This is a genomic window from Streptomyces sp. NBC_01460 (assembly GCF_036227405.1).
Taxonomy (GTDB): domain Bacteria; phylum Actinomycetota; class Actinomycetes; order Streptomycetales; family Streptomycetaceae; genus Streptomyces.
This window is the reverse complement of sequence record NZ_CP109473.1, coordinates 4689928-4746102: the sequence shown is the minus strand read 5'-3', so window position 1 is coordinate 4746102 and position 56175 is coordinate 4689928. Positions and strand designations below refer to the sequence as shown.

General features: G+C 72.4%; 53 protein-coding genes and 1 pseudogene (2 of these 54 cut by a window edge). 28 read left to right on the top strand and 26 right to left on the bottom strand.

The window, feature by feature from the left end:
* From OG488_RS21305 to OG488_RS21285, 5 genes and pseudogenes are all read right to left on the bottom strand, one after another.
* Positions 1-134, bottom strand: a pseudogene (locus OG488_RS21305) (NAD(P)-dependent oxidoreductase); its annotated part reaches 34 nt to the left of the window's first position; the annotation flags it as partial.
* Between the two features lie 15 nt (positions 135-149).
* Positions 150-1064: an SDR family oxidoreductase gene (locus OG488_RS21300; RefSeq protein ID WP_329231457.1), complete on the bottom strand. Its 915-nt coding sequence runs from the start codon at positions 1062-1064 to the stop codon at positions 150-152.
* Between the two features lie 215 nt (positions 1065-1279).
* Complete coding sequence (locus tag OG488_RS21295) at positions 1280-1825, bottom strand: TetR/AcrR family transcriptional regulator (RefSeq protein WP_329231455.1); 546 nt, start codon at positions 1823-1825, stop codon at positions 1280-1282.
* Positions 1826-1837: 12 nt separating this feature from the next.
* Positions 1838-2419: a sugar O-acetyltransferase gene (locus OG488_RS21290; protein ID WP_329238889.1), complete on the bottom strand. Its 582-nt coding sequence runs from the start codon at positions 2417-2419 to the stop codon at positions 1838-1840.
* A gap of 124 nt (positions 2420-2543) precedes the next feature.
* Positions 2544-3680 carry a hypothetical protein gene (locus tag OG488_RS21285; protein ID WP_329231454.1) on the bottom strand — a complete coding sequence of 379 codons (1137 nt, stop codon included), beginning with the start codon at positions 3678-3680 and terminating at the stop codon, positions 2544-2546.
* Positions 3681-3744: 64 nt separating this feature from the next.
* Here OG488_RS21285 and OG488_RS21280 point away from each other — a divergent pair, with 64 nt between their 5' ends.
* Positions 3745-6216 carry a helicase C-terminal domain-containing protein gene (locus OG488_RS21280; protein ID WP_329231452.1) on the top strand — a complete coding sequence of 824 codons (2472 nt, stop codon included), beginning with the start codon at positions 3745-3747 and terminating at the stop codon, positions 6214-6216.
* A 22-nt stretch (positions 6217-6238) separates the two neighbouring features.
* Here OG488_RS21280 and OG488_RS21275 read toward each other — a convergent pair whose 3' ends face one another.
* On the bottom strand, positions 6239-7018 hold the full coding sequence (locus tag OG488_RS21275; RefSeq protein ID WP_329231451.1) for a uracil-DNA glycosylase: 780 nt from the start codon (positions 7016-7018) through the stop codon (positions 6239-6241).
* Between the two features lie 141 nt (positions 7019-7159).
* Here OG488_RS21275 and OG488_RS21270 point away from each other — a divergent pair, with 141 nt between their 5' ends.
* Positions 7160-8803 (top strand): DNA repair helicase XPB, encoded by a 1644-nt coding sequence (locus tag OG488_RS21270; RefSeq protein ID WP_329231449.1) that lies wholly within the window; start codon positions 7160-7162, stop codon positions 8801-8803.
* 49 nt (positions 8804-8852) lie between these two features.
* Here the strand turns inward: OG488_RS21270 and OG488_RS21265 are convergent, their stop codons facing one another.
* Positions 8853-9044, bottom strand: coding sequence for a hypothetical protein (locus OG488_RS21265; protein WP_329231447.1), 192 nt, complete (start codon positions 9042-9044; stop codon positions 8853-8855).
* A gap of 384 nt (positions 9045-9428) precedes the next feature.
* Here OG488_RS21265 and OG488_RS21260 point away from each other — a divergent pair, with 384 nt between their 5' ends.
* Entirely contained in the window at positions 9429-11486 is a 2058-nt protein-coding gene (locus tag OG488_RS21260; protein ID WP_329231446.1) for a HelD family protein, read from the top strand.
* A 66-nt stretch (positions 11487-11552) separates the two neighbouring features.
* Here the strand turns inward: OG488_RS21260 and OG488_RS21255 are convergent, their stop codons facing one another.
* The 9 genes from OG488_RS21255 to OG488_RS21215 form a co-directional block, all read right to left on the bottom strand.
* Positions 11553-12218 carry a GOLPH3/VPS74 family protein gene (locus OG488_RS21255; RefSeq protein WP_329231444.1) on the bottom strand — a complete coding sequence of 222 codons (666 nt, stop codon included), beginning with the start codon at positions 12216-12218 and terminating at the stop codon, positions 11553-11555.
* Between the two features lie 21 nt (positions 12219-12239).
* Entirely contained in the window at positions 12240-14612 is a 2373-nt protein-coding gene (locus tag OG488_RS21250; RefSeq protein WP_329231442.1) for an MMPL family transporter, read from the bottom strand.
* Between the two features lie 111 nt (positions 14613-14723).
* Positions 14724-15413, bottom strand: coding sequence for a copper homeostasis protein CutC (locus OG488_RS21245; RefSeq protein WP_329231440.1), 690 nt, complete (start codon positions 15411-15413; stop codon positions 14724-14726).
* Between the two features lie 177 nt (positions 15414-15590).
* Positions 15591-17000, bottom strand: coding sequence for a lipase family protein (locus OG488_RS21240; RefSeq protein ID WP_406463803.1), 1410 nt, complete (start codon positions 16998-17000; stop codon positions 15591-15593).
* 185 nt (positions 17001-17185) lie between these two features.
* Positions 17186-18106: a CU044_5270 family protein gene (locus OG488_RS21235; RefSeq protein ID WP_329231437.1), complete on the bottom strand. Its 921-nt coding sequence runs from the start codon at positions 18104-18106 to the stop codon at positions 17186-17188.
* Positions 18099-18749, bottom strand: a complete 651-nt coding sequence (locus OG488_RS21230; protein WP_329231435.1) for an RNA polymerase sigma factor — start codon at positions 18747-18749, stop codon at positions 18099-18101. Before OG488_RS21230 ends, OG488_RS21235 begins: the two co-directional genes overlap by 8 nt.
* 85 nt (positions 18750-18834) lie before the next feature.
* The gene (locus OG488_RS21225; protein WP_329231433.1) at positions 18835-19695 is read right to left on the bottom strand and encodes a biotin-dependent carboxyltransferase family protein; all 861 of its coding nucleotides are present in this window, start codon (positions 19693-19695) and stop codon (positions 18835-18837) included.
* Complete coding sequence (locus OG488_RS21220; RefSeq protein ID WP_329231431.1) at positions 19692-20327, bottom strand: 5-oxoprolinase subunit B family protein; 636 nt, start codon at positions 20325-20327, stop codon at positions 19692-19694. Before OG488_RS21220 ends, OG488_RS21225 begins: the two co-directional genes overlap by 4 nt.
* Positions 20324-21073 (bottom strand): LamB/YcsF family protein, encoded by a 750-nt coding sequence (locus OG488_RS21215; RefSeq protein ID WP_329238883.1) that lies wholly within the window; start codon positions 21071-21073, stop codon positions 20324-20326. Before OG488_RS21215 ends, OG488_RS21220 begins: the two co-directional genes overlap by 4 nt.
* Positions 21074-21243: 170 nt before the next feature.
* On the opposite strand from OG488_RS21215, the gene OG488_RS21210 reads away from it, so the two are divergent.
* The 6 genes from OG488_RS21210 to OG488_RS21185 all read left to right on the top strand — a co-directional run bounded on the left by OG488_RS21210 (position 21244) and on the right by OG488_RS21185 (position 27090).
* Complete coding sequence (locus OG488_RS21210) at positions 21244-21975, top strand: GntR family transcriptional regulator (protein ID WP_329231430.1); 732 nt, start codon at positions 21244-21246, stop codon at positions 21973-21975.
* A 240-nt stretch (positions 21976-22215) separates the two neighbouring features.
* Positions 22216-22947, top strand: a complete 732-nt coding sequence (locus tag OG488_RS21205) for a DUF969 domain-containing protein (protein WP_329231428.1) — start codon at positions 22216-22218, stop codon at positions 22945-22947.
* On the top strand, positions 22944-23912 hold the full coding sequence (locus OG488_RS21200; RefSeq protein ID WP_329231427.1) for a DUF979 domain-containing protein: 969 nt from the start codon (positions 22944-22946) through the stop codon (positions 23910-23912). Before OG488_RS21205 ends, OG488_RS21200 begins: the two co-directional genes overlap by 4 nt.
* A gap of 90 nt (positions 23913-24002) precedes the next feature.
* A complete protein-coding gene (locus OG488_RS21195; protein ID WP_329231426.1) occupies positions 24003-25043 on the top strand; it encodes a DUF2891 domain-containing protein in 1041 nt (346 codons plus the stop codon).
* 82 nt (positions 25044-25125) lie between these two features.
* Entirely contained in the window at positions 25126-25788 is a 663-nt protein-coding gene (locus OG488_RS21190) for an HD domain-containing protein (protein ID WP_329231425.1), read from the top strand.
* A gap of 72 nt (positions 25789-25860) precedes the next feature.
* A complete protein-coding gene (locus OG488_RS21185) occupies positions 25861-27090 on the top strand; it encodes a Cmx/CmrA family chloramphenicol efflux MFS transporter (protein WP_329238880.1) in 1230 nt (409 codons plus the stop codon).
* On the opposite strand, the gene OG488_RS21180 is transcribed toward OG488_RS21185, so the two are convergent.
* Together OG488_RS21180 and OG488_RS21175 are read right to left on the bottom strand one after the other, a co-directional pair.
* A complete protein-coding gene (locus OG488_RS21180; RefSeq protein WP_329231423.1) occupies positions 27041-27313 on the bottom strand; it encodes a DUF4031 domain-containing protein in 273 nt (90 codons plus the stop codon). The two genes, OG488_RS21185 and OG488_RS21180, sit on opposite strands and share 50 nt — an antisense overlap.
* Positions 27310-27678 (bottom strand): hypothetical protein, encoded by a 369-nt coding sequence (locus OG488_RS21175; RefSeq protein ID WP_329231422.1) that lies wholly within the window; start codon positions 27676-27678, stop codon positions 27310-27312. The genes OG488_RS21180 and OG488_RS21175 overlap by 4 nt, the downstream gene beginning before the upstream one ends.
* A 112-nt stretch (positions 27679-27790) precedes the next feature.
* Here OG488_RS21175 and OG488_RS21170 point away from each other — a divergent pair, with 112 nt between their 5' ends.
* From OG488_RS21170 to OG488_RS21135, 8 genes are all read left to right on the top strand, one after another.
* Positions 27791-28708: a MurR/RpiR family transcriptional regulator gene (locus OG488_RS21170; RefSeq protein WP_329231421.1), complete on the top strand. Its 918-nt coding sequence runs from the start codon at positions 27791-27793 to the stop codon at positions 28706-28708.
* A gap of 59 nt (positions 28709-28767) precedes the next feature.
* Entirely contained in the window at positions 28768-29730 is a 963-nt protein-coding gene (gene murQ / locus OG488_RS21165; protein ID WP_329231419.1) for an N-acetylmuramic acid 6-phosphate etherase, read from the top strand.
* A gap of 35 nt (positions 29731-29765) precedes the next feature.
* The gene (locus OG488_RS21160) at positions 29766-31283 is read left to right on the top strand and encodes a PTS transporter subunit EIIC (RefSeq protein ID WP_329231417.1); all 1518 of its coding nucleotides are present in this window, start codon (positions 29766-29768) and stop codon (positions 31281-31283) included.
* A gap of 104 nt (positions 31284-31387) precedes the next feature.
* The gene (locus OG488_RS21155; protein ID WP_103516400.1) at positions 31388-31555 is read left to right on the top strand and encodes a DUF5670 family protein; all 168 of its coding nucleotides are present in this window, start codon (positions 31388-31390) and stop codon (positions 31553-31555) included.
* A 191-nt stretch (positions 31556-31746) separates the two neighbouring features.
* The gene (locus OG488_RS21150) at positions 31747-32100 is read left to right on the top strand and encodes a PRC-barrel domain-containing protein (protein ID WP_329231414.1); all 354 of its coding nucleotides are present in this window, start codon (positions 31747-31749) and stop codon (positions 32098-32100) included.
* Between the two features lie 191 nt (positions 32101-32291).
* A complete protein-coding gene (locus OG488_RS21145) occupies positions 32292-33098 on the top strand; it encodes a hypothetical protein (RefSeq protein WP_329231412.1) in 807 nt (268 codons plus the stop codon).
* Between the two features lie 58 nt (positions 33099-33156).
* Complete coding sequence (locus tag OG488_RS21140) at positions 33157-35004, top strand: hypothetical protein (RefSeq protein ID WP_329231411.1); 1848 nt, start codon at positions 33157-33159, stop codon at positions 35002-35004.
* Positions 35005-35017: 13 nt separating this feature from the next.
* Positions 35018-35422 carry a DUF5955 family protein gene (locus tag OG488_RS21135; RefSeq protein ID WP_329231409.1) on the top strand — a complete coding sequence of 135 codons (405 nt, stop codon included), beginning with the start codon at positions 35018-35020 and terminating at the stop codon, positions 35420-35422.
* Between the two features lie 48 nt (positions 35423-35470).
* Here OG488_RS21135 and OG488_RS21130 read toward each other — a convergent pair whose 3' ends face one another.
* Positions 35471-36076: a Uma2 family endonuclease gene (locus OG488_RS21130; protein WP_329231407.1), complete on the bottom strand. Its 606-nt coding sequence runs from the start codon at positions 36074-36076 to the stop codon at positions 35471-35473.
* A 234-nt stretch (positions 36077-36310) separates the two neighbouring features.
* On the opposite strand from OG488_RS21130, the gene OG488_RS21125 reads away from it, so the two are divergent.
* Entirely contained in the window at positions 36311-37327 is a 1017-nt protein-coding gene (locus tag OG488_RS21125; RefSeq protein ID WP_329231406.1) for a hypothetical protein, read from the top strand.
* Positions 37328-37342: 15 nt separating this feature from the next.
* Here the strand turns inward: OG488_RS21125 and OG488_RS21120 are convergent, their stop codons facing one another.
* Complete coding sequence (locus OG488_RS21120) at positions 37343-37549, bottom strand: hypothetical protein (protein ID WP_329231405.1); 207 nt, start codon at positions 37547-37549, stop codon at positions 37343-37345.
* 16 nt (positions 37550-37565) lie between these two features.
* Entirely contained in the window at positions 37566-37766 is a 201-nt protein-coding gene (locus OG488_RS21115) for a hypothetical protein (RefSeq protein WP_403913350.1), read from the bottom strand.
* A gap of 156 nt (positions 37767-37922) precedes the next feature.
* On the opposite strand from OG488_RS21115, the gene OG488_RS21110 reads away from it, so the two are divergent.
* The 3 genes from OG488_RS21110 to OG488_RS21100 are packed head-to-tail and all read left to right on the top strand — an operon-like array spanning position 37923 to position 39747.
* Positions 37923-38765 carry a helix-turn-helix domain-containing protein gene (locus tag OG488_RS21110; RefSeq protein WP_329231404.1) on the top strand — a complete coding sequence of 281 codons (843 nt, stop codon included), beginning with the start codon at positions 37923-37925 and terminating at the stop codon, positions 38763-38765.
* Positions 38746-39012 carry a DUF397 domain-containing protein gene (locus tag OG488_RS21105; protein WP_329231402.1) on the top strand — a complete coding sequence of 89 codons (267 nt, stop codon included), beginning with the start codon at positions 38746-38748 and terminating at the stop codon, positions 39010-39012. Before OG488_RS21110 ends, OG488_RS21105 begins: the two co-directional genes overlap by 20 nt.
* A 30-nt stretch (positions 39013-39042) precedes the next feature.
* On the top strand, positions 39043-39747 hold the full coding sequence (locus tag OG488_RS21100; protein WP_329231400.1) for a haloacid dehalogenase type II: 705 nt from the start codon (positions 39043-39045) through the stop codon (positions 39745-39747).
* Positions 39748-39950: 203 nt separating this feature from the next.
* Here the strand turns inward: OG488_RS21100 and OG488_RS21095 are convergent, their stop codons facing one another.
* Positions 39951-40904 carry an NAD(P)-dependent alcohol dehydrogenase gene (locus OG488_RS21095; RefSeq protein WP_329231398.1) on the bottom strand — a complete coding sequence of 318 codons (954 nt, stop codon included), beginning with the start codon at positions 40902-40904 and terminating at the stop codon, positions 39951-39953.
* Between the two features lie 59 nt (positions 40905-40963).
* Here OG488_RS21095 and OG488_RS21090 point away from each other — a divergent pair, with 59 nt between their 5' ends.
* The 7 genes from OG488_RS21090 to OG488_RS21060 all read left to right on the top strand — a co-directional run bounded on the left by OG488_RS21090 (position 40964) and on the right by OG488_RS21060 (position 47079).
* Positions 40964-41617 carry a TetR/AcrR family transcriptional regulator gene (locus OG488_RS21090; protein WP_329231396.1) on the top strand — a complete coding sequence of 218 codons (654 nt, stop codon included), beginning with the start codon at positions 40964-40966 and terminating at the stop codon, positions 41615-41617.
* Between the two features lie 85 nt (positions 41618-41702).
* Complete coding sequence (locus OG488_RS21085; RefSeq protein WP_329231394.1) at positions 41703-42905, top strand: NAD(P)/FAD-dependent oxidoreductase; 1203 nt, start codon at positions 41703-41705, stop codon at positions 42903-42905.
* The gene (locus tag OG488_RS21080) at positions 42902-43816 is read left to right on the top strand and encodes an RNA polymerase sigma-70 factor (protein ID WP_329231392.1); all 915 of its coding nucleotides are present in this window, start codon (positions 42902-42904) and stop codon (positions 43814-43816) included. Before OG488_RS21085 ends, OG488_RS21080 begins: the two co-directional genes overlap by 4 nt.
* Positions 43817-44089: 273 nt before the next feature.
* On the top strand, positions 44090-44989 hold the full coding sequence (locus OG488_RS21075) for a hypothetical protein (protein ID WP_329231390.1): 900 nt from the start codon (positions 44090-44092) through the stop codon (positions 44987-44989).
* Between the two features lie 79 nt (positions 44990-45068).
* The gene (gene sigK, locus OG488_RS21070; RefSeq protein WP_329231388.1) at positions 45069-45623 is read left to right on the top strand and encodes an ECF RNA polymerase sigma factor SigK; all 555 of its coding nucleotides are present in this window, start codon (positions 45069-45071) and stop codon (positions 45621-45623) included.
* Positions 45620-46450 (top strand): anti-sigma factor, encoded by an 831-nt coding sequence (locus OG488_RS21065; RefSeq protein ID WP_329231386.1) that lies wholly within the window; start codon positions 45620-45622, stop codon positions 46448-46450. Before sigK ends, OG488_RS21065 begins: the two co-directional genes overlap by 4 nt.
* Positions 46451-46644: 194 nt before the next feature.
* Positions 46645-47079 (top strand): ATP-binding protein, encoded by a 435-nt coding sequence (locus OG488_RS21060; protein WP_329231384.1) that lies wholly within the window; start codon positions 46645-46647, stop codon positions 47077-47079.
* A gap of 70 nt (positions 47080-47149) precedes the next feature.
* Here OG488_RS21060 and OG488_RS21055 read toward each other — a convergent pair whose 3' ends face one another.
* The 4 genes from OG488_RS21055 to OG488_RS21040 all read right to left on the bottom strand — a co-directional run.
* The gene (locus OG488_RS21055) at positions 47150-49741 is read right to left on the bottom strand and encodes a glycoside hydrolase family 9 protein (RefSeq protein ID WP_329231382.1); all 2592 of its coding nucleotides are present in this window, start codon (positions 49739-49741) and stop codon (positions 47150-47152) included.
* 274 nt (positions 49742-50015) lie between these two features.
* A complete protein-coding gene (locus OG488_RS21050) occupies positions 50016-52802 on the bottom strand; it encodes a glycosyl hydrolase (RefSeq protein ID WP_329231381.1) in 2787 nt (928 codons plus the stop codon).
* 271 nt (positions 52803-53073) lie between these two features.
* Positions 53074-55092: a glycosyl hydrolase family 28-related protein gene (locus OG488_RS21045; protein ID WP_329231379.1), complete on the bottom strand. Its 2019-nt coding sequence runs from the start codon at positions 55090-55092 to the stop codon at positions 53074-53076.
* A gap of 296 nt (positions 55093-55388) precedes the next feature.
* Positions 55389-56175: the 3' portion of an MFS transporter gene (locus tag OG488_RS21040; protein WP_329231378.1), read on the bottom strand. The gene runs 647 nt beyond the window's last position; 787 of the gene's 1434 nt are visible here — the last part of the coding sequence; its start codon lies beyond the right edge, outside the window — the gene reads right to left on this strand; its stop codon occupies positions 55389-55391.

The window sequence follows — 56175 nt, the reverse complement described above, 5'->3', positions numbered from 1 at the left end:
CGCGGCAGCTCGACCTCGTCGATCAGGGCGACGGCGGCGTCCTCGGCGGAAATGCGACTGCGTCCGTCGGCATCCAGGACGTGCTGGTCACCCCCGGTCCGGAAGCGTCCGGTGCGCTCGCCGGGCGCGATGTCCCCGGACCGGACCGCTCAGCGGTAGCCGGTCGCGTCGGCGGGGCCGCCGACGTCCTGGACCTCGGTGAGGTAGCGCCAGGCGTCCGGCCGGCTGCCGTCGAGGTCGGTGAACCCGTACTCCCGCGCCAGCCCGCCGCTGGACAGCGACTGCCCGTTCCACCGGCTCACCCCGGGATCGGTGGCCAGCGCGACGACGGCCCGCCCCGTGTAGGACGGCGTCTCGGAGATGCAGAAGTGCGGCACCCGGTCGAGGGCGTCATGCCAGGTCTCCTCGGTCACCTCGAAGGCGTCGAGCATGATCTCCGAGCGCATCCATCCCGGGGTCAGCGCCACCGCCGTCGCGCCGCGCGGGCCCAGTTCGTGGCCCAGGGAGAAGCCCATGCGGAGCACGGCCGTCTTGGCGAGGTCGTAGAAGAAGGAGTTCCGGTAGGTGTCCCGGTTGTACGCGGCGGTCCCGTCGGTCATCTCGACGACCAGCCCGCCCGTGCCACGCAGCAGGAGGGGGAGCGCGTGGTGGCTGGTGATCGCGTGCGTCTCCACGGCCAGCCGCAGAAGTCGCAGCCCCTTCTCCAGGTCGTGTTCCCACACGGGGGTGTCCCACGCGAAGAGGTGCTCACCGCCCCAGATGTCGTTGACCAGCACGTCCAGCCGGCCCTGTTCGGCCGCGACGCGGTCCACCAGGGCGCGGACCTGCGAGGGGACCAGGTGGTCGGTGGGGGCGGCGATGCCGTGGCCGCCCGCCCCGGTCACCAGGTCGGCCGTGTCCTCGATGGTCTCGGGGCGGTCGTACTCCGACCGCTGGGTCCGGGTGCTGCGTCCGGTGACGTAGACGGTGGCCCCGGCGGCGCCGAGCTCGACGGCGATCCCCCGGCCGGCTCCTCGCGTCGCCCCCGCGACGAGGGCGACCTTTCCGTCCAGTGCGCCTGCCATGTGTGTCCTCCTGGATCGATCCGCGCGCCGGGACGCGCCGCTGTCCGTGCGGGCGGCGGGGACACCATGGTTGCCTGGAAACCGGACATCTTCTGTCGCCTTTGCCGGGCGTCTCGCCGGTTCCCACCAGAGGGACCAGGGAGAAACCTGTGGGGTGCGGGGTCAGGTCCGCACCCCACAGGTGGTTCAGGGACGTCCGCGTGGCGGCATCCGCCTCAGCCCGCGGAAGTCATCCGCAGCACCGCCAGCCGCGTCAGCTCGCGCTCCTGCGGCTCGGTGTCGAGCGCCCGGTGCAGGGCGAGCCCCTCGATCAGCGCGTCGAGCTGACGGGCGGTGTCCGGGTCGAAGTGCTGCTCCAGCAGCCGGCGGCTGCGGTTCATCCACGCGTGGGTGAGCTCGCGGTACTCGTCGCGCCGGGCGGCCAGGGTGTAGAGCTCCTGGGTGAGGACGAGCTCGCGGCGCGGCCCCTCGGAGAGCAGGTGGATGAGGTCGGTGACCGCCTCACGGGCCTCCTCCGGCGTGCCGGCCCGGCCCAGGTGCAGCTCGAACACCGCCACGATCTGGTCGGCGAAGCGGGTGAAGGCCTCGCGCAGCAGTTCGTCGATGCCGCTGAAGTGGTACGTCATCGAGCCCAGCGGCACATCGGCGCGCGCGGCGATCTTGCGGTGCGAGACGCCGGCGACGCCCTCGTCGGCGATGTGGTCGAGCGTGGCGGCGAGGATCCGCTCGCGCCGCTGGGGGTCCGTACGTCCGGTGGCCATGGGGCGGGCGGGTCAGACGCCGCGGACGACGCGGGCGGGGTTGCCCACGGCGACGACGTCGGCGGGGATGTCCTTCGTGACCACGGCACCGGCGCCGATCACGGAGTTGTCGCCGATGGTCACCCCGGGGCACACGATGACCCCGCCGCCGAGCCAGACGTTGTCGCCGATGGTGATGGGGAGCGCGGCTTCCAGCTTGTCCCGGCGGGGCCCGGGCTCGACGGGGTGGGTGGGGGTGAGGAGCTGGACGTTGGGGCCGATCTGGCAGTCCTCACCGATGGTGATGCGTGCGACGTCCAGCGCGGTGAGGTGGTAGTTGACGAAGGTGCGGGCGCCGATGGAGATGTTGCTGCCGTAGTCGACGTAGAGCGGCGGGCGCAGGTCGACACCCTCGCCCACGGACTCCAGCAGCTCGGCGAGGACCGTCCTGGCCTCGTCGGCGTCCTCGGTGTAGGCGGCCTGGAAGCGGGCCGCCAGGTGCATCGCCCGCTGCTGCCGCCGGGCGATCTCCGGATCGTCGGCGATGTAGAGGTCACCCGCGAGCATGCGCTCCAGGTTGGTGCGCGGATCGTCGGCGAAGTAGTCCATCGGCATCGGCATGCGTACGACCGTACACCTTGAGGCGTACGGTCGTACACTCCGGGGCGTCGCCCCACCGACGGGCACTCCCGTCGGCCGCCGCGCCCGCCCCGGCCGGCCTCTCGGTCCTCGGCTCCTGTCAGCCCGTCAGTCTGCGGGCGCGCCACACCAGATAGAGCGCCGACGCCACCGCCGCGACGCGCACCACCACCGGCCAGACGTCCGTCATCGCGTCACCCATCGCCCCCTCGGCGAGCGGCTCACCCCAGCGGCCCTCCATGCGGCCCCACAGCCAGACGAAGGCTCCGGCGACGACCACGCCCGGCAGGCCCAGCGCGACCCACTTCGCCTCCGCCCGCGAGAACTTGCGCGAGCTGTACGCCAGCAGCCACCCACCCGCGAGGGCCAGCCACGACCCGAGGACGGCGCCGGCCACCAGCAGCGCGGCGGCCAGCAGCAGCAGAGGGTTGGAGAGGCGGGGCCGCGCGGCGGCTCCGGCGTCCACTTCGGCGGCCTTCCTGGGCCGTCGCAGCCGCAGCCTCATCCGGGGCCCCGGCACCGACGGCGGGGCCGGGGCCGGGGCCTCCTCGTCGTCCGTCTTCGGTGCGGCCTCGTCCGTCCCCGAGGGCGCGCGCGGGGCCGGGGTCCTCGGCGCGCCCGGCATGCCGAACAGCTCCGGACTCTCCAGCCCGCCCACGAACCCGGGCACGGCCGTGCCCGGACCCAACGCCCCGGGGCCGCTCTGCGCGGTCTCGCCGAACGGCCCGGGCTCGATCCGCCACCACTCCGGCTCACCCCCGGGCGGCGCCTGGCCCAGCCCGGTCATGTGCGGCGCGGACGCCGCCGGCCAGTCCGGGGCAGGCCCCCCGGGAGCCGGCCCCCCGGCGCCCGGATCCGCGTGCCCGGCCGTCGCGGCCTCCGGCGACGCGCCCTTGCGCGACACGTCTTTCCTGAGCAGGCCCCGCCGGGCCCGGGGGATCCCGGGCGAGACGTCCGCGCCCTCGGCCGCTTCCGCCCGGGGCGGGGCCGGCAGCACCTCCCCGTCACCCGACTCGGCCGCCGCGGCGACGAGTTCACCCGGCGCCCCGAGACGGCCGATGATGCGCCGGACCACCGCCGGGGAGTCGGATCCGTCCGTGCCGCGCTGCCGGTCGATCTCGCCCCGTAGGGTCGCGACGAGTCTCATCCGGGCGCCCGAGGACAGCTGTTGCCGCTGTGCCAGGTCACCGACCCGGCTGAGGTAGTCGTAGACAAGCTGGTCGCTCTCGATCCCCACGCGCTGGTTCTCCCTCCACCCGCCCTGCCCCGACGGTAGCGTTCCAGGGGCTACCGTGGGACGGATGGGGACGACCACACCACCGCGCACGCTCGCCGAAGCCCTGCGCGCCCGGGGCGACGAATCGCTGGCAGGGCTGCTGCGTGCCCGCCCCGACCTGCTCAGCCCCGTGCCGAACGACATCACGCAACTGGCCACGCGGGCCGGCACCCGGGCCTCCGTCGTCCGTGCGCTGGAGCACCTCGACCGGTTCGCCCTGCAGACCGCGGAGGCGCTGGCCGTGGCGCCGGACCCCGCCCCGTACGACACGCTGCTCGCGCTCCTCACCGGCGACGGGCAGGACGACGGCGAGGGGCGCGACGACGCGGGCGCGGCGATCACCGCCGCCCTGCCGGACGCCCTCGCGACCCTGCGCGAACAGGCCCTGGTCTGGGGCGAGGACGCCCGGCTGCACCTCGTGCGCACCGCACGCGAGCTGCTCGCCCCGTCGCCGCAGCACCCCTCCCCCACGGGCCTCGGCCCGACCGTCTCCGAGGCCACGGCCGGGATGTCGCCCGGCAGGCTGCAGGAGATCCTGACCGCCGCCGGACTGCCGGCCACCTACGACCCGGTGTCCGCCGTCACCGCGCTGGCCGGGCTCTTCACGGACCGGACCAGGATGGCCGAGCTGCTGGACACCGCCCCGGTCGAGGCGCTGTCCGTGCTCGACCGGCTGGTCTGGGGCCCGCCCTACGGGGAGGTCACCCCGAATCCCACCCCGCCCGTGCAGTGGCTGCGCGACCGCGGCCTGCTGCTGCCCGTGTCGACGCGCACCGTCGTCCTGCCGCGGGAGGCGGCGCTGCACCTGCGGGCCGGCCGCGCCCACCGTGTGCCCGAGCCCGTCGCGCCGGTGCTCGTGGCGGCGGCCGAGCGCGATCCCCAGGCTGTGGACAGAGCCGCGGCGGGCCAGGGCTTCATGGCGCTGTCCACCGTCGAGGATCTGCTGAAGCTCTGGAACAACGGCGGCCCCGCCATCCTGCGCGCCGGCGGCCTGAGCGTCCGCGAGCTGAAGCGCGCCGCCGGCGCGCTCGACGTGTCCGAGCCCGTCGCCGCCTTCTGGATCGAACTCGCCTACGCCGCGGGCCTGCTGGCCTCCGACGGCGAGACCGACGAGCGGTACGCGCCGACCCCGGCCTCCGACGAGTGGCTGGACCTCCCCGCCCAGGACCGCTGGACCCACCTCGCCACCGCCTGGCTCGCCGCCACCCGCACCGCGGGCCTCATCGGCGGCCAGGACGCCAAGGGCCGGGCGCTGTCCGCCCTCGGCCCCGATCTGGACCGCTCGGCCGCCCCCGAGGTACGCCACCGGGTCCTGGCCCTGTTCGCCTCGCTCCCGCCGGGCACCGCGCCCGACCCGCAGACCCTGCTCGCCCGGCTCCGCTGGGAACGTCCGCTGCGCTCGACGGCACCGGGCGGGCCCACGGCGCCGGGCGACGCCTCCGACCTCCGCTCCCGGATCGCCCTGTGGACGGTCAACGACGCGGAGCTGCTCGGCATCACCGGCCGCGGCGCCCTCTCCTCCCAGGCCCGCGCGCTGCTCGACGAGGGCCCCGCTGCCGCCGCCGCCCGCCTCGCCCCGCTGATCCCCGAACCCCTGGACCACGTCCTGCTCCAGGCCGACCTGACCGCGGTCGCGCCCGGACCGCTGGAACGCCCGCTCGCCGAGATGCTGTCGGTGCTCGCCGACGTCGAGTCCAAGGGCGGCGCCACGGTCTACCGCTTCACCCCGGGCTCCGTACGCCGCGCGCTCGACGCCGGACGGGCCGCGACCGACCTGCACGCCTTCCTGGCCACCCACAGCCGTACGCCGGTGCCGCAGCCGCTGAGCTACCTCATCGACGACGTGGCCCGCCGCCACGGCCACCTGCGGATCGGCGCCGCCTCCGCCTACGTACGCTGCGACGACGAGGCCGTGCTCAACGAGATCCTGGCCGACAAGCGCTCGGCCACCCTGCGGCTCCGCCGCCTCGCCCCGACCGTCCTGGCCGCGCAGGCCGACCCGGGGTCGCTCCTCGACGGGCTGCGCGAGATGGGGTACGCCCCGGCCGCCGAATCCGCCGAGGGCGACGTCCTGATCACCCGGGCCGGCGCCCGCCGCACTCCGCCCCGTACGCCGCCCGTCCCCGTCCCCGAGGGCCCCCCGGTCCCGGACGCCACCCTGCTCGCCGCGGCCGTACGGGCCGTCCGGGCAGGGGACTCCGCCGCCAGGGCCGTCCACAAGGACACCCCGGACACGGCGGGAGCGGGCGGCGGCTCCCTCCCGCGCACGACCCCCGCCGAGACCCTCGCCACGGTGCAGGCGGCCGCGATGACCGGCTCGGCGGTCTGGATCGGCTACGTCAACGCGGAGGGCGCGGCCAGCCAGCGCGTCATCGCCCCGGTCAAGGTCGAGGGCGGCTTCGTGACGGCGTACGACCACACGGCCGACGAGGTCCGGACGTATCCGCTGCACCGGATCACGGGCGTCGCGGAGCTCGCCGACGAACAGACGACCTGACGCGCCCGCCCCTGGTGGGCCGTCAGGGAGCCGGCAGCCCGCCCGCCTCGGCGGCCTCACGGAGCACGTCGACGAGCATGGGCATGGTGAGCCGTCCCGTGAACGTGTTGCGCTGACTGGGGTGATAGCTGCCGAACAGGCGCAGCTCCTGCCTCCGCTCCGTCGCGGGGAGGACGACGTGCGCGCCGTGGCCGAAGGCGGGACGCGGGCGCGGCACCCGCCATCCCGCCTCCGTGAGCACGGGGAGCAGCGCCTGCCAGCCGAAACCGCCGAGGACCACCACCGCGCGCAACCCCGGGCCCAGCAGGTCCAGCTCCGCGGCCAGCCAGGCGCGGCAGGTGTCGCGTTCCCCCGGGGTGGGCTTGTTCGCCGGGGGTGCGCAGTGCACGGGTGACGTGAGCCGTACCCCGCGCAGGGTGAGGCCGTCCCCGGCGTGGACGGAGGACGGCTGTGAGGCGAGCCCCACCGTGTGCAGCGCCTCGAAGAGGAAGTCGCCGGCGGCGTCGCCGGTGAACATCCGGCCGGTCCTGTTGCCCCCGTGCGCGGCGGGTGCGAGCCCGACGACCGCCACGGCGGCGTCCGGCGGCCCGAAGCCGGGGACGGGCCGCGCCCAGTAGTCCTCGTCCTGGAAGGCCGCGCGCTTGACCTCGGCGACCTCCTCGCGCCAGGCCACCAGCCGGGGGCAGGCCCGGCACCCCGCGACGCGCGCGTCCAGCTCGCCGAGGCCGGCGCACCGCGGCGCGTGGTACGCCGGGAACCCCGGGTCCCCGGGCCCGGGCCCCGCCGCTCCGGCTCCGTCCATCCCTCCACGCTACGGGCCCGGACGGGTCCGGACCGCACTCCGTCACGCACGCGCGCCACCCGTTCGCGGCGGATGCGGCACACTGGACGTTTGGCCGTTCGCACCCGGACGGCCACCCCCCGCAGGAAAGGGCCGACGCGCGTGACCGGACCCCTCATCGTCCAGAGTGACAAGACGCTGCTCCTCGAGGTCGACCACGACCAGGCGGAAGCCTGCCGCCGTGTCATCGCGCCCTTCGCCGAGCTGGAGCGTGCCCCCGAGCACATCCACACCTACCGCGTGACCCCGCTCGGCCTGTGGAACGCCCGCGCCGCGGGGCACGACGCCGAGCAGGTCGTCGACGCGCTCGTGGAGTACTCGCGCTACCCCGTGCCGCACGCGCTCCTCGTCGACATCGCCGAGACGATGGCGCGGTACGGCCGCCTCACCCTGTCCAAGCACCCCGTCCACGGTCTGGTGCTGACGTCCAACGACCGGCCGGTGCTGGAGGAGATCCTCCGCTCGAAGAAGGTCCAGCCGCTGGTCGGTGCGCGCCTCGACCCGGACACCGTGGCCGTGCACCCGTCCGAGCGCGGGCAGATCAAGCAGACGCTGCTCAAGCTGGGCTGGCCGGCCGAGGACCTCGCCGGTTACGTCGACGGCGAGGCGCACCCGATCGAGCTCGACCAGGACGGCTGGGCGCTCCGCCCGTACCAGAAGCAGGCCGTCGACGGGTTCTGGCACGGCGGCTCGGGCGTCGTCGTGCTCCCCTGCGGCGCGGGCAAGACGCTGGTCGGGGCCGGTGCCATGGCCGAGGCCAAGGCGACCACGCTGATCCTGGTCACCAACACCGTCTCCGCCCGCCAGTGGAAGCACGAGCTGGTGAAGCGGACCTCGCTGACCGAGGACGAGATCGGCGAGTACAGCGGTACGCGCAAGGAGATCCGGCCGGTCACCATCGCCACGTACCAGGTGCTGACCACCCGCCGTAAGGGGATCTACCCGCACCTGGAGCTGTTCGACTCCCGCGACTGGGGGCTCGTGATCTACGACGAGGTGCATCTGCTGCCCGCGCCCGTCTTCAAGTTCACCGCCGACCTCCAGGCCCGTCGCCGCCTCGGTCTCACCGCGACGCTGGTGCGCGAGGACGGCCGTGAGTCGGACGTCTTCTCGCTCATCGGGCCGAAGAGGTTCGACGCCCCGTGGAAGGAGATCGAGGCACAGGGCTACATCGCGCCCGCCGACTGCGTCGAGGTCCGCGTGAATCTCACGGACTCGGAGCGTCTCGCCTACGCGACGGCCGAGGCCGAGGAGAAGTACCGGTTCTGCGCGACGACCGCGACGAAGCGGAAGGTCACCGAGGCGCTGGTCCGCAAGCACCGGGGCGAGCAGACCCTGGTCATCGGCCAGTACATCGACCAGCTGGACGAGCTCGGTGAGCACCTGGACGCCCCGGTGATCAAGGGCGAGACGAGCAACGCGCAGCGCGAGAAGCTGTTCGAGGCGTTCCGGCAGGGCGAGATCAACGTGCTGGTCGTGTCGAAGGTCGCGAACTTCTCGATCGACCTGCCGGAGGCGACGGTCGCGATCCAGGTGTCGGGGACGTTCGGCTCGCGCCAGGAGGAGGCACAGCGGCTCGGCCGGGTGCTGCGGCCGAAGGCGGACGGGCACGAGGCCCGGTTCTACTCGGTGGTCGCCCGCGACACGATCGACCAGGACTTCGCGGCACACCGCCAGCGGTTCCTCGCCGAGCAGGGGTACGCCTACCGGATCGTCGACGCGGACGAGCTGCTGACGGAGAGCTGACAGGAATCTCCGGGAGGGATCAGCGGCGGCAGGGACGAGCGGCGGCGGATCAGCGGTGGCGGCGGACGACGCCCGCCTCCTCCGCGTACTCACCGAGCACGGCCACACCGAACGCGGTGCGCGCGAACACGGAAACGGCGCGCACCGCGTTTCCCATGCGGTGGCTTCGTGGGTGACCGGTCGCCGCGGTCGCGCCGTGCGCGGGGCCGGTCCTGTCCGGGTTCAGATAAAGGCTGCTCATGTATCCATGGTGCTCCGCCCGGGTGCCCTCCGGCATCGGTCTGCGGGCCGAAGCGCGGGCGGGCGCGGGTAGGCCCCAGGTCGCATGCCGTCCCCTACGGGACGGAGACGGCACCGCGTACGGGACGGAGACGGCACCGCGCCAATTCGTTCGCCCCCGGGGTCCGCGATCGCTACAATCGCCGGTCTGCCCGCCTCCCGCACCGTGGTACCGGCCAGCCCTTCGAGCGGCCGGCAGCCGGGGGAGCGCCGCCGACCGGACGGAAACCGGCCGACAACCGCCGCACGCGCCCACGCGCGTGCGCATCCGCGTGTGAACGTCCCCGAGCGGACAGGGCGGTGTGCCCTGTCCGCCGTCCTGCGTCGAAAAGCCGGAGGCAACACCGTGCCCGCGCACGAAGAGTCAAGCAATCCACTGGTCAGGGAGCGGGCGCACCTCGCCGCGTCCCGTGCCGCGCTGCGCGCCATGCGCGAGGACGTACAGGCGCTCGACATCCGCGATGTCACCGCGAACTGGGTCAACGCCGCCGTTCTGCAGGCTCAGATCGACGACCGCATCAAGGCGCTCGCCGACCTCTCCCACACCCCGCTGTTCTTCGGCCGCCTCGACTACCTCCACGTGGTCGGCGCCGAGAAGGCGGAGGGCGCGGAGGGCGAGCGGTTCTACATCGGGCGGCGCCACGTCCACGACGCCCACGGCGACCCGATGGTCATCGACTGGCGCGCCCCGGTCTCGCAGCCCTTCTACCAGGCCTCCAGGAACAACCCGCTGGACGTCGACCGGCGCCGCCGCTTCGGCTACACCGGGGGCGAGCTGACCGCGTACGAGGACGAGCACCTCACCGACCCCGCGGAGACCGAGCAGACCAGCAAGCTCCTCCAGGCGGAGATCGAACGGCCCCGTGTGGGGCCGATGCGTGACATCGTCGCGACGATCCAGCCCGAGCAGGACGAGATCGTCCGCAGCGGCCTGGGCGGGTCGGTCTGCGTCCAGGGAGGCCCCGGCACCGGGAAGACGGCCGTCGGCCTGCACCGTGTCGCCTACCTCCTGTACGCGCACCGCGACCGCCTCGCCCGCACCGGCACCCTCGTCATCGGCCCGAACCGGTCGTTCCTCCACTACATCGAGCAGGTCCTGCCCGCGCTCGGCGAGCTGGAGGTGCAGCAGGCGACCGTCGAGGACCTGGTGACGGCGCGCGTCGAGGTGCGCGGCACCGACGAGGCGGCCGCGGCGGTGATCAAGGGCGACGCCCGGATGGCGGAGGTCCTGCGGCGGGCGATCCGCTCGCACGTGACGCCCCCGGCCGAGCCGGTCGTGGTGGTGCGCGGCTCCCGCCGCTGGAGGGTCCCGGCCCATGAAGTCGCCCATATGGTCGACGAGTTGCTGGCCCGGGACATGCGGTACGGGGCGGCCCACGAGGCTCTCCCGCAGCGCATCGCGCACGCGGTCCTGGTGCGGATGGAGGAGGCGGGCGAGGCACCGGACGACCGGGTGCAGAACGCGGTGGCGCGCAATCCGGCCGTGAAGGCCGCCGTGAAGGCGGTCTGGCCCGCGGTGGAGCCGGCGAAGCTGGTGCTGCGGCTCCTCACGGACGCGGACTTCCTGGCGGCGCACGCGGAGGGGATCCTCACGGGCGACGAGCAGAAGCAGATCCTGATGGCCAGGCCCGCGCGCAGTGTGAAGTCGGCGAAGTGGTCGGCGGCGGACGCGGTCCTGATCGACGAGGCGGCCGACCTCGTGGCCCGCACCCACTCGCTGGGCCATGTCGTCATCGACGAGGCCCAGGACCTGTCCCCGATGCAGTACCGCGCGGTGGGCCGGCGCTGCTCGACCGGTTCGGCGACGGTGCTCGGCGACCTGGCCCAGGGGACGACCCCGTGGTCGACGCAGAGCTGGGAACAGGCGCTGTTCCACCTCGGCAAGGCGGACGCGGTCGTGGAGGAGCTGACGGCCGGCTTCCGTGTGCCGCGTGAAGTGATCGCGTACGCCTCCCGTCTCCTCCCCGCGATCTCCCCGGGCCTCGCCCCCGTGGAGTCGGTGCGTGAGACGCCGGGCTCGCTGGCGGTGCGCGAGGTCGCGGCGGACGACCTGGACGCCGCGGTGGTCGCGGCGTGCGAGGAGTCGCTGCGCCACGAGGGCTCGATCGGCCTGATCGCCGCCGACGCCCGCATCCCGGCGCTGTCGGCGGCGCTCGCGGAGGCGGGCCACAGCGTCCTCTCCCCCGGTGAGGAGACGACGGCGGAATCCCGGCTGACGCTCGTCCCGGCCTCGCTCGCGAAGGGACTCGAGTACGACTACGTCGTCCTGGACGAGCCCGCGGCCGTGGTCGACGGCGAGCCCGACGAGCGCACCGGCCTGCGCCGTCTGTACGTGGCCCTGACCCGTGCGGTCTCGGGGCTCGTGGTCCTGCACGCGGCCCCGCTGCCGGAGCAGCTGGGGTAGCGGGGTCGGTCGGCCGTCCGGGCGCCCGGACGGCCGACCGACCGGACCGGCCGGCCCGTCGTCAGGTCAGCCGATCACCGTCACCGTGGTCAGCACGGTGACCGCCACCATCGCCGCCTGCATGGTGCGGATCGCCGTGCGGACCTCGTCGCCCGCCCACCGGCCGTCCGCGATCTTCTCCATGCGCGGCGTCACCTCCCGCGCCGGGACCTCCGGGAACGCGAGGCGGTGCAGCTTGGCGGCGTGTATCAGGGCGATGAGACCGGCCGTGCGGTCGTCCGGATCCGCGCCACGCAGCACCACCGAGGCCAGGCGCTCCCGCAGCTCGCGCTCGGGGGCGCCGTCGGCCTCCGGGTAGCGGCGCACCGGGAAGAGGCCCAGCACCTTGCGCTGCTCCTCGCTCACGAGCCCTCGGGCGCGGAGGCTCTCGATCGTGGCTCCGACCGCTCTGCCGTGGTCCTTCGTCAGCCAGTCCGTCACCTTGGGAGCTCTGCTCTTCTTCGCCGCCCAGGCGTCGATCAGGCCGAGCCGCTCGTCGAGGAGGCCGGTGCCCGTGGGCGTCCGGTCGGCCACCTCCAGCCGCCCCTCGGCGACGGCGAGCCGTCCCGCCAGGGCGAGTTCGAGCACGATCCCGCCCGCGACCGCCCAGCCGGCGGCCTCCCGGTCCTTGGCCGCCCCGGACTCGTCGTCCAGGGACAGCAGCATGATCTCTTCGCCCAGCGTGACCGACATCGTCCACTCCCGTTCGTATGCCTACTCTGAGTGACGAACGGCGGGCGTGTGTGGTTCCCGGTTCTCCGGTCCTTCCGCGTCGAGGTGCGGCAGGATCCCGTCCAGCCATCGCGGCGTCCACCAGGCGGCCCGGCCGAGCAGGGTCATGACGGCGGGCACCAGCAGCAGCCGTACGACGGTGGCGTCGATGAGGACGCTGGCGGCGAGGCCGAGGCCCAGCATCTTCACGACGATGTTGTCGCTGATGATGAAGGCGGCGAAGACGCTGACCATGATCAGGGCGGCGCAGGTGATGACCCGCGCGGTGATCTCCAGGGCGTGCGCCACGCTCGCCCTGGGGTCCCTGGTGGCCACCCACGCCTCGTGGATCCGGGACAGGAGGAAGATCTCGTAGTCCATGCTGAGACCGAAGACGATGGCGAACATCATCATCGGTACGTAGCTCTCGATCGGCACGTCTCCCGAGACCCCGAGCGCGGGTCCGCCCCAGCCCCACTGGAAGACGGCGACCACGACCCCGTACGAGGCGGCGATCGACAGCACGTTGAGCACGGCCGCCTTGACCGCGACGAGCAGCCCGCGGAACACGGCCAGGATGACGAGGAAGGCGAGGGCGACCACCACGGCGATGATCAGGGGCAGCCTGCTGGAGACGATGTCCAGGAAGTCGACCTGGGCGGCCGTCGTGCCGGTCACGTAGCCGCTCGCGGCCGTCCCGGACACCGCGTCGGGCAGCACGTCGTGCTTCATGCGGTTGACCAGGCCGGTGGTCCGCGCGTCCTGCGGTGCGGCGACGGAGTAGGCGGTGGCGGTGAGGACGTCGCCGTCCGAGGTGGGGGTGAGCGGGGTGATGAGGGCCGCGTCCGGCACCTTGGCCAGCGCCTGTTTCGCCTGGCTCTCCAGCGCGGACCGGTCGTCCTGGGAGACCTTGGTCTGGTCGATCACGAGTGTCAGCGGGCCGTTCGAGCCCGGCCCGAAAGCCGAGGACATGAGGTCGTAGGCGCGCCGGTCGGTGAAGGATCGGGGGTCGGCACCGTCCCCGATGTGCCCGAGCTGGATGAAGAAGAGCGGGAAGGCGAGGACGGCCAGCACGACCACCCCGGTGGCCAGGAACCACCACGGCCGGCGCTCGACCCGCTGCGCGTACCGGTGCCACGTGCCGTGCGCCGCCCGCTCCTGGTCGTCCGCCGCCCCACGAGGATCCACGGACTCCGAGGGCCCCACGGGCTCCGAGGGCTCCACGGGCTCCGAGGGCTCCACGGCCTTCGGGGTACGGGGCTCCCCGCCGGTCTCCACCTCGGCGATCGGCTTCCGGACGTGGATCCGGTCGATCTGCCGCCCCATCAGCCCGAGCACGGCCGGCACCAGGGTCAGCGCCCCGAGCACGGCCGTGACGACGGTGACGGCGGCCGCCAGCCCGAGCTTGCCGATGAAGTCGATCCCGGAGACCCACAGCCCGCAGAGGGCGATGATCACCGTGCACCCGGACAGCAGCACGGCCCGGCCGCTGGTGGCGGTGGCCGCCCCGGCAGCGGCCACCGGGTCCGTGCCGTCCATGACGTTCTGACGGTGCCGGGTGACCAGGAAGAGGGCGTAGTCGATGCCGACGCCGAGCCCGATCATCGTGGCCAGGGTCGGCGACACCGTCGCGAAGGTCGTCGCCGCGGCCAGCAGGCCCAGCAGGGCGAGCCCGCAGACCACGCAGACGAGGGCGGTGACGAGCGGCAGCAGGGCGGCCACGAGGCTGCCGAAGCCGATCAGCAGCACCACCACGGCGACCCCGAAACCGATGGCCTCGCTGATGCGGTCGTTCGCGGCGGGCCGGGCCAGCTCGCCCAGCGAGCCTCCGTACTCCACCTCGGCGCCCGCCGCCCGCAGCGGCTGCACCGCCGAGTCCACCCCGTCGAGGTACCCCGACCCCAGGGTGGAGGGCTGCTCACTGAACCGGACGGTGATGTACGCCGTCCTCCCGTCGCCGGAGAGCGGTCCCACATCCGGGCCGCTCGTACTGCTCTGGGCGGTCAGGGGGTTCTGGACGGAGAGCACGTCGGGCAGCTTCTGGAGGCTGTCCACGACCGTGGACATCTGGCTGCTCAGTCCGGTGAGCGACGCGTCGGCGTCGTGCACGACCACCTGGCTGCTGTAGCCGCCGGCCGAGGGGGCGTGCGCCTCCAGTACGTCGAGGCCCTCCTGCGACTGGGTCCCGGAGATCGAGAAGTCGTCGGAGTAGTCGCCGCCCCAGGTGTGGTGCAGGACCTGGAGCACGGCGAGCGCGGCCAGCCACAGCACGAAGACGATCACGAAGTGGCGCGCGCACCAGGCACCGGTCGCGTGCAGCGTCCCCGTCCGCCGCGCGGCGGTGCCGGGATCGCGTGCGGGCTGCGGATGCGACATGCGGACTCCGGGGCTGGGCCGGGCACCTGGGACACCAGCATTCAAAGCCGGTCCCGGCGCCGCGGCACCCCGGAGTGGGGGAACGGGTGACGCGTCGGCCGCGCCCACCCGTCAGCTGTCGAGCGCCGTACGCCACTCCCGTACCGCCCCGGCGTCCACCGGACCGTCCCAGCCGCCCGGGCGGGCCGCCCCTCCGATGTGGAAGGCCTCGATGCCCGCGTCGCGCAGACGCGGCAGGTGGTCCAGGCGCAGGCCGCCGCCCACCATGATCTGCGGTTCGTAGCCGGGCAGGTCCGCGTGCGCCGCTTCGGCGAGCAGCGTCTCCATGCCGTCGTCGACGCCGCGCGGCGAGCCCGCCGTGAGGTAGGTGTCCAGCCCCGGCAGGTCGGCGAGGTGCTTGCGCAGCACGTCACGGTCGGCGGCGCGGTCGATGGCGCGGTGGAAGGTCCAGGGGCGGCCGTCGAGCTCGGCGACGAGGCGCTCGACGGCCACCAGGTCGGCGTGGCCGCCCTCGTCGAGGAAGCCGAGGACGAATTCCTCGGCGCCCGCGGCGCGCAGCGCGCGGGCCTTGTCCACGAGGACACCGATGTCACCCGCGGCGAATCCGTCCGCGACCCTGAGCATGACCCTCAGCGGGATGTCGACGGCGGCCCGGATCTCCTCGAAGACCGCGAGCGGGGGCGTCAGGCCGTCGGCCGCCATGTCGGTGACCAGTTCGAGGCGGTCAGCACCGCCCTCCTGCGCCGCGACCGCGTCCTCGGCGTCGAGAGCGATCACCTCCAGGACTGCACGGTTGCTCATGGTGTTCCATTCCCTCGGAGCGGCTACGGACTACAGGTCTAGTCCAATAACCAGACTACGGGTCAGCCACCCCGGGCGCAGCTCCCCGCGTGAACGCATGCGTGAAGATACGCGAGACCGCGGCGGCATCCGCGGAACGGACGCGCCGCGGCCTCGGGGGTCACGGGGTGGGAGACGTCAGGGCTGGAGCGGCATGGACCAGCAGTTGGAGACGGTCCTCTTCCCGGAGAGCCGGTCGGTCAGCCAGGAGATGGCGCTGCCCTGGTCGGTGAGGAGCGGGGCGAGGTGGTTGGTGAGGAGCTTGTCGCCGAGGTTGGGCAGCTGGACGGCCTCGTACGTCACGTCGCCCCCCTTGCGGCACCAGTCCACCGCGAGCTGCCTGGCCTGCTTGTGTCCGACGATGTCGTCCTGCACGCCGGTGGCCAGGCGGACCGGGGCCGTCGGCTTCAGGGTGCCGATGCGCTGCTGGGCGAGGATCGCCTGCAGCTTCGGTTCGGCCGCGATGATGTCGGCGATGGGCTTGCCGTTGGCGGTCCACTTCTTGCTGTTCGTGAAGCCGTAGCCGAGGATCGAGTCGCCCACGCACATGGTGGAGGTGTCCTTCAGGGCGGCCTTGCCGACGTCGTTCGTCTGCGCGTCCACGATCGCCTTGAGCGACGGGTCCGACTGGACGAAGCCGTTGATGGACCACCCCAGCGCGCCGGCCAGGGCGCTGCCGTCGATGCCCTTCATGACCTCGGTGAGGTCGGCGGGCGGGGCACCCGCGTAGGTGCCCGCCAGATTGACGTCGGGGGCGTACGAGGACTGCAGTTCGGCCGCCGACGCGCTGGCGCCGCCGCCCTGGCTGTAACCGTAGAGGCCCACCTTCGAGGCGGAGGTGACCGAGGCGCCCGCGACGGAGCGTGCCGCGCGGGCCGCGTCCAGGAGGGCGTGACCCTCGTCGACGCGGTTGACGTAGGTGTGGAGCCGGTCGGTCGTGCCGAGTCCGGCGTAGTCGGTGACGACGACGGCCGCACCGGCGGCGAGGAAGCGGTAGACGGCGATGTTGTCGTACCCGATCGACACCGTGCCCTCGCCGATGGTCAGCGGGTGCTGGAGCGACAGCGAGGGGGCGCACTGGTCGCCCTGGCCCATGGTCCCCGAGGCCAGCGCCACCAGGGGGCGGGCGCCGCCGCCCTTCCATGCGGCGGACGGCTCGATGTACGCGCCGGTGACGGCGACGGGCCCGCCGCCCGCGTCGGTGGACTTGTACATCAACCGCGTCGCGGTGCCGGGCATCGGGCGGCCGTCGAGGCCGGGAAGGCTGACCCCGAGGGGCAGCGGCTCCGTCCGGACGAGGGACCCGTCGGCGGCGGGCAGCTGCGTCGGCGGGTTGTAGAAGGCGGGGATGGTCACACCCCGGGAGACCACCGGATCCGACCCGGCGGCGGGGGAGGCGGAGGCGGGGACGGCCGCCGCTCCGAGACAGGCGGCGACGGCCACGGACGCGGCCAGCAGGCGCCCCGTACGGCGTCCCTGCCGCCGGGGTTCCGGGAGGTGGGGGGTGTTCAGGGCCGGGCTCGAACGGGTGGTCTTGCGCGGACTCACGGCTCACTCCTCGTTCTGCTCCGATGAAGGTGAGCGCAAGCTAGCACCGAGGCGTTACCCGAAGTAACTCATCGGTAAGTTACGCTTCGGTAACGTGCGGGCGGGCCCGGCCCCCCGACCGGGCCCGCCCGCACGTGCCTACCGCGCCCGCCCCGCACGCACCTACCGGGGCCGCCCGCACATGCCTACCGGGGCCGCCGCCCGATCTCGTCCACCACGCCGGACGCCACGCGCCCTCTCACCTCGATGTACTTCTCGCCACCCACCAGTGCCTTCCCCTTCGTGCGCGCCCCTCTCACGCCCTCCAGGCGGAGCCCGAGGTAGGCGTACGTGCCCTGCTCGAAGACGAGGCCGATCGTCATCCCCGGATACGTGACACCGATCCCGTGCCGCCCGAGCGCGTCCACCTCGTCGTCGTCCAGCACGATTCCGGGCAGCTTCGCGAGCGCTTCGAACGCGGCGGCCTGCAGCCCCGGAGGCATGACCCGCGGGTCACGCATCAGCATGAGGAAGTCCATGTACGCCGGGATCCCCCCGGAGCTGCTCCTGGTGAAGAGCTCGAGCAGCTCGTCCGGATCGGTCGGCAGCTCCGCCAGCTTCGCGTACTCGGTGGGCGGCCACCTCGTCTCATGGGACGACAGCGGGGGCTCGTCCTTGATCCGCCCGTCGTAGACGTACCGGGAGGGCCGGGAACCGTCCACGGAGATCCAGAACTCGTCCATGTGCGTCGTCCGCTTCCCGTTCTTCGAAATGGTCCGCGTGTAGATCTCCTTGGCATAGAGGTACTGGTCGTCACGCGGCACCGGCGCCCCGGCGCCGTCGGCGCGGTACCTGTCCGCCGCCCGGTCCAGCACCTGGGCGGCGGACAGCGCGCTCATCCGCGGTCCGCCCCCGTCCGTGGCCACGACGACCGTCCCGGTCACCGCGGCGGCCGCCGTAGCGGCGAACCCGGCCCGCAGCACCAGCCGCCTGGACAGCACCCCGGCTCTCCTCCGCCCCTCCTTCGCGATGGCCTCCGACAGCCGGGTACGGGCGGCGGCGCGTGCGTCGCCGGTGAGCGCGGGCACGTCGTCCTCCAGCTCCCGCAGCGCGGTGACCTCATCCATGGCCGGGCTCCTCAAGATCGTCGTCACGTCGGGTGGGATCCGAACCGCCCAGCGCCTCGCGGAGCTTCTTCCGGGCCCGGTGGAGCCGCGAGCGCACGGTCCCCACCGGGACACCGAGGGCGTCCGCCGCCTCCGCGTAGTCCAGGTCCCCCCAGGCGACGACCAGCAGCACGTCCCGGTAGCGGGCGGGCAACGCGGCGAGGGCTCCGGCGAGTTCGGCCCGGACGCCCTCGGCGCTGACCCGTGCCGCCACCCGGTCCGCCAGGGGCTCACCCCCACCGGGTGCGGCGGAGGCAGCACGGGAGAGGGCGCGCAGCCTCCTGGCCTCGGCCCGCCGGTGCCCTCCGACCAGGTTGGTGGCGATGCCGTAGAGCCAGGGCCTCGCCTGCGCCCTCGACAGGTCGTACCGGCGGCGCTGCTGGAACGCGATCACGAAGGTCTCGGCCATCAGGTCGTCGGCAGCTTCGGTGCCGAGCCTCCTGGCGACGTAGCGGTGGATGTCGTCGGCGTACCGGTCGAACAGCACGGCGAACGCGTCGGGTTCACCCCAGGAACGCTCGACGACCGAGGCGTCCGAGGGCTCGTCGCCACCGACGCCGGATTCGACGGTGCGGCGGGCTTCGACCCCCGGTGGGGCGGTCACTGGTCGGCTCTCGGGCGCATCAGATTCCCTCGGGGAGGCGGACTCGGTCACCTCCTGTTGGCCGATGCCCGCGTCCGGGTTCCCGTCACGCCCGCACGAACCGCACCGGAGTCCCCGGGACCGCCTGCGCGGCGCCCGCCAGGGCGGCTTCGGCGACCACACCGACGACCGGGTAACCGCCCGTCGTCGGATGGTCGTTGAGGAAGACCAGGGGCCGGCCGTCCGGCGGCACCTGGACGGCTCCCAGCACCATGCCCTCACTGGGCAGTTCGCCCTCCCGGACGCGCTCCAGGGCGGGGCCCTCCGTACGCAGCCCGATGCGGTTGCTCCGCTCCGAGACCCGGTACACGGCGGTGGTCAGCGTGCGCAGGGCCGCCTCCGTGAACCAGCTGTCGCGCGGGCCCGGGTGCAGGGGCAGGATCAGCTCGGCGGGGGCACCGGGCCAGGGCACGGTGTCCACGGCCGGGGCTCCGCACGCCGGGCCCAGCGGCAGGAGGTCGCCCTCGCGCAGGACCGGCGGGCCGAGCCCCGAGAGCAGGTCGGCGGATCTGCTGCCGAGCACCGGCTCGGGCACCAGGCCGCCCGCGAACGCCAGGTAGCCGCGCAGCCCGTGCACGGCGGGCCCGGCCTCCAGCACCGCGCCCGGCGGAACGCGCACGGGCGCGCCCCAGGCGGCCGGGCGGCCGTCCACCGTGACCCGGCACCCCGCACCGCCGACGACGGCGAGCACCGGCCGGGCGCCGGTCACCCGGACCGCGCACCCGGTGACCGTGGTCTCCAGCACCGCGGCGTCCGGGGCGTTGCCGACGAGCCGGTTGGCCAGCCGCCGGGCCGGGCCGTCCAGCGCCCCGGCCCGGGGTACGCCGAGGTGGGCCCAGCCGGCGCGGCCCTCGTCCTGCACCGTGGTCAGGGCGCCCGCCCGGACCACTTCGAGCCCCGGGCTCATCCGCGCGCCTCCGCCGGGACGAAGCGGACCCGGACGCCCGGACCGAGCAGCGCCGCCGGTTCGCGGTCCGGATCCCAGAGGGCCTCCGGCCCCGGCATCCGGCCGATGAGCTGCCAGCCGCCGGGCGAGGAACGGGGATAGACCCCGGTGTACGGGCCGGCGAGGGCCAGCGCCCCCGCCGGCACCCGGGTCCGGGGCGTGGCCCGGCGCGGCACGCTCAGGTGCCCGGGCAGGCCCGTGAGGTAGCCGAAACCGGGGGCGAACCCGCAGAAGGCCACCCGGAACTCCGTACGGGCGTGGATGCGCGGCACCTCGGCGACGGCGACGCCCCAGGCCTCGGCCACGTCGGCGAGGTCCGGGCCGTCGTACACGACCGGTATCTCGACGGCCTCCCCGGCGCCCGCGCGCAACGGCGGTACGGTCCACGACCGCAGACGCCCCGCGAGGGCCCGGTCCTCGACCCCGTCCAGCAGCACCGTCCGCGCGCCGGGGACGATCTCGCGTACGGCGGGGAGCTCACCCGCTGCCCGGCGGCGGAGCAGCTCCGCGTGGAAGGCCTCCGCCTCCTCCCCGGAGGGGAGTTCCACGAGCAGCGCGCGGGGCCCGGCCTCCAGCACCCGGATGCCGCTCACGCGAACGCCTGCACGCGGACGCCCGCTTCTTCCAGGGCCGTACGCACCCGCCGGGCGAGCGCCGCCGCCCCGGGGGTGTCGCCGTGGACGCACAGCGACCGGGCGGCGACGGCGATCCGGGTGCCGTCGACGCCGCTCACGGCCCCGTCGACGGCCATGCCCACGCTGCGGCGTACGACCTCGTCCTCGTCGTGCACCACCGCACCCGCCTCGCTCCGGGGCACGAGGGTGCCCTGCGGGGTGTACGCGCGATCGGCGAAGGCTTCCCGGACCGCCGGGAGACCCGCCGCCTCCGCCCTGGCGAGCAGCCGCGAACCGGGCAGCCCGAGGACGGCCGGGCGCCCGCCCGCGAGCAGGACGCCCGCGACGACGGCGGCGGCCTGTTCCTCGTCCCGCACCACGCGGTTGTAGAGGGCGCCGTGCGGTTTCACGTACGAGACCGTGGAGCCGGCCGCCTCCGCGAAGACCCGCAGGGCGCCGATCTGGTAGGCGATCTCGGCGGTCAGCTCGTCCGCCGGTACGTCCATGGCGCGCCGCCCGAATCCGGCGAGGTCACGGTAGGAGACCTGCGCCCCGATGCGCACGCCCCGCTCCGCCGCCGTGTCGCAGACCCGCCGCATCACGGAGGCGTCGCCCGCGTGGAAGCCGCAGGCCACGTTCGCGCTGGTGACGCAGGCCAGCAGCGCGTCGTCCTCGGTGAGGGTCCAGCGGCCGAACCCTTCGCCCAGGTCCGCGTTGAGGTCGATCAGCCGCGGTGGGCGCGTCACACTCGTCAGATCCGTCACGAGCGCACGCTAGCGATTGTTCAACAATCTGACAAGGGCCTGTCCGCCGCCCGGGACGGCCGTACGGTTCACTGGGCACTGAACACGGCTGACGGAACACGGCTGACGGAACACCAGGCAAGGGACGGGGCATGGCGGGGACGACGAACGGCGGGCGGACCGGCGGCAGCGGCACCCCGGACCTCTCGGAACTGGCGGCGCACGGCGCTTCCCTGGAGCGGTCCGGCACGGCCGAGCGGGTCGCGGCGGTCCTGCGGGACCGGATCACCGAGGGCTACTTCCCGCCCGGCAGCCGCCTGTCCGAGGAGAGCATCAGCGGCGCCCTGGCCGTCTCGCGCAACACCCTGCGCGAGGCGTTCCGCCTCCTGTCGCACGAGCGCCTCCTGGAGCACCGCCTCAACCGCGGCGTCTTCGTCCGCATCCTGGCCGTGGACGACCTGGTGGACATCTACCGGGTGCGGCTCCTCGTCGAGTGCGCGGCCCTGCGGGCCCTGGGCGAGCCCCCGTTCGACCTGACGGCGGTCGAGGCGGCGGTGTCGACGGGCGAGCAGGCCGCACTCCGTGACGACTGGCCGGCCTGCTCCACCGCCAACATCCGCTTCCACCAGGCACTGGCGGGCCTGGCGGGCAGCGCCCGCACCGACGAGCTGATGCGCAACGTCCTGGCCGAACTGCGCCTCGCCTTCCACGTGATGGCGGACCCCCGCCGCTTCCACGAGCCCTACCTCAGCCGCAACCGCGAGATCACGGACCGACTGGCCAAGGGCGACGCGGCCGGCGCCGAGCGGATGCTCGCCTTCTACCTGGAGGACTCCCGGCGCCAGCTGGCGGAGGCGTACGCGCAACGGCTCACCGAGCGCTGACTCCGGATCGTCCGATGATCCACACCCCGCTCAGGCGCTCCCGGCAGGCCCACATTCTCCCCTGAATGCGGGTGTATCGGGGCAGAAACTGCCGCCCCCTGCCCTCCCGCGCCGCCGATTCAGATCGATGCATCCCACACCCTTGTGGGATTGTTGAACAAGACCCTAAGGTCTCGCGTAACACCCCCGTCTGACCAGGACCGTGCACCGCCACGTCCCTGCGCGGAAGAAGGCCGACGCGTGATCGTTCTCCTCGGCGTGCTCGTGGTGATCCTCGGATTCGCCACCCGCCGCAACCCCCTGCTCGTGGTGGGTGCCGCCGGCATCATCACGGGGCTGCTCGGCAAGCTCTCGCCGCAGGAGGTGCTGGCCTCGTTCGGCAACAGCTTCGCCTCCGCCCGTTCGGTGACCGTCTTCGTGATCACGCTGCCCGTGATCGGTCTCCTGGAGCGCTACGGCCTCCAGGAGCAGGCCCGCAATCTCATCGGCAGGCTCGGCAAGCTGACCACCGGGCGGTTCCTGACCCTCTATCTGCTGATCCGGCAGCTCACCGCCTCCGTCGGCCTCACCAGCATCGGCGGCCCCGCGCAGAGTGTGCGGCCGCTGATCGCCCCGATGGCCGAGGCGGCCGCCGAAGCGAAGGCAGGTCGTCCGCTGCCGGAGAAACTGCGCGAGAAGGTCCGCTCGCACGCGTCCGGCGCCGACACCATCGGGGTGTTCTTCGGTGAGGACTGCTTCATCGCCATCGGATCGATCCTGCTGATCACCGGCTTCGTGAACTCGACGTACGACCAGCACCTCGAACCGCTGCACCTGGCCCTGTGGGCGATCCCCTCCGCGATCTGCGCCTTCCTGATCCACGGGGCCCGTCTGCTCAACCTGGACCGGCAGCTGGAGCGCGAACTCGCCGTCGCCGCCACCGAGAACGACCTGACGGAGCACGCCGGGGCCCGCACGGAGGACGCCAAGTGATCAAGTCCGAGTACTTCTTCTGGCTCGTCGGCGCGGTGTTCCTCGTCATGGCCGCGCAGATGGTCAGGGACCGCACCAATCCGAAGCGCTTCGGATCCGCCGGCTTCTGGGGCCTGCTGGGCGCCGCGTTCTTCTACTCCACCGGAGTCGTCGACGAGTCCCTGCCCGCCGAACCCCTGGGCGTCGCCGTCCTGGTGCTGATCGTCCTGGGCGGCTTCGGCCTCACCGGGAAGGGCGAGTCGCACACGCCGTCCCGCGAGAGGCGCGCGGCCTCGGCCGCCCGGCTCGGCAACAAGCTGTTCCTCCCGGCCCTCACCATCCCCGTGGTCGCGATGATCTGCGCGACGCTCGTGAAGAACTGGAGGATCGGCGGCGAACCGGTCCTGGAGCCGGGGTACGAGACCATTCTCGGCCTGGGGGTCGGCGCGATCGCCGCGCTGGCCGTGGGCATGGTGCTCCTGCGCGAACGGAAGGTCTCCGTGCCGCTGCACTCCGGGCGCAACATGCTCGAATCGATGGGCTGGGCGCTGCTCCTCCCGCAGCTGCTCTCCGTCCTCGGCTCGATCTTCCAGACCGCCGGGGTCGGGGAACAGGTCGGCCGGATCACCGAGGCGGTACTGCCGGACGGCCAGAGGCTCGTGGCCGTGGCCGTGTACTGCTGCGGCATGGCCCTGTTCACCATCGTCATGGGCAACGCCTTCGCCGCGTTCCCGGTGATGACCGCCGCGATCGGCTGGCCCGTCCTGATCGAGCAGATGAACGGCAACGCGCCCGCCGTCCTCGCGATCGGCATGCTGTGCGGCTTCTGCGGCACGCTCGTCACGCCGATGGCCGCCAACTTCAACCTGGTTCCGGCGGCGCTCCTCGAACTCAAGGACCAGTACGGCCCGATCAAGGCCCAGCTGCCCACGGCGGCGGCCCTGCTGGTCTGCAACGTCGTGATCATGGCGCTCTTCGCCTTCTGACCCGAGACACCCCCGCCCCACGTCCCACGTCCCACACCCCACCCCGGCCCTCGACCCGAGCCGCTCGCCCTCCCCCCTGGAGTGACCCCGATGCCCCCCGCGCTCCCCGCCGCGTACGCCGTCCCCTTCGCGGAACTGGCCCTCGCCAACGTCGTACGCGAATACCCCAACGCGCCGGCCCACCTCTACGCCGGGCCCGAGGAGCTCGTCGCACCCCGCACGCTGCACCCCGCGTTCTACGGGGGCTACGACTGGCACTCCACGGTGCACATGCACTGGCTGCTCGTCCGCCTGATGCGTCGTTTCTCCACCACCGGCGATCTTCCGGCCACCCTCACCACCCGTATCCGTGAGGTGCTCGACACGCACCTGACCCCCGGGAACATCGCCGTCGAGGCGTCCTACCTGCGGGGCCGGCCGCACTTCGAGCGTCCGTACGGCTGGGCCTGGCTGGTCGCGCTCGCCGGGGAGTGCCGGGCCCTCGCCACGCCCGACGGCGACCGCTGGGCCGAGGCGCTGGCCCCCGGTGTGGAGGCGGTCGGCGACCTGCTCGGCGCCTGGCTGCCCAAGGCGACGTACCCGGTCCGGCACGGCGTCCACAACAACAGCGCGTTCGGCCTGGGCCTGGTCCTGGACGCGGGCGGAGCGGCAGGGCTGCCGGCACCGGTCCTCGACGCGGCGGAGGACCGGCTGCGGACCTGGTTCACCGACGACCACGACGCCCCCGCCCACTGGGAGCCCTCCGGCCAGGACTTCCTGTCCCCCGCCCTGGCCGAGGCGGACGCGATGCGCCGGGTGCTGCCGGTGGCGGAATTCCGTACCTGGATCGCCCGGTTCCTGCCGGACCTGGTCTCCGCCGCTCCCGACTCCACGCTGCTCGACCCGCCGGTGGTCTCCGATCACGCCGATCCGCAGATCGGCCACCTCCTCGGTCTCACCCTGAGCCGGGCCGCCGCCCTCCGGTCGATCGCGGGCGCGCTCCCGGACGGCCCGGGCCGCACCGCGCTCCTGGAGTCGGCCGAGGCCCATCTCACACGCGGCCTGCCGACCGTGTCCTCCGGCGACTTCTCCTCCGACCACTGGCTGGCGACGTACGCGGCCCTGGCCCTGGACACGGCACCCGGTCACTGAGCGGCGGACCCGCGCCCCGGACCCGCCGACCGGGACCGGGGCGCGGGCCTCGCGTGCGGGGCGTACGTCCTACCCTCGGCGTATGAGCGACAGCGCCCCCGACACGTCCGCCACCTCCGCGCTCCGTGACCGCTGGAGCGAGGCCCTGCTCGCGGCACGCGGCGGGCCGGGTCCCGACCCCCTGCCCTACGCCGACGCCCTTCTCGCACGCTGGGCCGAACCCCAGCGGCGCTACCACACCACCGCCCACCTCGCGCAGGTCCTGGACCGCGTCGACACCCTCGCCGGCCACGCGGCCGACCCGGACCTCGTGCGCCTCGCCGTCTGGTTCCACGACGCCGTCTACCGGCCCGACCGCTCCGAGAACGAGGAGCGCAGCGCCGCGCTGGCCGAGCGTGCCCTGCCGGAGGCGGGCGTCCCCGACGCCGGGACGGCCGAGGTCGCGCGCCTGGTCCGGCTCACCGTCACGCACGACCCGGCGGACGGCGACACCAACGGCGAGGTGCTGTGCGACGCGGATCTCGCGATCCTCGCGTCGGCCCCCAAGGAGTACGCGGCGTACGCGGCGCAGGTGCGCGAGGAGTACGGCTTCGTCCCCGACGACGCCTTCACGGAGGGCCGGGCCGCCGTGCTGCGGCAGCTGCTGGAGCTGCCCCGGCTGTTCCGTACGCCCCAGGGTGCGGCGGAATGGGAAGCAAGGGCCCGGCAGAACCTGACCACGGAACTGGAGCTGCTCACCCACTGAGACAGGGGAATGACAGGGACGAAAGCACTGTTGGCCACTGTCATGCCCGACTCTGCTTCCAGCCGCGCCCGTATGCCGATGGCCGTCTACATCCTCGGCCTCTCGGTCTTCGCCCTCGGTACCAGTGAGTTCATGCTGTCCGGGCTGCTGCCGCCCATCGCCGACGACATGGACGTGTCCATACCGAAGGCCGGACTCCTCATATCCGCCTTCGCGATCGGCATGGTGGTGGGCGCCCCGCTGCTGGCCGTCGCCACGCTGCGGCTGCCACGGCGTACGACCCTCATCGCGCTCATCTCGGTCTTCGGGCTGGGCCAGGTCGCCGGCGCGCTGGCGCCGACGTACGACGTGCTGTTCGTCTCCCGGGTGGTGAGCGCGCTGGCGTGCGCCGGTTTCTGGGCGGTCGGCGCCGCGGTCGCCATCGCGATGGTGCCGGTGAACGCGCGGGCCAAGGCCATGGCCGTGATGATCGGCGGGCTGTCGATCGCCAATGTGCTGGGCGTGCCGCTCGGCGCGTTCCTCGGGGAGAGCTTCGGCTGGCGCTCGGCGTTCTGGTCGGTGGGCGCCGCGTCCGCCGTCGCTCTGGTCGGCGTCGTCACCCGCATCCCGCGCATCCCGCTGCCGGACGAGAAGCCGCAGCTGGGGCGCGAGGTCGCGATCTACAAGGACCGCCAGGTGTGGCTGTCGATCATCATCACGGCCCTCGCCGCCGGCGGTGTGTTCTGCGCGTTCAGCTACCTCGCGCCGCTGCTGACGGACGTGGCCGGCCTGAGCTCGGGCTGGGTGCCGTGGGTGCTCGGGCTCTTCGGCGTCGGCGCGCTGATCGGTACGACGATCGGCGGGCGGGTCGCGGACGCGCATCTCTTCGGGGTGCTGCTGAGCGGCATCAGCGCCTCCACGGTCTTCCTCGTGGCGCTGGCCCTGTTCGCCTCCAACCAGGTCGCCGTCGTCGTCCTGGCGTTCCTGCTCGGGCTGTCCGCGTTCTACACGGCTCCGGCGCTCAACGCCCGGATGTTCAACGTCGCGGGGGTGGCCCCGACGCTGGCGGGAGCGACGACCACGGCCGCGTTCAACCTGGGCAACACCAGCGGCCCGTGGCTGGGCGGCGCCGTGATCGACGCGGACTTCGGTTTCCGGGCCACCGCGTGGGCGGGCGCCGGGATGCTGGTCCTGGGCCTGGCCGCCGTGGTGGTCTCGCTGCGGCTGCACGGTGGTGCGCCGTCCCGGCGGATCGCGGGGGCCCCGGCGCGGATCAGCCAGGAACAGGCCGCCCCTTCGGCCGCCTCAGTCCCGCCTCGGTGATCCGGCGCACGATCTCCTTCGACCCGACCTCACGCGCACCGGCGCGCACCGCGTCCGCGTAGCGCGCCTCGGGCACGTCGTAGTGGTCGCGCTCGAAGGCGCGGGGCGGGCAGCCGATCGCGGCGGCGAAGGCGTGCAGTTCCTCGAAGGACACGTCGCTGACGAGGTGCGACCACATGCGCCCGTGCCCCGGCCAGGTCGGCGGGTCGATGTAGACCGTCACCGGCCGAACACCTCGGCGAGCGCCCCGACGCGCGCGACGGACACGGTCGCCTTGGTGCAGACCCAGTGCGGATCGGGGCCGAGCTCCGGCTCGACGTCCAGGGCGTGCGGCCCTTCCTCCGTGCACACCGGGCACAGCGGCCACCGCCCGTGCTGCTCCAGGAGGGCGTCCTGGACGTCCTGCGCCACGAGGCCCGTGACGAACGACACGCCCTCGGGCCACTGCTCGACCCACCAACGCCGGTGGGCCACCGCGTCCTCGACCATCGAGACGATCCCGGCCTCGGCGACATCACCCGCGACGAGGTCGGCCATCACCAGCGCACGCGCGGTGTGCAGCTCCTGTTCCAGGCTGTTCAACTCCATGCGTCCATTGTCCCCCGCCCCGCGAGGCGGCCGGTCTCGACGTTCTTGATCCTTCAGAGGTCGGGACCAAAGGGGGGTTGACGGGACACAACCCTGAAAATATCTTTCAATCGTGACCAATGTTGTGAAGGAAAGTTTCAACGCGGACTCCCCGCCCGCCCCCGCGGCGCTTGCGGCCAAGGTGCGGACACTCGCTCCGTCCATGACCCGCTCCATGCAGCGGGTCGCCGAAGCGGTGGCGGGGGATCCCGCGGGGTGCGCCGCCCTCACCGTCACCGGTCTCGCCGAGCTCACCGGCACGAGCGAGGCGACCGTCGTCCGCACCGCCCGTCTCCTGGGCTACCCCGGCTACCGGGACCTGCGCCTCGCGCTCGCCGGCCTCGCCGCGCACCAGCAGTCCGGGCGCGCTCCCGCCGTCACCGCCGACATCGCGGTCGACGACCCCATCGCGGACGTCGTCACGAAGCTCGCCTACGACGAGCAGCAGACCCTCGCCGACACCGCCGCCGGTCTCGACACCGTGCAGCTCGGGGCCGCCGTGACCGCCGCCGCGACCGCGCGCCGCATCGACATCTACGGCGTCGGCGCGTCCTCCCTCGTCGGCCAGGACCTGGCGCAGAAGCTGCTCCGCATCGGCCTGATAGCCCACGCCAACATGGACCCGCACCTCGCCGTGACCAACGCGGTGCAGCTCCGCCCGGGCGACGTGGCCATCGCCATCACCCACTCGGGCTCCACGGTCGACGTCATCGAGCCGCTCCGGGTCGCCTTCGACCGCGGCGCCACGACGATCGCGATCACCGGCCGTCCCGACGGTCCGGTCTCGCAGTACGCCGACCACGTGCTGACCACGTCCACCGCCCGGGAGAGCGAGCTGCGCCCGGCCGCCATGTCGAGCCGGACGAGCCAGCTCCTCGTGATCGACTGCCTCTTCATAGGCGTCGCCCAGCGGACGTACGAGACGGCCGCGCCCGCGCTGTCCGCGTCCTACGAGGCACTCGCCCACCGCCACACCCCGCGCAGCCGCTGACCCGGCCCGGCCCCCTCACCCGCAGAACCGTACGAGTACGAGAAAGCAGAGCGTTGTCCATGACCTCCACCACCGACGCCGACGCCGCCACCCCCGGCGGCTACGGCGAACTGCGCGCCCAGCTGGCCACCCTCACCACCGAGGCGTTCCGGCCGGAGCTCGCCGAGATCGACCAGCTGCCGACGCAGGAGATCGCCCGCATCATGAACGGCGAGGACGCCACCGTCCCCGCCGCCGTGGCCGAGAAGCTGCCGCAGATCGCCGCCGCGATCGACGCCACCGCCGCGCGCATGGCGCGGGGCGGCCGGCTGATCTACGCGGGCGCCGGCACCGCGGGCCGCCTCGGTGTGCTCGACGCCAGCGAGTGCCCGCCCACCTTCAACACCGACCCGTCCGAGGTCATCGGCCTCATCGCGGGCGGCCCCTCCGCCATGGTCAAGGCGGTCGAGGGCGCCGAGGACAGCAAGGAGCTGGCCGCCGCCGATCTGGACGAGCTGGGCCTCACCGCCGACGACACGGTGGTCGGGATCTCCGCCTCCGGCCGCACCCCGTACGCGATCGGCGCCGTCGAGCACGCCCGCGCGAAGGGCGCGCTCACCCTCGGCCTCTCCTGCAACGCGGACTCCGCGCTGGCGGCGGCGGCCGAGCACGGCCTGGAGATCGTCGTCGGCCCCGAGCTGCTCACCGGCTCCACCCGCCTCAAGGCGGGCACGGCGCAGAAGCTCGTCCTCAACATGCTCTCGACGATCACGATGATCCGGCTCGGCAAGACGTACGGGAACCTCATGGTCGACGTGCGCGCTTCCAACGAGAAGCTGCGCGCCCGCTCCCGCCGGATCGTCTCCCTCGCCACCGGCGCCTCCGACCAGGAGATCGAGGCGGCGCTCGCCGCCACCGACGGCGAGGTGAAGAACGCCATCCTCGCCATCCTCGGCGAGGTCGACGGCCCCACCGCCGCCACGCTCCTGGCCGACTCCCGAGGCCACCTCCGCGCCGCCCTCGCGGCCGTCCGAACCACCTGACGCTCCACTCCCCGCACAGCAAGGCACCACGCACCATGGCTACTGAAGACAAGAACCGCGCCACTGCCGCCGCGATCCTGCCGCTCGTCGGTGGCGCTGCGAACGTCAGCTCGATCGCCCACTGCATGACCCGGCTCCGGCTGGGCCTGCACGACCGCTCCCTCGTCGACGACGAGGCCCTCAAGGCGATTCCCGCCGTGATGGGCGTGGTCGAGGACGACACCTACCAGATCGTCCTCGGGCCGGGCACCGTCGCCCGGGTCACCCCGGAGTTCGAACAGCTCGTCGAGGAGGGCAAGGCGTCCGGGACGCCCGCGCCCGTCCACACCGCCGAGGAGCTGGCCGACAAGGGCGCCGCACTCAAGGCTCAGCAGAAGGCGAAGAACGCCACGCCCTTCAAGCTGTTCCTGCGCAAGATCGCGAACATCTTCGTCCCGCTGATCCCCGCCCTGATCGGCTGCGGCATCATCGCCGGCCTCAACGGCCTGCTGGTGAACCTCGGCTGGCTGCCCTCGGTCACCCCCGCGCTGGCGGCGATGGCGTCCGGCTTCATGGCCCTGATCGCGGTCTTCGTCGGCTACAACACGGCGAAGGAGTTCGGCGGTACGCCGATCCTCGGCGGTGCGGTCGCGGCGATCATCGTCTTCCCCGGCGTCGCGAACATCGACGCCTTCGGCCAGACCCTCTCCCCCGGCCAGGGCGGCGTTCTCGGCGCCCTCGGCGCTGCGGTCCTCGCGGTGTACGTCGAGAAGTGGTGCCGCCGCTGGGTCCCCGAGGCGCTGGACGTCCTGGTCACCCCGACGCTCACGGTGCTGATCTCCGGGCTCGTCACGATCTTCGGCCTGATGTACGTGGCCGGTGAGCTCTCCTCCGCCATCGGTACGTTCGCCGACTGGCTGCTCTCCACGGGCGGCGCGGGCGCGGGCTTCCTGCTGGGCGGCCTGTTCCTGCCGCTGGTGATGCTGGGCCTGCACCAGGCCCTGATCCCGATCCACACGACGCTGATCGAGCAGCAGGGCTTCACGGTCCTGCTCCCGATCCTCGCGATGGCCGGAGCGGGCCAGGTCGGCGCCGCGGCCGCGGTCTACCTCCGCCTCCCCCGCAACGAGTCGATCCGCAGGACCATCCGGTCCGCCATGCCCGCGGGCCTGCTGGGTGTCGGCGAACCCCTGATCTACGGCGTCTCGCTCCCCCTGGGCCGCCCGTTCATCACGGCCTGTGTGGGCGGCGCGTTCGGCGGCGGCTTCGTGGGCCTGTTCAACCAGCTCGGCGACTCGGTCGGCTCGACGGCCATCGGCCCGTCCGGCTGGGCCCTGTTCCCGCTTCTCGACGGCAACCACGGCCTCGGCTCCACGATCGCGATCTACGCGGGCGGCCTGGTCGTCGGCTACGTCGCGGGATTCGTCGCCACGTACTTCTTCGGCTTCAGCAAGGCGCTGCTGACGGAGTTCAACGTCTCCCAGGAGCAGTCCCCCTCCACGGTCGCCGCCACCGGCCCGGCCGCGGCGTCGGGCTCGGGCGACGCCCCGGCGAAGGAACCGGCGGGCGTCTGAACCGAGCCGCGAGCTGCACGGGAACCCCACTTATTTTTTCTTCACGAACACATGTGTGTAGGCAATTGATTGCCGGGCACCAGCTGTCTCGGAGGTTGATAACAATGGTTCCCCTGCTTCTCGTTCTTCTGCTCGCCCTGATCCTTTTCGGTGCCGGTTTCGCACTCAAGGCACTCTGGTGGATCGCCGTCATCGTGCTGGTGATCTGGCTGGTCGGATTCTTCGCCCGGTCGACCACCGGCGGCAAGCGTGGCCGGTGGTACCGCTGGTAGACGGCTTCGAACAGCACTGACGCGGGTGGCGCGGGACCTTCGGGTCCCGCGCCACCCGCGTTTTCCGCGCATTCCCGGAATGCTCCGGGCATGGACCGGAAATACGCGGGCAGTCGAATATCTGAGCGGCACTCACCCTCATCACGAGGGGATCGGCCGCGACGAACGAACCGTCGAGGAAGGAGCCAGTAATGAGCGACAACCTGTGGGGCTATCAGCCCACGAGCGGTCACACCGCGGGCGCCGACCTGACCGGATTCTCGGTCGAGGCGACGGACGGCAGCATCGGCAAGGTCGACAAGCACTCCGACGAGGTGGGCTCCGCCTACCTGGTCGTCGACACCGGCGTCTGGATCTTCGGCAAGGACGTGCTCCTGCCGGCCGGCACGGTCAAGGGCATCGACACCGAGCACAAGAAGGTGTTCGTCGACCTGACCAAGGACCAGATCAAGGACTCCCCGGAGTTCGACAAGCACAAGCATGCGGGTGACCCGGGGTATCACGCCCAGGTCGGCACGTACTACGACAGCTACCGCATCACGTGACCCTGACGCACAGCGCACCATGATCAGAGGCGGGGCCGGCTCCCATCACGGAGCCGGCCCCGCTGTCATGTGCGCCGAAGGCCACGGTCCGATCGCAGGCAGGGCCGTCTTCGGCCATTTCCCAGCGACCCCATTGGCACCCTCGGTGGCGCATGGGATGGTTGCCCCTCTTGCGGCGGCGGGGGGCGCTCATGAGCGAGAACCGGAGCACGGGACCGATGCGCTGGGACGAGCACGCGCGCGGGGGCGCGGGCGGCTGGGTACGCGCGTCCGACGCCGGTACGGGGCCACCCGGCGGGCCGGGCCCCGATCAGAGCCCCGACCCGGGCAGCAGCCGCCCCACCTGGCCGAAGAAGTACCTCCTGCTGGGGGTGGGCGGTGGGCTGGTGGCCGCCGCCGTGATCCTGGCCGTCGCCCACGTCGTACGTCCCTCCGCCTCCGAGGCCGGCCACACCGCCGCCCCCTCGTCCTCCGGCTCACCGTCACGGGTCGTGCCGGGTTCCACGGCCCCGGAACCTGAGCCGTCGGACCCGCCCACCGCCTCGGCCGACACACAGGCCACGGCTGTCGACGCGCTCCTGGAGCGCAGCGAGTCGGACCGCCAGCAGGTCATCGACGCCGTCAACGCCGTGGAAGCCTGCGCCTCGGACGACTCGGTCGACACCGCCGGGCAGAGCCTGGACGACGCCGCCGTCCGCCGCGAGGCCCTGATCACCGACCTCGCGGCGCTCGACGTGGGCGCGATCCCGTCCGGTTCACTCGCGACGGCCCGTCTGCGCACCGGCTGGCAGCACTCGGCCGACGCCGACAGGGCGTTCGCCGACTGGGCCGACGACGCGCGGGGATGCTCGCCCGGCTCCGTCCCCCGCACCGCCTCGTACCGGAAGGGCGTGCGCAGCAGCGAACTCGCCACCGGCTCCAAGGAAGACTTCCTCACGCTCTGGAAACCGATCGCCGCTGACCACGGGCTGCCGGAGCGCGACACGGCCGAGCTCTGACGTCACCCGCGACCCGCACCTCTCCCTGGCCCTTCGTCCCGTCGGAAAGCCGGCCCCCATGACCGACCCTCAGGGTCCACCGCCTCCACCCGTCCCGGAACCGCGCCGACCGGACCCTCCGCCCTCGGCCCCCGACAGCGTGCTCCGGCAACTGGTCCGTTCCCAGGCCGGGAACCGGCGCGGGAACGCCACCGGCTATCTGCGGGGCGCCGCCCACCTGGACCGCAGGTTCCGAAATGCCGTGATCAAGGAACTCGGCGAGAACCCGCACCGTATCCCCCCTCCTTCGTACGGAATGGATCTGGCGGCGGTCTTCAAGGAGTGCCTGGTCGCGCGCAGAGAAGTGGCGACGCGTGCGGCGATCCTGCTCGCCCTGCCCCTGCTGATGCTCCCCGTCAGTACGGCTGGAGCCCTCGTCCCCCTCCTGCTGGTGCTGTCCGTCCGGGTGGCGAACACACTCGGCAACAGGCTGAAGGCCGCCCGGGAAGAACGGGAGCGCTCGGACGGCGACCGCAGGCCCGGTCCCGGGCGGGGAGCGGTCACACTCCTGCTGCTGTTCTTCCTCGTCTGGGCCCTGTGGAACGCGATCAACCTCTCCGGGACCGCACTGCACCAGCAGTCCGGTGACGTCGACGTCGGGAGCAGGCATCTCCTCACCGCCCTGCTGGTACTCGTCGGCTGGATCGCCGTCGCCTCCGTGTACCGGTACCGCACGGAGCACCACCTCTACTTCCTGGCCATCGGCCGCGCCCAGGTGCACCCCGATCCTCCGGCGGCCGAGGCCCGTCTCGAGGAGATCCGCCGGCAACAGGCCGACCCCGACGTCGTCTACAGCGACTACGCCCCGTTCGTCGGCGCGGGGATCGAGCTGGACCACTGGTCGTTCGCCATCGAGCTCGTGCCGGACCCGGACAGGAAGAGCAGCGCCGTAGCCGAGCGCCGGGCAGCCTTCAACGTGCCCGAGGTCCATGCGCGGATACGGCGCGACCTGCTCCGGTTCGGCGAGGGCGACGCCTATCCGGGCGACAGGCTGCGCGGGCTCCAGGTGGACGACTCCGTCATGAAGAGCGGCAAACGCCTGGGGCCCGCGTCGGAATGGAGTGTCACGGGCAGTGACAGCCAGTTCCAGGAGAAGGCCGACGAAGCCAGTGCGGAGGCCGCCCGGATGCTCCGTACCCAGCAGGACGGACGGGCCCCCGAGACGTGGTGGGCCGACAGCCTCGACATGTTCGCCGAGGAGCGGCTGCGCCACTATCTGACCGTGCGGGTCGGCAGTTGGGACGACGAGGTGGTACTCACCGTCTTCAGCCGCGTGCAGATGCAGGGGGGCCTGCTGTTCCTGGAGTCCCGGGCCTTCCTGCTCCCACCGATAGCTCAGGCCTATCACCTCATCGACGACATACTGCCCCCGAAGAACACCCGGGACTGGGCCGAGCTGGTCGGTGCGGCGCTCGCATCGGCGGTCTCCCTGGTCGCGGACGCCCCCGGCGACCTCGCCGCCCCCTCGCGCACGAAGACGCTCACCGCGCGCTCCAAGCAGTGGTACGAGCGCATGTGCAGGACCGACCGCCCGGTCGACCACGGCCCGGCGTACTCGATCCGGGAGATCGCGGCGGAGCCCCGGTTCCAGCAGCTCTTCCAGGAGATGGACGTCCGGCGCTTCCTGAAGAGCATCCAGACCAGGACGGTGACCGCGGTGCGCAACAGCCTCAGCGACGCGGGATACCGCACGAGTGAGTACGACGCCCGCACCACGGTCCTCTTCGACCGCTCCGTGCACGTCAACGGCACGGTCCACGGCAATGTCCAGACGGGTGACCACGCCCGGGCGAGCCACCGGACCGTCACCACACCGCAACCGCACGTCGGCCCACCCGGCGGCGGTACCACCACCGGTTCCAGCTGAAGGAGTCGACACCATGACGAGCACACCGCCGGGAGACGGACGCGGAATCCACGTGAGCGGCCACGCCACGTTCACCGGGAACGCCCAGACCGGCGACCACAGCAGCGCGGAGTTCGTCGGCAACGCCCCGGGAGCCGGTCCGGAAGGTGACTCGGACGACGTCCTGCGCCTGCGGGAAGCCGTCGACGCGCTGCGCGTACGCCTCCGCGCCCTGGACCCGGCCGAGCTGCCCTCCGCCGAGGGATCGGCTGCGGAATCGGCCCTGGCCGAGGTGGAGGACGCACTCCCACAGCCGGACGAGGCAGGGCGGGGCCGCGTGCGGAACGCGGTCTTCACCCTCACCGGCGCGCTCGCCTCGGTCGCTTCGCTCTCCGAGTCGATCAGGGCGCTGCGCGAGGCGGCGGCCCCCTGGTTCTGAACGGCCCGGGCCGGCCCCGCCGTCCGGACACGCGATGCGCGGCGGGGCTCAGACCGGGAAGTCGGCGGTGAGCAGGGTGACGTCGAAGGGGTCGGGCAGCGGGAGCGGCTTCCCGAAGGGCACGGCCTCGCTGTGCTTGTACGTCCCGTCCTCGTTGGGCTCGGTGAACAGCGTCGCCATCGCCCCACGGGTGTCGAACCTGTCCAGCAGCAGGTACATGGGGACCCCGGCGCGGGCGTAGGCACGGTACTTCTTCGTCCTGTCCTCGCGGGCGTTGCCCTGAGAGGTGATCTCGACGATCAGAAGCCCCTCGGACGCGTCCAGAGGGTCGCTTCTCTCCGGGTCGGCGGCGGCGATCAGCTCTCTCGGCATCACGACGAGGTCCGGTACGTACAGCTTGTCGAGAGGCGCGACGTGCACACCGAGCGTCTGGTAGATCCCCAGCTCATCGGGGAGGCCCCTGTAAAGAACGCGCTGCACCATTTCGGCGATGCCGTTGTGGTGCGCGTGAGGCGGCGGTACCAAGACGATCTGCCCTTCGTCGATCTCGGCGCGCCACCCCTCGGGCACGTCCAGTTCCTGCCAGGTGCGCAGCAGGTAGTCCCACGGGCGGCCTTCAGAGCCCTGATCGCTTTCGACCATCGCGGCGGTCATCGCAGGTCCCTCCTCCTGTGGCCGTACGTGGGAGCGTAGATCGACGTGTTCGCGGCGGTCCGCCGCTCTCATCAGCGTCCCACGAACGTGTGACGCTCGCAGCGACCTCGCCGCAGGTGTCCCTCGCGCTCGTCCTGGCCGAGGAACCAACCGCCCGTTCTCCCGCATCCCTCTTCCAAGACGTTGATCTTCGATCACGGAGAAGCGCCCCCTGGACGGAGAGAGGCGGTAGACATGACGAACGGCCAGGCGGGTGGTGGCAGCGCACACCGAACGGCTCCGGGCGAGGAGCGGCAGGCGGAGGAGGAGCACGGCTCGCCACGCGGCATCGCCCGCACGGCGCTCGACGTCGTGCGCCGTGACGGGCGCCGCCTCTACGGCCGGGCGGCCCTCGTCACCGGTCCGGTAGCCCTGGGCGGTCTGCTGCTGACCGCCGTGGGCTTCCTCGCCGCCTGGCCCGAGTTCACCGAGATACGCCTCGGCGCGGAGCGGGCACGTATCGACGAGGACTCCTACGCCCCCGACGGCAGCCGCGTGAACACCATGTGGCTCGTCCTCCTCGCCTGCCTGCCGTTCCTGATCCTGCTGCTGCACCTGGGGTGCGCCGCCATCCAGACCGCGGCCACCCGCGCGGCCGGCGAGGGGCGTGGCCGCTTCCGTGCGGTCCTCGGCGTGTACGCGCTGCGCGGCGTGTGCGTGTGGGCTCCGGTGGTGCTCGGAATCCTGGTGGAGGAGTACTTCACGACCACCACGTTCAGGGAGTACACCGCGATCGTCCCGAAGTGGGAGCACCCCCACCTGTTCGAGGTGCTGCGCTACGGTCCGCCCCTGCTGGGCACGGCGAGCGCGCTGCTCCTGCGGCTCGGCTGGACCCTGGCCCCGGCCGTCGCCGCGGCGGAGGGCCTCGGGCCCCGAGCCGCGATGCGCCGCTCCTGGTCGCTCGTGTGGGGCCGGCCCTCCGCCTGGTTCCGGACCGTGGCCGTCGCGCTCCCTCTGGGCGGTCTCACCGTGGTCACGTACGTCCTGCTCCACGTCGCCGCACGGTCCCTGCGCCCCGGCACGGTCCGCGTCTTCCTGGAGTGGGGCCCGGACAACACCTACGCCGCGTATGTCGCCGGGGTCCTCGCCCCGATCGCGGTCGCCCTGCTGCTCACCGGCGCCCTGGCCCTTCCACCGGCGCACGCCACCCTCGCGGTACTCCGGCAGCGGCTCGTCCAGGCCCGGGAGCGCCGGGCGGCACCCCGGCCGTGATGCCCCGGGGCGGCCTCACGGCAGCCGCCCCTCCCGGTTGATCTCCCGCACCCGGGCCCGGAGCACGAGCCCCGGCGGGGCCGGCCGGACGGCCTCCGGCGGGCAGTCCCACTCGGCCCCGCCACCCGGCGGACGCAGTTGTACGTACGGGCCGACTCGGCCCATCACCCGGCCCACCCGGCCGTCCCGCACGTCCATCGCGAACGTTCCGGGCTCCGGCATACACGGCTCCAGTCCTTCAACTGTCATGAGCTGCCTTCGCTTCGAGCAGCGCGCTCAGCCGCAGTGCCGTCTCGATCGAGCACCGGCCGAGGTCGACGAGCGGCATGGGCTCGTTCCTCGCGCACGACACCGGGTCGACCCGCAGCGACGGCAGCTTCACGCCGACCCCCGCGAACCCGGCCCGCAGCCGCGCCACCGCGTCCTCCGCAGCCCGCACTCTGTCCGCTGCCTCATTGCGCCGTTCCGTAGCCGTCATCATGATCTTCCCCATTTCCACGCTGAGTAGTGGCTATGCCTACTCAGCGTGGCCAATTCGTCGCTACCGTGGAAGAGGCGCAGTTCCAACACCCGCACATGTCCACTGGGAGTCGCCTTGCCCGGACCGAAGAAGCTCGACCCTTCCTCCTCACCCCGCGCCCTCCTCGGCGCGGAACTCCGCCACCGGAGAGAGGCCGCGGGCCTGTCGCAGGAGGACCTGGGGGCCCCGCTGTTCGTCAGCGGCTCCTTCATCGGCCAACTGGAGGCGGGCACGAGGCGCATGCAGCTCGACCAGGCCCAGAAGTTGGACGAGGTGCTGGGCACGGACGGGTTCTTCGTGAGGAACTGTGCGGCGCAGAAGCAGTCGAAGTATCCGGACCACTTCGCAGAGGCGGCGGAGGCGGAGGCCGTCGCGCAGACGATCAAGGAGTATTCGCCGCTCCTCATCCCGGGGCTTCTGCAGTCGGAGGCGTACGCACGGGCAGTCTTCCTGGCGGGCAGGCCCACCGCTCCCGAAGCCACGATTGATGAACTTGTCACGGCCAGGATCGAGCGGGCCAGCCTTCTGACCCATCCAACAACCCCCATGGTTTGGATGGTTCTGGATGAGGCGGTGATCCGACGGAGAGTCGGTGGAGCGGCCGTCATGTCCGAGGCACTGCGTCGCCTGACTCAACTCAGCCGACAGCGAAGAGTCATCATCCAGATCCTGCCGTACAGCGCGGGCGGGCACGCAGCGATGGGTGGTCCGCTCAAACTCATGGCGTTCCCGGACGCTCCTCCTCTCGCCTACCTGGACGGATTGGGTTCGGGCCAACTACTTGACGATCCAGCAGCGGTTCGCTCATACGAACTGACCTACGATTTGCTGGTGGCCAGCGCATTGGCACCCGATGTGTCCCTGGCCTTGATCGAGTCGGTTGCGGAGGATTACGCCCATGAAGATCAGCAGCTCTGACTACGACCTCGCTGCGGCGACCTGGCACAAGTCCACCTACAGCGATGCCAGTGGCGGCAACTGCCTGGAGGTCGCCACCTGGCGCAAGTCGACGTACAGCGGCGGCGATGGGGGCAACTGCCTAGAAGTCGCCGACAACCTCCCCGATGTCGTCCCCGTCCGCGACTCCAAGGTCACCGACGGCCCGGCGCTCGTGTTCCGGACCGGTGCCTGGGCGGCCTTCATCGCGGACCTCAAGCACGCGTAGCCGATCCGTCGCCGCAGGAGGTCCCACCGCATGCCCGAATTACAGATCGACGCCCTGGTCTTCGACGTGCTGGGCACACTCGTCGACGAACCCACCGGGATCCGCGCCGGAATCCGGGAGCTCGCCCCCACACTCGACGAGCCCACCACGGAGCAGCTCCTGACGCTGTGGCAGGAGCACATCGACAGCGCATCGCGTCGCGTGCTCGACGGCAGCCGGCCCTACGCCACCAGCGAGGACCTGGACCGGGAGGCCGCCCGGATCGTCGCCGAGGCGGCCGGTGCCGAGGACCCCGCTGCCGTGGCGGCGCTGGCCCTGGCGGGCCGTCGCCTGCCGCCGTGGCCCGACACCGTCGCGGGGCTCGCCCTGCTCGCCGAGCGCTTCCCGCTGATCGGCCTGTCCAACGCGAGCCGGAGTGCGCTGCTGGGGCTCAACGCCCGCGCCGGGCTGCGCTGGCACCAGGTGCTGTCGGCCGAGGAGGCCCGGACCTACAAGCCGGATCCTGCGGTCTACCGGCTGGCCGTGACCGCCTCCGGGGCGCCGCCGGAGCGGCTGCTGATGGTGGCCGCCCACGCCTGGGACCTGCGAGGTGCGCAGGCGATCGGGCTGCGCACCGCCTACGTCGCCCGCCCCGTGGGTGATCCGCCCGCACCCTCTGACCGGTTCGACCTGTATGCCGACGACCTGACCGACCTGGCCGGACAGCTCGCCGGGGCCTGGAACCTGCCCGGCTGAGCGTCACACCTCCCGTCCCGATGACAAGAGCTGTGTTGAACAGGAGCCATGGCCACATCCCCGGCACGCGACGAAGGCCCGGTCCGTCCGGTGTCCGTCTCGCTCCATGAGGGCACCATTGCCGCGCTCAAAGCGCGCACCGGCAAGCGAGGCATGTCGGCCCTGTCATGTCCGGCGCGGTCTGAGCAAGCGGGGCTCCCGGCTCACACCACCTGGATCACGTGCTTCCCCCGCACCCCGCCCGCCTCCAGCGCACGGTGCGCGGTGGCGATGTCGGCCAGGGGGTGGACCGTGTCCACCACCGGGCGGATCGCGCCGGTCTCGACGTAGCGGGTCAGCTCGGCCAGCAGATCGTGCTGCGGGTTGCCGCTGAAGAACCGGACCCGTCCCCGGCCGTGGACGGTCGAGGCCAGCAGGTAGCCGAGGCTCGCGGCGATGTGGTCGATGTCGAAGGCGATCGAGACCATGCGCCCGCCGGGTGCCAGGAGCTTCCGGAAGGCCCGGTGCTCGGTGCCGACGGTGTCCAGGATGACGTCGAAGCGGTCGAGGTCGGACGGGCCGGTTGTGGTGTAGCTGTGGGCCTCGTCGGCGCCCAACTCCCGCACGAAGTCGAGGTTCTTCGTGCCGGCGAGGGCCGTGACGTGGGCGCCCAGGGCCTTGCCGAGCTGGACCGCGATGCTGCCGACGCCCCCGCTGGCGCCGCGCACGAGCAGGCGTTCGCCCGCCTCGATCCGCGCCTTGGCCTTCAGGGCGGTGAGGGCCGTCGTGCCGACCGGCAGGGAGGCGGCTTCGACGAGGCCGATGTTCTCGGGGGCGTACGAGAGGTTCCGGGGGCGGACCGCCACGTATTCGGCCGCGCTCCCGAAGGTGCGGGGCAGGACGCCCCACACCCGGTCGCCCGGCTTGAGCCCCGTGATCGCGGGGTCCACCTCGGCGACCTCCCCGGCGAAGTCGAGCCCCGTGCGGAGCGGGAACTTCCGGCCGGTCACCAGGCGGACGCGGCCGGCCCGCCCGTACAGCTCACCGCCGTTGACGCTCGCCGCGTGGACACGGACCAGCACCTGGCCCTGCTGGAGCGCCGGGATGGGGACCCTGCCGACGTAGAGCACCTCCGGGGGGCCGTAACGGTCGTAGAGCGCTGCGCGCATGTCGTTCATGTCTGCCAGGCTAGGCGGGTAAACGGATGCACCCCTCCACTTGGCTCGAAGTGAGAAACATGCCTGATCAGACGTCTCACAAACCGTCCCGTGACGGCCTGCGGGCCGACGCGCGGGAGAACAGGGAGCGGATTCTCGACGCCGCCCGGGAGGCGTTCGCCGCGCAGGGCATCGACGTCCCCATGGCGGCGATCGCCCGGCGTGCGAAGGTCGGGGTCGCCACGCTCTACCGGCGGTTCCCGACGCGCGCCGCGCTGGTGTCCGAGGCGTTCTCCGAGCAGCTCACCCACTGTGTCGCCGTCCTGGACGAGGGCCTCGCGGACCCGGACCCGTGGCGCGGCTTCTGCTCGGTCATCGAGAAGGTCTGCATGATGCAGGCGAGGGAGCGGGGGTTCACCCAGGCGTTCCTCTCCCAGTTCCCCGACCACGCCGCCTTCACCGAGGAGCGCGCCCGTGCGGAGGAGGGGCTGGCCCTGCTGGTCCGGAGGGCCAAGGAGAGCGGGCGGCTGCGTCCGGACTTCGACGTACAGGACATCACGCTGCTGATGCTGGCCAACTGCGGCGCCACCGCCGGGGCGGGCGAGGACGCGCCCGCCGCGTCCCGGCGCCTGGTCGCCTACCTCCTCCAGTCCTTCCGCGCCGGGGATGCGGCCCCACTGCCGCCTCCCGCACCCCTGGGGCTCGACCGGATCCCCACCCAGCTCCACCTGTGACGCAGGTCACTTCTGGTCATGTCACAGATCGCCGGAGAACTTCCGTCTCGTGGGTGTCATCAGGAAGCGGAAGAAGGCGGAAGCGATGAACACACGTGAGACCGACGGAACGTCCACCCACCACGTCGTCGTCCTCGGCGCCGGGTACGCGGGCATGGCGGCGGCCGTCCAGCTGGCAGCCAGGCCCGGGCGGCGGAAGGGCCTGACCGTGACCCTCGTGAACGCCCAGGACAGCTTTACCGAGCGGCTCCGGCTGCACATGACGGCGACGGGGCAGGAGCCCGCCGAGCTGAGCATCCCGGAGGTGCTGGAGGGCACGGGCGCCCGGTTCGTGCGCGGCTGGGTGACGGCGGTGGACGCGGACACGAGGACCGTGCGGATCGACGACGAGCGGGTCCTGCACTACGACACGCTGGTGTACGGGCTGGGCGGCGTGGCCGACACGGCGGCGGTGCCGGGTGCCGAGGACCACGCGTACACGCTCAGCGGCCCCGAGGAGGCGCGGTCGATGGCCGACCGGCTGGCCCGGCTCGGGAGCGGCACGGTGGTCGTCGTGGGCAGCGGCCTGACGGGGGTCGAGTCGGCCGCCGAGATCGCCGAACGGCACCCGCAGTTGGACGTCGTCCTGGTGGGGCGCCAGGAACCAGGCGCGTCGATGAATCCGAAGGCCCAAGCCCATCTGCGGTCCGCGCTCGACCGGCTGGGCGTGCGGGTGCGCGGCGGGGAGCAGGTGGTGAAGGTGCTGCCCGGCTCCGTCGAGCTGGCGGGCGGGGAGAGCGTCGCCGCCGAGGTCGTCCTGTGGACGGGCGGGACCCGGGTGTCACCGCTGGCGGCCGAGGCCGGTCTGCGGGTGGACGAGCGCGGCCGCATCCTCACCGACACCGCGCTGCGGTCCGAGTCGCACCCGGACGTGTACGCCGTGGGCGACGCGGCGGCAGTCCGCCAGGGCTACGGCGTCCTGCACGGCACCTGCCAGAGCGGGATGCCGACCGGGGTGCACGCGGCGGTGTCGATCGTCCGCACACTGCGGGGCAGGCAGCCCAAGCCCTTCCGCTTCGGCTACTACCACACACCCGTGAGCCTGGGCAGGAACGATGCGGTCGTGCAGTTCACCCGGCCCGACGACAGCCCCCGGCGCATCTGCCTGACAGGGCGCGCGGCGGCCAGATATAAGGAAGCCGTGAGCGCCTCCCCCTGGCCGACCTACGGCCGTATGAAGAAGATGCCCGCCTCGGGGGCGTTCTGGCCCCGCGGCGGACGCTTCACCCGGCTCCGGGCGGCGCGATGACCGGGGCGGACGCCGACCAGCAGGTGTTCCAGCAGTACCGCGGCCTGCTCATCTCCGTGGCCTACCGTCTGCTCGGCACCGCCGCCGATGCCGAGGACGCGGTGCAGGACGCCTGGATCAAATGGTCCGCCGCCGACCGTTCACAGGTGACCGACCCCAAGGCGTACCTGGTGCGGATCGTGTCGAACCTGGCGATGGACCGCCTCCGGTCGACCCGCCACCAACGTGAGGTCTATGTGGGGCCGTGGCTCCCCGAGCCCATCCTCACCGGCGGGGACGCCGCCGAGACGGTGCTGGAGGCGGAGTCCGTGTCGATGGCGCTGCTGGTGGTGCTGGAGACACTGAGCCCGCTGGAACGCGCCGTGTTCGTGCTGAAGGAGGCCTTCGGGTTCAGCCACGCCGAGATCGCGGAGGCGGTGGAACGCTCCGAGGCGGCCGTGCGGCAGGCAGCGCACCGCGCCCGCGAGCACGTGCGCGCCCGGCGGCCACGCTTCACGGCGGACCGTACGCACCGACGCGAGGCGACGGAACGGTTCTTCACGGCAGCGGCCGGCGGCGACATGAACTCCCTGATGGAGCTGCTGTCACCGGACGTCACCCTGTGGACCGACGGCGGCGGCAAGGTCCGCCAGGCCCTGCGCCCGGTCGTGGGCGCCACCACGGTGGCCTCCTGGTTCGCAGCCATGGGGACGGTCCCCTACCAGGGCGTCGAACCGGCCGACATGCGCGCCGAGATGGCCGAGATCAACGGCGGGCCGGGGATGGTCCTCAGCGCGCCGGACCGCGTGCTCGCCACGGTCACCCTCGACTTCGACGCCGAGGGACGGATCTCCGCCATCCACAACGTCGCCAACCCCGACAAGCTGGGAGCCGTCGGCACGCGGACGCCGCACTCGGTCCGCACCCACTGAGCACGCGCTGAGCACGGCGGAGGGCTCATCGGCAAAGCCCCCGGGGCTCAAGTCCTGGAGTCCGAGCGCTCTTTCAGAGGAATGGGAGGAGGGCCTTTTCCCACCCACCCACCCTCCCCGAGGCCGCCCTCACCTCGAAGAGTTCACTTTTCGTGACCGACTTGCCACGCATCGTGGCGACGCTCTAGCGTGCGGACTGACACAGAACGACCCCCGTCGGTGCGGGAACACCGGACAGGGGTCTGACCACTCAGATCGAGACAGGCGAACCAAATGGCTGTCACTCAGCTTAATGCCGTCCCCTACGCCCCGCAGGTAGCCCCGCACCCCATGGCGAACCCCGGTTACGGCAAGCGCTCCGCGCCGGACCAACGCCCCCGCGAAGAGCGCGACTTCGCGCACCTGCCGCCGCGCGAGGCCGCCATCGCGGCGTACGTCGACCGGCTCCCCGACGGCTCCGACATCTCCGTGAAGACGCTCGCCAAGGTCCTCCCGTACGGGCAGTGCGCCCTGCGGACCGCGCTCAACAAGCTCCAGGCAGCCGGACATCTGCGCCGGGGCAGCGAGTGTGTCGCCACCGACGAGGTCATGCTCTGGGTGACGCGGACGTTCTTCTCCCGGACCGCGCGCGACGACGACTGGTGGGCGGCGTTCATCCGGGGCGACGCCCCACGCGAGGCGCCCCGGAAGCCGACCCGCTCCCGGGCCTTCGTCCTGCTGGCGGCCCTGGGCCGCACGGCACCGGCGCTGAGCCTCTCGGCGGCGGAGTGCGCCGCCCTGGAACCGCAGGCGAGCGAGTGGTTCGAGCGGGGCGCCACGGAGGCGGAGCTGCTGCACGCCCTCACGCAGGGGCTGCCGGTGCCGGTCCACCACGCGCCCTCGCTCGTCCGCAGGCGGCTGGCCGACAAGCTGCCGCCCCACCGGCCCGCACCGGAGCGACGGGCGGTGCTGCTCGCCCTGGAATGCGGCGAGTGCCGTGCGCCGGGCAGCCCCGAAGCGCTGACGGACGGACTGTGCGCGACCTGCCGGGGCGAGGCCTCCCCCGCACCCGGGGGACCGCCCGGCGCCGTACCCACCGACGGGGTGCGGGAACGGATCGCGCAGGTCAGGGCGGGCCTCGTCCCCCGGACCGAGCGGACCGTCCGGGCGCGGAGGATGACTCCCACCGCCTGAACACCCCGTACTCGCCGGTACTGACTGTTCGGGTGCGCACAAGAGGCCCGGCCCGTGGTCCGGTGCCTATATTCGGCGGGTGGCCACCGCTCCTGACTTGGATCAGCTCATGGTCTCGGCCGCCAAGGGCGACCGGGAAGCCTTCGCCGGGGTCTACGACGTGACCGCGGGCCCCGTCATGGGGCTGGTGCGCCGGATCCTGCGCGACTCCGCCCAGTCGGAGGAGGTCACCCAGGAGGTGCTGCTGGAGGTGTGGCGCACGTCCGGGCGGTTCAGGCCCGACCGAGGCAGCGCGATGACGTGGATCATGACCCTCGCCCACCGTCGCGCCGTCGACCGGGTGCGGGCGGCGCAGGCGAGCCAGGACCGCGAGCAGAGGGCGGCCAGACTCAGCGAGGACACCCCCTTCGACGACGTGACCGAGCAGGTGGAGACCCACATGGAGTGGCAGCGGGTGCGCAGCTGCGTGCGCGGGCTCACCGACATCCAGCGCGAGGCCGTCGTCCTCGCCTACTACGGGGGACACACCTACAAGGAGATCGCCCACTCCTTGTCCCTGCCGCTGGGGACCGTCAAGACCCGCCTGCGGGACGGCCTCATCCGGCTCCGCCGCTGCCTGGGAGCGAAGGCGTGAGCGCCGCGGACCCGCACGAGTCCTCGGGCGCCTACGTCCTGCACGCCCTGCCCGACGGGGAGCGCCGGGCCTTCGAGGCGCACCTCGCGGAGTGCGGACAGTGCCAGGAGGAAGTGGCCGAGCTGCGGGCCACGACGGCGCTCCTGGGACAGCTGACCGCCGAGCACCCGCCGGAGTCCCTGCGGGACCAGGTCCTGCGCAAGGTGGCCGACACACCGCAGGAGCCCCGTCCGCACGCGCAGGAGGCCCAACCGCACACGCAGGAGGCCCGTCCGCACCCGACCGCGAAGGTGCCCGGGCGGCGCCGACCCGCACGGTCCCTGATCCTGGCACTCGCCGCTTCGGTGGCCGTCGCCCTCGTCTGCCTGGGCCTCGCCGGATGGCAGCACCAGGAGGCCTCGGACGCCAAGGACCACGCCGACCGGGTGGAGGCGCAGGCCCACGAGGTGCAGGCGCAGGCCCATCAGGTGGAGGCGGAGCAGAAGAACGTGACGAAGGTGCTCACGGCGTCCGACGTCCGTCTGCAGACCCAGGTGCTCAGCGATGGCGCCACGGCGTCCGTCACCTTCTCCCGGAGCGAGGGCTCGGCGACGCTCGCCGTCTCCGGCCTTCCCGCACTCCCCGCAGGACGGACGTACGCGGCGTGGTTCATGGAGGACGGGACGCCCGTGCCGGCCGGACTGCTCAGCGGGGACCCGGGGCGGCAGGTGACGCTGCTGGAAGGGACGCTGGACGACGCCACGGCGGTCGCCCTGTCCGTGGAGCCCGACGGTGGCTCCCCGCAGCCCACCACCGTCCCTCTCGGCGCGGTCCCGCTGACGGCCTGACCCGACGACGCCGTGCACATCTCTCCGTTTTCTTGCGATTCACCCCAAACCTTCCGCCCGGTGTCTCCGAATCCCTTGTGCAAGGCCGTTCACACCATCGGAACCACATACGGCAGCCCCGGTGACCCCGGGCCACTCCACCCCCCACCCTGCGGCGCTCACCAGCGGCGCCGCGTCCTCCTCGGGACGACGCCATGACCACCATGACCGCACCACCGCCCCCGTCCACCAGGCCGCCCCTCACGGCGGGAAGGCTCACGATCTCCCTGCCGTCCGGGCCGCAGGCGCCCTCGCAGGCCCGCCACGCCACGGCCGGATTCCTCCACCGGTCATGGCCCTCACTCACCCAGGACCGCTGCGACGACTTCCTGCTGATCGTCTCCGAACTGGTCACGAACGCCGTCCGGCACGCACCCGGGCCCAGCACCCTGACGCTGACGACCACCACCGGAGCCCTGGACATCGCCGTGACCGACTGCTCGTGCGTGCGGCCGGCCCCCCGGACACCGGACCTGAGCGACGGGACCGGCGGCATGGGCCTGCACATCGCCGAGGACCTGGGAGCCCGGATCTTCACCGAGGCGCTGTCGGACGGGAAGTGCGTGCACGCCGCCTTCGCCACAGCGTGACCCACGGGCTCGCGCCCGGTACCCCTTGGCGGGGTGCCGGGCGCGAGCTCGTGCGAGGTGTGTGCCGGGATCAGCCCGAGGCGCAGGCCCTGCCGTTCAGCTTGAAGGACCCCGGGTCGGGCGCGGGGCCCGTGGCCGCGAGGTTGAAGCCGAAGTCGACCGCCGCACCCGGTGCCAGGGTCCGGTTCCACGACAGCGGCTTGGCACTGACCGTGCGGCCGGCCTGGGCGAACTCCGCACTCCAGGTGTGGCTCAGCCGCTGGTCACCGGGGAGCAGCCAGGTGAGCGACCACGGCGAGACCGGCTCCGAGCCGGTGTTCTCGACGCGGACGGTCACGGTCGAGCCGCTGTTCCACGGGTGTGAGGAGTACGCGACCCGGCAGGTGCGGGCCGGGGCCGCCGTCCCGCCCTCGCCCGCGTCGTCCAGGTAGGAGGCGATGAAGGCCAGCGGCGCGTTCCAGTTGATGGTGATCTCGTTCGTCGACCAGGACCCGATGTCGTCGATGTAGCACATGGCCGGGGCGCAGCCGCTCAGCTTCTCCGCCGCCACCGGGTCGCCGGAGGCGATCGCGGTGAGGTTGGGCCCGCCCGCGAGCGAGCCGGGTGCCGGGTTCGGCAGGGCGGGGTCGTTCTGGTGCGCCCAGAAGCGGTGGTGCTGGTTGTGGGAGTTCCGCTCGCCGTAGCCGGTGACGTACGACTGGTTGAGGGCGTTGCGGCCGAGCAGGTAGTCGGCGCCGCGCAGCACGGCGTCCTGGTAGGCCGCGTCGCCGGTCAGGTCGTGGGCCGTGGCCAGGACCACCATGTTGTTGAGGACCTGGCTGTTGGAGCCCCAGACGTAGTCCTCGCCGGTCGGCGCGTACGGAAGCCCGTACACCTGCGCACGGGACTGTGCGGCGTAGCGGTCGGCGCCCCCGGTCACCACGGAGCGCACCTCGGCCAGCTGGCCGGCGGTCAGGGCGCTGGGCACGGTGGCCAGGGTGAGCGCGCCGAGTCCGGCGGTGGAGCCCCAGGAGATGCCGCCGCCCGCCGGGAAGATCTTGTTGACGTCACCGTGCAGGGCGGAGGAGAGCACCGCCTGGCGGTAGGCGTCCTTGCCCGTCGTGGTGAACAGCTCGGCGGCGGCCCAGTAGAACTCGTCCGAGACGTCGTTGTCGCTGTACGCGCCGCCGCCGGTGCCGTCGGCCGGGTCGGCGAGCACATCAGGGTGCTGCTTCGCCGCGGCCCAGGCGGTCTCGCCGGCCCGCAGGCAGCGGTCCGCGAAGGCCTTGTCGAAGGGCGCGTAGAGCCGGGCGCACTGGGCGGCCGCGGCGGCGAGATTCAGCGTGGCGGCGGTCGACGGCGGGTGCAACTCCCGCTGCTGGGGGTCGAGGTGGGGCTTCATCGGCAGCCCGGTCCACTCCGCGTCGTGCATCTTGTGGTGCGCCATCCCCGCCAGCGGCTTCCCGGCCGGGACCTGCATCTTGATCAGGAAGTCCATCTCCCAGCGCGCCTCGTCCAGGATGTCCGGCACCCCGTTGTCGCGCTCGGGCACCCGCAGCTCGCCGTCGCCGAGCTCGGCCGACTCGGCGTCCGGGGCCGTCAGGGTGCGCTCGTACGTGGACATCAACTGGGCGACCGAGATGCCGCCGTTGACGACGTACTTGCCGTGGTCGCCCGCGTCGTACCAGCCGCCCGACACGTCGAGCCGGTAGTCGCAGACCCCCGGCTGACAGGGGACGTCCGTGTCGCCCTTGTTGGGCGCCACACCCGCGTGGCCGGCCGGGCGCGCGTACTCCTCGCCGACGAGGTCCGCCTCGATCGGGGTGCCGCTGCGGTTGTGGTAGAAGTACGCCAGCGCGTCGGAACGCAGGCCGTCGTACAGGTCGCCGCGGATCGAGAACGGCTCGCTCACCTCGCCGTCGACCTCCACGGTGTAGCCGTCGCCCGCCGTGGTGAGGCCGCCGAAGTCGAAGGTGTGGACCCGCTGGCGCGAGCTGGGGTCCTCGCCCTTCGGAACGGTCGTGCCGGTCGCGGCCGTCGACCCGTCCTCGGCCTTCACCGTCCACGTCAGCGGCGCTTCGGCGTCGGTGACCACCGTGCCGCTCTTGGGGCCGCGCGGCAGGTAGCCGACCTGATTGACGCGTACGGGCGACCCGGTGTCCGGTACGTACACGGGCGGTTCGGCCCCTCCGCGCAGCGACACGTCGTCCAGACAGAAGGTCGTCGCCCGCTCACCGCCGCCGATCTGGAGCTGCATGGACGCGGCGGGCTGGTCCACCGACGCTGTGAACGTCCGCGTCACCCGCGTGGCCTCCGTGCCCACCGGGTCCGCGGTGGAGAGCACCGTCGTGTACGGGGCAGCCGCTTCCTGGACCCGGGTCTGGACGGTCAGAGGCACGGTCGAACTGGCCGTGTAGGACAGCTCGTAGCTCTCGCCCGCGACGATCGGGATGTCGTTCTGGCCGACGATGGCGTCCCAGGCGTTGGCCGTACCGGCGGGCACCTCGGCGCACAGCCGGCCGTCCGGGGCGGCCGGCGACAGGTTCGCCGTCCACCACCAGGGGGCGGTACCGGCGGCGAAGTCGCCGTTGGAGATCTGCTCGGGGCCGGGTTCGGCGTCGTCGGCCAGCGCCGTACCGGGCGCGGCCAGCGCCGCCGCGAACAGTAAGACGGCGGCTGACATCCCGAACGCGCGCCGCCCGTGCCGGGGGCGGACGCGCGGGGGCCGTGCGGGGAGTGGTGAGGCATTCACCGGGAGGGCCTTTCGTCGACGGAGGCGGTGAGGAGCGCGGCTTCCGCTGATGGGAGCGCTCCCATCAGCAGTGTGAAGGGTGGAGCGCATGTTCCGCCAGGGTCATGACAGAGATCGATGGACGGCGGGAGCCGTGGTGAGAAACGTCCGGGCCGGACCGGGGCCGCGGGGACTCCGCGACCCGGCCCGACCCGGACGGAAGGGCCTAGACGAACGGGATCTTCACGACCGCCGCGTCCGTGCCGGTCTGCACCTGGGACGTACCGTTGCCCAGCGCGTTCCAGATCTCCAGGCGGACCGTCCCCGCCTTGAGGTTGCCCAGGCTGCCGGTCACCGCCGCGGTGCCCACCGCCTGGGTGTACTCCTCCCACCCCGTGACCGGGTCGGTCGCGAAGTAGCGGTAGGTCTCCGTCCGGTCGAAGGTGCCGTCGCCGGTGAGGTCGTAACTGACCCTGACCTGCGGGGCGAGCCCGACCTTCGTACCCGCGTCGACCCGCAGGCGGAACGCGGAGGACACACCCGCCGCGAGCGTCCCGTCGACCTTCCTGACCTCGTAGACCGTCGGCTTGTACGGCGTACCGTCCCGGTTGACGCCGTCCGCCGAGGCCAGCGTGTCCGCTCCCGCCGCGCCGTCCGTGGCGGTCGTGAGGGTGCCGCCGGACTTCAGCCGGAAGGTGTTGCCGGTGGACGGACCGGGCTCCTCGGGATCCGGGTCCGGGTCGCCACCGCCGGCGCCCGTGCCGGTGGCCGTGGAACGGGCCGGGACGGAGAGCGTCTTGCCGTCGGAGAAGGTGACGGTGCGGGCGGTGGAGTCGTAGTTGTGAGCGGCGTAGGTACGGACGCCGTTCTTGGCGAAGACGGCGGACGTCGGGATGTTCCCGCTCACCGTCAGATCGGGTGCGCCCAGGCTGTCGAGCGTGGTGATCCAGTGGTACGTGTGCGCCTTGGACTCACCCTGCTCCGGGGAGTAACCCCCGTTGCCCGCGTCCCACTTGGCCTTGGCCGCAGCCGGATCGGCCAGCGACTCGAACTCCCACAGGAGGTCGCGCCACTCGACGGCCGGGCCGCCGTTCTCCCGCTCCATCTCGGCGATGTTCCGCTTGATGGCGGCCTTCTCACGGGCCAGGTGCAGGGACCCACCCGTGACGGGGAGGACGTTGATGCCGTGGATCTCCTCCGGGTTCGCGGTCCACCAGGTGGAGTACGCGCCGCCGCTGCCCCACACCATGCCGACCGTGTCGTGCCCGAAGGTGCCCGGGAAGACCTGCTGGCCGGCGTCGAACCAGTACTGCGTGATCGCTTCCGACTCGGTGGTCAGCAGGTAGCTGCCGAGGTCGCGCAGCCCGGTGTCGCCCGTCGCCGCGCCCCACAGGACGAGTCCCGCGCTGAGGTTGATGGACTCCGACGACGACTCCTGGTTGTTGCCCGCCGCGAAGCCCTGGTGCCCGGAGGCCCAGCTGTGGCCCGCGTACACGTCGAAGCCCCGCAGGAACGGGTACGCGGAGTCGGTGCGGCTCGGGTTGGCGGTGTCCCGCACCAGGGTCTTGACCATGGTGCCCCAGGCGGAGTCGGCTGCCCACGCCTGGTCGTACTGGGCGATCACCGCCGCCGCGTAGACGTAGTAGCTGTAGTGGAAGTGGTGGTCGTTGAGCTCGGTGTCACTGCCGTACGAGGCCGGGTATCCGGTCAGCGTCTTCCAGCTCTTGTCGTAGCTGAACTCACTGGCCCCGCCCGCCGTGAACCACTCCTGGAGGCGGCCCTTCATCAGGCCGAGGAGCTTGTCCCGGATGCCCGTCTGGCCGATCTGGTCGGCCACGGGCACCAGCTGGGCGAGGCGGCCGAGCGCCTTGCCGGTCCAGTAGGTGTCGGCCGCCCCGGAGAACGGGTCGGAGGCGTTCGCCACCTCGTTCAGGTAACCGGTCAGCCGCGCCTTGTCGACCCCGCCGGACGCGGGCAGGGCGGGCAGCACGCCCTGGTTCTTCTGGCTGGTGGTGAAGGAGGCGGACTCCCGGACCTTCATGGTGCCGCGCGGGGAGACGTACGTGTACGGCGTGAGCGCGTCGGAGGTGTGCAGCCACTGGTGGCGGTACAGCGCCTGGAGTGTGCCGCGCTCGGTGCCCTCCTTGGCCTCCGTGGTCAGGCTGTAGGTCGCCCTGACCGTGCCACCGGTCGACTCCCAGGCCACCTTGGAGCCGGTGACGAAGCTGAAGGCGTACTTCCGGTAGGTCGCGAGCGCGTCCGTGGACGGCAGCACGGCGAGCGAGAAGTAGTCCTTGCCGCCGAGCCCGGCGGTGATCGCCGTGCCGGAGACGTTCCAGTCGCTGCCGGTCGGGGCGAAGAGGGCGTAGTGGTGACCGGCGACCGTGATGCCGAGGACGTTGCCGTTGTCCGCGAAGACGGTGGGGGTGCCGGCCGTGGTGATGCGGGCGTCACCGCCGGAGCCCTTGGCGTACACGAAGGGCATGCCGTGGCCGATGGTCGTGCGCAGGGTGCGGGTGCCGTCCGACCAGTAGGGGGTGACCGTCCAGTCGGACCAGTCGTCGGCCCTGGTGTCCGGGGAGTTCAGACCGTTGAGGCCGACGGTGAGGTCCGCCTTGTGCGCGTACTCGTACTGGCGGCCTCCCCCGACGATCGCGGGCGTGGTCGGGTAGCCGACCTCCAGTCCGCCGGAGGTCGCCTGATAGGTCAGCGGGTGCCCGTACATCGGGGTGGAGTACGGGTTGTCGCCGTAGCGCTGGTAGGCGAGGGAGGACCACCAGTCGTTGGTCGGGACCGGCTTGTCCCTGGCCGCCGCCGTGAGCTTGGGCGTGACCGGGGCACCGGTGTTGGTGGTGGGCCCGGAGGTACCGGCGGGGCGGCTGTCGGTGTAGCTGCCGGAACCCGCGGGGATGGTGGCGGCCGCCGCCGGGGACGCGGCAGGGCCCAGACCCACAGCGGCCAGGGCGATGGCCAGGACCGTCGCCGCTGCTGGTCTGGAGAGGGAGGCTTGCATGGGGCAGCACCTCGTCAGGGGGGGTGGGGAGGGGAGCTTGAGAGCGCTCTCAGGTGCCAAGGAACGTAAAACTTTTGAAACTCTAGGTCAATAGACCTGACACATAAGGGAGTTGGGAGTAACGCATCGTTGCCATGCATTCGAGTCTTGACGAGAAAACGCACCGGGGAAGAGGCTCAGGGCACAGAGGGTGGCCTCGCGCCGGAAGGGCCGGTACGGCGCGTCTCCCGCGCCGTACCGGCCCTTCACACATGCCGGACGTCCGGCGTCGTCACCACGCTCCCGGGGCGGGCGGCGCGACCACCGGCGGCCGGTCGTCGCAGGTGATCGTGTTCGGCAGCAGCCACGGCGCCAGCCAGTCGCCCGTCGTGCCACCGCCGTCGTTGCCGCCGCGGTCGACCAGGGTGAACTCCGAACCGGCGGGGGTGAAGTGGAAGGACCCGCAGTTGTTGACCCCCACGGCCCCCACGTTGCGCGCGTCGACGTTCTCGAAGGTCGCCGACCCCGCCGCACGCGCGCTCACCACCGAGGTGCCCGTGCCGTCCACCTTGACGTCCTTGAAGTGCACGCCCTGGATCTTGTACGTGTCCTTCACCGGCCAGTCGGTGACCAGCATGATCGCGTTGTAGGTGTTGTCGAGGAAGTGGTTCCCCGTCACCCGTATGTCGGCGTCGATGTCCCGGTCCAGGGCGAAGAACCAGATGGCTCCGAGCCCGATGTTCCAGTTCAGTTCGTACGTCCCGGCCCGGACCGTGGTGTTGTCGCTCAGGTCGAGCCGCCCCCGGAACGCCTCGGCGCCGAAGCGGGCGCCGACGTGCAGCGCGCTCCCCTCACGTACGGGATCGGCAACGAGGTTGCCGGACACGGTGTTGTCCGTACCGCCGTAGACCGCGATGCCGTTGGCGAGGACCGGGCTCTGCACGGTGTTGCGGGCGAAGGTGTTGCCCGCGTTGGCCCGCTTCTCGGACCACATCGCGAGGCCGTCGTCACCCGAGTTGCGGACGAAGGCGTGCGAGACCTCCGAATCCGTCACCCCTCCGTGGAAGTTGATGGCGTCGGCGATCTGGTCGACGATGACGTTGCCCGTGATCCTCAGGTTCGACATCGGGCCGTCGAACCACATGCCGACCTTGGTGTGGCGGATGTGCAGGCCCTCGATCGAGGAGTCGCTCATCGCCCCGCCGACGCCGTTCACCTGGTCGGTGTCGATCCGCTCCCGGACGTCCCCCTCGATGGCGAAGCCCGACAGGTGGACGTCGCGGCTGCCGCCGTCGGCCGCGTCCTTGCCGTAGAAGCCGACGCCCGTGTGGACCGAGCCGTCGGCGGCCGGGGCGTCGAGCGCGACCTGGCGGCCCTTGAACGTCGTGTACCAGCTGCCGGCGCCCCTGATCGTGACGTCGTCGACGACGATGTGCCGGTTGACCTGGTAGGTGCCCGGCGGGACGTACACCGGCAGGTTCTTGCGCTTGGCGAAGGCGATCGCCCGGTCCAGGGCGCCCGCGGAATCCCTGCGCCCCGACGGATCGGCCCCGAAGAGCAGCGCGTTCGCGGCCCGGAGCTCGACGTGGGGCAGGCCCACGAGCTCCGAGTCGAGCACATCGATGACCGTCCACGCGGCACGGCTCCCGGCGGGGACGGTCAGGCGGACGGTGTCACCCGCCCGGTACCTCTTGCCCAGCAGCAGGCGCTGCTCGTCGTAGAAGTGGTTCGGCCGGAAGGGCTTGGAGATCACCGGGGCGGGCGTCGTCGCGTTCGGGACGCACGCGCACTCGGTGATCCACCAGCCGGGCTGGAGCAGATCGGCGCCGGGGTCGTTGGTGAACGGGTACTGGTTGTACAGCCAGGAGTACTGCGAGGTCAGCGTCATCGTCGAGCGCTGCGCGCCGTTGACGGCGACGTCGAGCGGGGCGGTGATGCCGCCGCCTCCGGGAGCGTCCGGGATGCTGTAGCGCACGGTGATCGCGTTCGCGGCCTCCGGCAGGGTGAACTCGACGTGCTCGCCGGGCACCAGGCGGACCGCCTTACGGCCGGACGCCTCGGCGGGGAGGGTGTAGGCGGTGCGGTCGGGTCCGATGACCGTGCCGTTCGTCGCGGCGTTCTCCGCCTCCTGCTCGGCGAAGGGGACGTCGGCGCCGCGACCGGCCACCAGGGCGGGAGCGAGGCCCGCGCGCGTCACCGTCGGCGCGGACGACTGTTTCCCCTCCGCGCCCTGGGCGGCGGGAGCGCCGGTCAGCGCCCCCAGTCCGACGACGGCGGCCGTCAGCGCGGCGACCGTGATGTGACGTGACATCGCATGCCCGTTTCTCTCGGAGGTGAGGCGACGTTAGGGCGCGCGGAATCACCACCACAAGAGGCGTGCGAGAAGATTTCTCCTCACTGCTGAGTACATGCAAAAAACCGTCATACTTTTGCGTGTGGCTCTCTAGCGGGGAACGACTGCTCCCCTTGGAGGGAACCGGCCCTGGGGACCAGCGGTACAGCCGTCGGCGCCAAGCCTTGATCACGGCTGTCCGCTGCGGATCTCGGCGTTCGACCGGGCCGGGGTGGCGCCGGTCCGCAGTCGCCGGGCCGGGTGCGTCCGAGCGTTCAGTGGCCGGGTGCCGGGCTGTCGGCGGGTGCGGTCCTGGGCAGGAGGCCGAGGAAGGGCAGGCAGACGACGGTGACGGCCATGACGGTGACGAGGGCGAGGGTCATGGCATGGCCGGGGGCGCCGCCGTGGAGGTAGACGGTGGTGACGGTGGCGGAGCCCAGCGCGGTGGCGAGTTGCTGGACGGCGGTGAGGGTGCCGCTCGCACTGCCTGCTTCGGCGGGGTCGATGTCGCCGATCGTGATGTCGAAGAGGGTGCCGAAGCAGGCACCCATGCCGATGCCGGCCAGGACGCCGGCGGGTGCCAGGGCGAGCAGGGTGACGTCGGTGCCGCTGGTGACCACCAGGGCCAGGAGCCAGCCGGCGCCGGCGAGGGTGACCAGCATGCCCGCGAGGATGAGGAGGCGGCCCAGCCTCTTGGCCAGGGCCATGCCCGCGCCGGCGCCGGCGATGATGCCGAGGGTCAGCGGAAGCATGCCCACGGCCGCGCTGCCGGGGCCGGCACCCAGGGCCTGCTGGATGAACAGGGAGAGGACGAAGGCCAGTCCGTTGGTGACGGCGAAGAACATCAGCCCGACCAACAGCCCCGAGGTGAAGCCCTTGTTGCGGAACAGCGAGGGCTCGATGAGCGGCGCGGCGGCGGTCCGCTGACGGCGCGCGAACAGCAGCAGGAACACCACGCCGAGGACCAGGGCCGCGAGGGAGAGGATGCTCCAGTCGGACTCGGAGCCCTCGATCAACCCGAACATCGTCCCGAACATGGCCAGGGCGAGGATGCCGGCGCCG

What these genes read in the sequence shown, in the direction of transcription:
- OG488_RS21245 (WP_329231440.1), bottom strand. Translation starts at nt 15,413, where the DNA reads ATGAGCAACCGTGCAGTCCTGGAGGTGATCGCTCTCGACGCCGAGGAC.
- OG488_RS21175 (WP_329231422.1), bottom strand. Translation starts at nt 27,678, where the DNA reads ATGGAGTTGAACAGCCTGGAACAGGAGCTGCACACCGCGCGTGCGCTG.
- OG488_RS21075 (WP_329231390.1), top strand. Translation starts at nt 44,090, where the DNA reads ATGGCTGTCACTCAGCTTAATGCCGTCCCCTACGCCCCGCAGGTAGCC.
- OG488_RS21045 (WP_329231379.1), bottom strand. Translation starts at nt 55,092, where the DNA reads ATGTCACGTCACATCACGGTCGCCGCGCTGACGGCCGCCGTCGTCGGA.
- OG488_RS21080 (WP_329231392.1), top strand. Translation starts at nt 42,902, where the DNA reads ATGACCGGGGCGGACGCCGACCAGCAGGTGTTCCAGCAGTACCGCGGC.
- OG488_RS21190 (WP_329231425.1), top strand. Translation starts at nt 25,126, where the DNA reads ATGAGCGACAGCGCCCCCGACACGTCCGCCACCTCCGCGCTCCGTGAC.
- OG488_RS21280 (WP_329231452.1), top strand. Translation starts at nt 3,745, where the DNA reads ATGGGGACGACCACACCACCGCGCACGCTCGCCGAAGCCCTGCGCGCC.
- OG488_RS21100 (WP_329231400.1), top strand. Translation starts at nt 39,043, where the DNA reads ATGCCCGAATTACAGATCGACGCCCTGGTCTTCGACGTGCTGGGCACA.
- OG488_RS21095 (WP_329231398.1), bottom strand. Translation starts at nt 40,904, where the DNA reads ATGAACGACATGCGCGCAGCGCTCTACGACCGTTACGGCCCCCCGGAG.
- OG488_RS21050 (WP_329231381.1), bottom strand. Translation starts at nt 52,802, where the DNA reads ATGCAAGCCTCCCTCTCCAGACCAGCAGCGGCGACGGTCCTGGCCATC.
- OG488_RS21140 (WP_329231411.1), top strand. Translation starts at nt 33,157, where the DNA reads ATGACCGACCCTCAGGGTCCACCGCCTCCACCCGTCCCGGAACCGCGC.
- OG488_RS21300 (WP_329231457.1), bottom strand. Translation starts at nt 1,064, where the DNA reads ATGGCAGGCGCACTGGACGGAAAGGTCGCCCTCGTCGCGGGGGCGACG.
- OG488_RS21090 (WP_329231396.1), top strand. Translation starts at nt 40,964, where the DNA reads ATGCCTGATCAGACGTCTCACAAACCGTCCCGTGACGGCCTGCGGGCC.
- OG488_RS21085 (WP_329231394.1), top strand. Translation starts at nt 41,703, where the DNA reads ATGAACACACGTGAGACCGACGGAACGTCCACCCACCACGTCGTCGTC.
- OG488_RS21295 (WP_329231455.1), bottom strand. Translation starts at nt 1,825, where the DNA reads ATGGCCACCGGACGTACGGACCCCCAGCGGCGCGAGCGGATCCTCGCC.
- OG488_RS21125 (WP_329231406.1), top strand. Translation starts at nt 36,311, where the DNA reads ATGACGAACGGCCAGGCGGGTGGTGGCAGCGCACACCGAACGGCTCCG.
- OG488_RS21265 (WP_329231447.1), bottom strand. Translation starts at nt 9,044, where the DNA reads ATGAGCAGCCTTTATCTGAACCCGGACAGGACCGGCCCCGCGCACGGC.
- OG488_RS21105 (WP_329231402.1), top strand. Translation starts at nt 38,746, where the DNA reads ATGAAGATCAGCAGCTCTGACTACGACCTCGCTGCGGCGACCTGGCAC.
- OG488_RS21055 (WP_329231382.1), bottom strand. Translation starts at nt 49,741, where the DNA reads ATGTCAGCCGCCGTCTTACTGTTCGCGGCGGCGCTGGCCGCGCCCGGT.
- OG488_RS21135 (WP_329231409.1), top strand. Translation starts at nt 35,018, where the DNA reads ATGACGAGCACACCGCCGGGAGACGGACGCGGAATCCACGTGAGCGGC.
- OG488_RS21060 (WP_329231384.1), top strand. Translation starts at nt 46,645, where the DNA reads ATGACCACCATGACCGCACCACCGCCCCCGTCCACCAGGCCGCCCCTC.
- OG488_RS21210 (WP_329231430.1), top strand. Translation starts at nt 21,244, where the DNA reads ATGGCGGGGACGACGAACGGCGGGCGGACCGGCGGCAGCGGCACCCCG.
- OG488_RS21120 (WP_329231405.1), bottom strand. Translation starts at nt 37,549, where the DNA reads ATGCCGGAGCCCGGAACGTTCGCGATGGACGTGCGGGACGGCCGGGTG.
- OG488_RS21290 (WP_329238889.1), bottom strand. Translation starts at nt 2,419, where the DNA reads ATGCCGATGGACTACTTCGCCGACGATCCGCGCACCAACCTGGAGCGC.
- OG488_RS21250 (WP_329231442.1), bottom strand. Translation starts at nt 14,612, where the DNA reads ATGTCGCATCCGCAGCCCGCACGCGATCCCGGCACCGCCGCGCGGCGG.
- murQ (WP_329231419.1), top strand. Translation starts at nt 28,768, where the DNA reads ATGACCTCCACCACCGACGCCGACGCCGCCACCCCCGGCGGCTACGGC.
- OG488_RS21160 (WP_329231417.1), top strand. Translation starts at nt 29,766, where the DNA reads ATGGCTACTGAAGACAAGAACCGCGCCACTGCCGCCGCGATCCTGCCG.
- OG488_RS21130 (WP_329231407.1), bottom strand. Translation starts at nt 36,076, where the DNA reads ATGACCGCCGCGATGGTCGAAAGCGATCAGGGCTCTGAAGGCCGCCCG.
- OG488_RS21150 (WP_329231414.1), top strand. Translation starts at nt 31,747, where the DNA reads ATGAGCGACAACCTGTGGGGCTATCAGCCCACGAGCGGTCACACCGCG.
- OG488_RS21145 (WP_329231412.1), top strand. Translation starts at nt 32,292, where the DNA reads ATGAGCGAGAACCGGAGCACGGGACCGATGCGCTGGGACGAGCACGCG.
- OG488_RS21255 (WP_329231444.1), bottom strand. Translation starts at nt 12,218, where the DNA reads ATGTCGGTCACGCTGGGCGAAGAGATCATGCTGCTGTCCCTGGACGAC.
- OG488_RS21195 (WP_329231426.1), top strand. Translation starts at nt 24,003, where the DNA reads ATGCCCCCCGCGCTCCCCGCCGCGTACGCCGTCCCCTTCGCGGAACTG.
- OG488_RS21235 (WP_329231437.1), bottom strand. Translation starts at nt 18,106, where the DNA reads ATGGATGAGGTCACCGCGCTGCGGGAGCTGGAGGACGACGTGCCCGCG.
- OG488_RS21155 (WP_103516400.1), top strand. Translation starts at nt 31,388, where the DNA reads ATGGTTCCCCTGCTTCTCGTTCTTCTGCTCGCCCTGATCCTTTTCGGT.
- OG488_RS21185 (WP_329238880.1), top strand. Translation starts at nt 25,861, where the DNA reads ATGCCGATGGCCGTCTACATCCTCGGCCTCTCGGTCTTCGCCCTCGGT.
- OG488_RS21225 (WP_329231433.1), bottom strand. Translation starts at nt 19,695, where the DNA reads ATGAGCCCGGGGCTCGAAGTGGTCCGGGCGGGCGCCCTGACCACGGTG.
- OG488_RS21275 (WP_329231451.1), bottom strand. Translation starts at nt 7,018, where the DNA reads ATGGACGGAGCCGGAGCGGCGGGGCCCGGGCCCGGGGACCCGGGGTTC.